We start from the raw sequence: 49,134 nt of genomic DNA, 5'->3' as shown, positions 1-49,134 counted from the left end.
GCCCGTCCTTGGTCACCACCCCCAGCCGGTCGCCGTCGCCGTCGAAGGCCAGGCCGAGCTCGGCGTCGGTGTCGCGCAGGCAGGCGATGAGGTCCTGCAGGTTTTCCGGGTGGGCCGGGTCGGGATGATGGTTGGGGAAGGTGCCGTCGACCTCGCAGAACAGTTCGGTGACCTCGCAGCCCATGGCGCGGTACAGCGCCGGGGCGAAGGCGCCGGCCACGCCGTTGCCGCAGTCGACGGCGATCTTCATCGGGCGGGCGAGCTTGACGTCGCCGGCGATGCGCTCGATGTAGGCGGCGGTGATGTCGTGGGTGCGGTAGTTGCCCTGGCCTTGGGGGAAGTGGTCCTTGACGATGGCGTGGTAGAGCGCCTGGATGGTGTCGCCGTGGATGGCTTCGCCGGCCAGCACCATCTTGAAGCCGTTGTAGTCGGGCGGGTTGTGGCTGCCGGTGACCATGATGCCGGAGGGCGCGCCGAGGGTGGCGGTGGCGAAGTAGAGCATGGGGGTGGCCACCAGGCCGAGGTCGATGACGTCCAGGCCGGTGCTCTGCAGGCCGGCGGCCAGGGCGGCGGCGAGCTCGGGTCCGGAGAGGCGGCCGTCGCGGCCGATGACGACGGTGCGCTCGCCCTTGGCCAGGGCGGCGGCGCCGAAGGCTTGGCCGATGCGCCGCGCCACCGAGGCGTCGAGCGTCTTGCCGATGATGCCGCGGATGTCGTAGGCCTTGAAGATGCTTTGGGAGAGTGTGGACATGTTGTTATTCTGACGAGGAAAAACCCGGAAGCTTAAGCCGTATTCCGCAAAAGCGCAAAGCGCGGTGGCCTGCCTATTTCTTCTTTCCGAAAATCATCCAGCGCGGCGCCCTGAAGCGCACGATGCGCAGGTACAACCACAGGTAACTGGCGACGAAAAGCACGCAGAATGCCATGAGGATGCCGCTGTGCTGCCAGAACAGCGTGGCCGGCACGACCGCCATCAGCGAAAACATCCAGAGGTAGGGAGAGGTCAGTGCATTGCGCATGAGCAAGGCCCGGGCGTCGCGCCGGCCGACCGCCCATACCACGATCCGTCGGAAGATCAGGCTGTGGAGATGGATGCCGTCGGGCATGCTGGGCGACTTGCCACGCACGAACAGGCGGCGGTAAGCGGAAAACAGGGTCTCGAACACCGGGTAGATCAGCAGCAGCGCGGCATACCAGGTCGACACTTCCGGATTGCGCATGACCAGCATGATGGACAGCTCGCCCAGCATGAAGCCAAGGAAATAGGCGCCGCCATCCCCGAGGAAGATCATGCCAGCCGGATAGTTCCAGATCAGGAAGCCGGCCGCCGCGCCGGCGACGATGACGGCGGCCACCAGCACGAAGGTATCGTCCACCTGCCATGCCACGTAGCCCAGCGACAGCAGCATGGAAATCGTGACCACGGTCGCCAGCCCGTTGAAGCCGTCGATGATGTTGATGGCATTGGCGATGCCGGCCACCGCCAGCACCGTGAGCGGCAAGGCAAGCCAGGCAGTGGACAGCAGCCAGCTCGAGGAGAGCCAGTCGATGCGTTCGATGCGGGCATCGAGCAGGAAATAGCCGAGCACGGCGGCGCACATGGTCAGCGCCAGGCGGCGCGCCGGACTGACCCGCTTGGTGAAGTCTTCCACGATGCCGCCGCCGAAGGCGACGAAGGAACAGAGCAGCAGGATGAGGATGGCGCGCCCGAGGATGGGCGTGCGCACCATCGCCACCATGCAGGTCAGGAACACCGCCAGGTAGATGCCGACGCCGCCGATCCGCGGCACCGCCTCATGGTGCACTTTCTGCACGCCGGTCAGGTCGGTGTCGAGCGCGGCCTCATGCCGGTGTGCCCGCTTGATGATGAACAGCGTGAGCAGGGCGGAGGCGATGAAGCTGATCAGGAAGGACGACATAGATGAGCGGTGGGGACCCGGTTTCGCGAAGAATGGATCAAGTCCGGAATGAAGTCGACAGTGTAAGGGATGCGCATCGGTTTATTGCCAGGCCCGTGAATTTTTACATAACTTTTAACCGCCCCGGACGTGCCGCCGGACGCGCGTTCAGGGCCGCGGGCGCAGCCGGACGGTGCTCACGAGGCGCTGGAATTTCTGCCGGTCGGCGCCGTTCAGCAGGCCTGCCCAGGCCCAGCCCAGCGCCAGGCCGGTCATGAGCAGCGCCGCGCCCAGGCGCCAGGCCGGCTGGTGTTGGGGTCCGCTCGCGAGGCCGGCCAGCGCCACCAGCGCGAGCCCGGCCAGCAGCGGCAGGAAGCTCGTTCGCACCGCGTCCGCGCCGGCCAGCAGCAGCAGGACGAGGCAATCGACGCCGACCCGCCAGGCCCAGACCGCCGCCACGCCCTCGATGCCCCAGTGGCGTACCGCGAACGCCAGCCCCAGCGCATAGGCCGGCAACTCGAGGAGCTGGGCCTTGGCGGCGCGGGAAGCATGCCCGGTCGCCTGCAGCCAGGCGAGCGGCAGATGGGAGAGCGCGTTGGCATAGATGCCGATGGCCACGATGTCGACCACCTGGTAGGCATGCAGGGCGAACTCGTCGCCCAGCCACCAGCGCAGGCCGTCGTAGGAGCCGATCGCGGCCAGGACGCAGAGCGGCAGCATCAGGGCCGCGGCAACCCGCAGGCCGCGCTGGTAGACCGCGCGCAAGGGCTGGCCGCCCGGTCTCTTCCTCTCGGCGTCGCCGGCGAACTGGGGAAAGAGCACGCCCGACAGCGCGCCGGGGATGACCAGGGTGCGCAGCATGATTTCCTGCCCGGTGACGTACCAGGCGACGGCGCGCGGAGGCAGCATCATGCCCAGCACGAATCGGTCGGAATACACCATCAGCGGGCCGACCACGTTGGAAACGGTGATCCAGCCGCCTTCCTGGAAGAAGGAACGCACGCCGATGGCGCCGGATGCCGGGGGACCGGCGAGGATCCCCGGCTCCGCGCGCCAGCAGACCCAGGCATGGGCCAGCAGGCCGGCGACCCGGCCGGCGACGATGCCGGCGATCATGGCGTCCAGGCGCGGCCATGCCAGCGACGCCAGTGCGGGCGCGGCATAGTTCAGCCCGCCGAAGGCCGCGCGCAGCACGTTTACGCGCGCGAAGCGGTGCAGGCCTTCGAGGATGCCGCGCAGCCAGTTGGTGGCCAGGGTGACGGGCACGCCCGCCGCGATCCAGGGCCAGCCGTCCTGCAGCTCGCGCCCCAAGGCGTCCATCGGAAACAGGCCGGAGACGGCGTGCCCGCCCGCCAGCAGGAGCAGGCCCAGCACCGCCAGGGCGGGGATGGCCTGGCGGCGGAAGAAGCCGCGCAACAGCGCAAGCTCGGCGTCGCGGCCGGCTCGGTCCGGAGTGCTGGCGACGCGCCGGGTCACGACCCGGCCCAGGCCGAAGTCGAGGAAACTCGCAAAGCCCACCAGCGCCCACACCACGCCCAGCGCGCCGAGGCGCTCGACGCCGGCATGGTGCGCGACCACCGGCACCGAGACCAGCGCCACCAGCAGCGGCAGGCCGTGTCCCAGCAGGTTGAACAGGAAGAAGCGCGCCGTATGCATGGCCGGATCAGCGCCGCGCGGCGATCACCTGGCGGTAAAAGCCCAGCGAACGGTGCGTCAGGTTTTCCCAGGTGAAGCGGCGGCTTTGCGCCAGCCCGCGGCTGGCCACGTCCTGGCGCTCGCCGTCGTCCGACAGCAGGCGCTCCATGGCGGCCGCGATCTGCGCCGGTTCGCGCGGATCGACGGTGGGCGCCGCGTCCCCGGCCACCTCCGGCATGGAGGACAGGTTGCTCGTGATGGTGGCGACGCCAGCGGCCATGCCTTCCAGCACCGGCAGGCCGAAGCCTTCGTAGAACGAGACGTACACGAACAGCCTGGCCGCCTTGATCAGCGCATGCTTCTCGGTTTCGCTCAGGTAGCCCGTCATGACGATGCGGTCGCGGACCGGCGAGCGCTTCGCCGCGTCGAGCACGTCGTCATAGTCCCAGCCGAGCTTGCCGGCGATGACCAGCTTGAGTCCGGGATGGCGTTCGGCGACCTGTTCGAAGGCCTGGATCAGGCCGATCAGGTTCTTACGCGGCTCGACGGTGCCGACGTAGAGCACGTAGTCGTCGAGATCGAACTTGCGGCGCAGGGCATCAAGCACCGCCGGATCGGGCGCCTGCGCGAGGCGGCGGAGATCGGCGCCGAGATGGATCACCGCCTTGCGGGGACCGGGCCGGGGAAAGCGGGCCTCGAAGTCGCGCTGGGTGGATTCGGAAATGAACAGCAGGCCGTCGGCCCTGGCGAGGCGCCGGATGAAGAACTGGAAGAACACCCGCTTCACCGGCACGTGCAGTTCCGGGAACAGGAAGAAGGACATGTCGCAGACCGTGACGATGCGCCGGAAGCGGCCGAAGGATAGCAGCGGAAAGCTGTAGTGCAGGGAATGCACCGCATCCATGCGCCGGGAGATGGCGATCATCGGAATGAGCACCTGTTCCAGCAGCACCCGGAAAGCGAAACGCCGGAACAGGCGGGCATTCAGGGCGATGACGCTGGCGCCCGGCACGGCGCGCGCGCTGGCGAGCAGTTCCTTGTCGTCGTCGAGCACCAGGAAATGCATCTCGCCGTGCTCGGCCAGCGACTGAAGGCAATGCACGTAGTTGACGGCATAGATGCCCACGCCGGTGCGCTCGAGCGGCAGCTGGGTGAGGTCGAGAAGGATGCGCCTCATTTTTCGGGACGATCCATGGCGGGCACGGCATCGCGCGGACGCTCCAGCGCGGCCAGCGCGAGGCGGTTGACGCGCCGACGACGGGCATCGGCCAGCCAGCCCCACTTGCCGAAATAGCGCAATGCCGACCGGATGTGATGCGACAGCAGCGTGGCGTTCTTGTATGACCCCTTCTGGTAGCCATGCGTGATGGAAACGAGCGGGTAATACACCGTGCGCGCGACCTCGCCGACCCGCCGCGACAGGTCGACGTCTTCCATGTAGAGGAAAAAGCGTTCGTCAAAGCCGCCGATCCGGCGCAGTACCGACGCCCGCAGCAGCATGAAGCAGCCGGAGAGCGCCGGCACGTCCATGACACGGTCGTAGCCGCTGTCGTGCAGCTCGTAGCGCGCCAGGCGGCCCGACAGCCGGTACAGCCCGGGCAGGAAGCGGCGCACGATCAGGTCGGCGGGATTGGGCAGCAGCTTGCAGAGGTGCTGCCGGCTGCCGTCGGGATAGCGGATGTCCGGCATCAGGAGGCCGATGTCGGGATGCGCGTCGAGGTAGGCGGTCATCGCCGGGATGACCTCCGGGCCGAACCAGACGTCCGGGTTCATCACGAGGTGGTAGTCGGAACCGCTCTCCAGCGCCTGCCGGATGGCAAGGTTGTGCGCGGCGCCGAAGCCGGGATTGGCGGGCAGGTGAAGATAGCGGGCACCGGCCTCGCGCGCCACGGACTCAAGCGCGGTATCGCGGGAATTGTCCACCAGCCAGAGATCGACGGCGGCATGGCTGGCCGCCACGCTGCGCAGGGCCAGCCCGAGCTGGTCGGGCGGATTGTGATAACTGACGACGGAGCAACTGATCCGCATGGGTGCTTGGCCTTCCTGTGGCGCGGCGAACTAGCCGAACAGCACGCGGCGGTACACCCCCAGGGTGTCGAGCGCGAATTGCCGCCAGGTGAACATGCGGGCGCGCTGCTGGCCGAGGGTGCGGCAGCGGTCGTGGGCGGCGTGGTCCTCGATGAGGCTTTGGAGGTGGCCGGCGATCGCCACGTCGTCCAGCGGCTCGACGAGGATGCCGGCATCGCCCACCACTTCCGGGAGCGAGGCGCGGTTGGACGCGATGACCGGCGTGCCGCAGGCCATGGCTTCCAGCGGCGGCAGGCCGAACCCTTCATAGAGCGAGGGATAGACGAAGGCGCGCGCGCCGCTGTAGAGCGCGGGCAGGTTGGCCTGCGGCACGTAGCCGGTCAGCCTGACCTCGCCGCGGTCCACCATCTGGCGCAGGCTGGCGGACAGCGATTCCATGCCCCAGCCGTTCATGCCGGTCACGACCAGCGGAAAGCGCGCGCGCAGCGCGCCGGGCAGGCGGGAATACGCCGCCAGCACGCTGGCGAGGTTCTTGCGCGGCTCGAGGGTGCCCACCGCCAGCAGGTATTCGCCGTGGCGAAGGTTAAAGCCCGACAGCACCGGGCGCGCGGCGTCCATGCCGATGGGGCGGAATTCCGGGGCGACGCCGAGCAGCACGGTGCTGATGCGGTCCTCGGGCACGCCGTAGTGCTCCATCACCTCGCGCCGGACGAACTCGGAATCGACCACGATGTGCGCCGCGTCGCGCACCACGCCGGGCATGATGCGGTTCATTTCGCGGACGCGGGCGGCGGGATGGGTCTGGGGATAGCGGACCCAGGAAATGTCATGCACCGTGACCACGGTGGGGCCGGCGAAGCGGAAGGCCATGAAGGCCGGCTCGTGATAGAAGTTGAGGCGGTGTTCCGCCGCACCCTTGGAAAACCGGTTCTGGCGCATGGCGCGGATGAGCGCGTCGGGACGCGGCAGGATGCGCTTGATCGCGCTGTTGATGCCGCGCACGCCGGCCGGCGCGGGCGCGCGCACCGCCTTGTCCCAGGCGGAGCCATAGAACAGCCAGGGTTGCTGGGGCAGGAGCTGCCGCAGCTGGTCGACCAGGTGCCAGGTGTATTGCCCTACGCCGGCCATGGGAGTGAGGATGGGCACGGCATTGATGCCCAGCCGCAAGCTGGCGAGCTTTTCCGCCAAGTCGTCTCCCACGGAAACGCTTGCCTGGTCGGCGCGCTCGGGGGCGGCGGTGCCGCCGAGCGATTCCAGGCTCGACCGGGCGTGCGGCAGCATCAGCGAACTCCCTCGCTGCGGTGCATCGCGTCTTCGTACATCCAGCGCAGGGTGTCGTCGAGCGGGAAGCGCTTGAGATTGCCAACCAGCGATTGCAGCTTGTCCGGCGAGCCCACCAGGGTCTTGACCTCGCTCTGGCGCACGAAGGCGGGATTGACGCGCACCTCGATTTCATAGCCGGCGATGGCCTGCATCATTTCAATGATGTTCTTGAGGGAATAGGGATGGCCGCTGCAGACGTTGACGATCTGGCCGGCGGCGGCATCCTGCTCCAGCAGGCCGTGGTAGGCGGCAGCGACCATGCGCACGTCCGAGAAATCGCGCTCGACGTCGAGGTTGCCCAGCTCGATGACCGGCGCGCGGCGAACGAAATGCGACACGATCTTCGGCACCAGGAAATGCGGTTCCTGCCCGACGCCGGTGTAGTTGAACGGCCGGGTGATGACGATGGGCATGCGGTCGCTCCAGATGCGGACCATGTGTTCCATCGCCAGCTTGCTGGTGGCGTAGTGGTTGACCGGCTGCGGCGGCTGCGACTCCCGGATCACGCCGGAGGTCGCATTGCCATAGACGTTGGCGCTGCTGGCGACCAGGATGCGCCGGGGCGACAGGCCGGCGTCGGCCATCGCTTCCAGCAGGTTGAGCGTGCCGATGACGTTGACGCGGTAGAGGGCTTCCGCGTCCGCATGGGCGACGAAGCTGATGGCGGCGAGGTGAACGAGGTAGTCGGGACGCACGGTTTCCATGACCCGCCGGCAATTGTCCGGTGAGGTGATGTCCAGCGTGACTTCGTGGTCGTTGCGCGGCGCGCCGACGATGGCGTCGACGACGTCGTATCCGGAATCGATCAGCTCGGCGCGGACGTACTTGCCGGTGAAGCCGTTGGCTCCCGTCAGCAGGACGCGTCCGCGTCCGGCGGCTGCATTGTCAGAAGGAGAAGCCACGCTCGTTTCTTCTCAGGTCAGCCTCAACCATCATCTGGCAGAGTTCTTCAAGGGTGGTCTGGGGTTTCCAGCCGAGCTTTTCGGTGGCCTTGTCGGGGCTGCCGATGAGCAGGTCGACTTCGGCAGGGCGGTAGAACTTCGGGTTGATGCGCACCACGGTCTTGCCGCTCTGGGCATCGACGCCCTCTTCCTGTTCGCCGCTGCCGCGCCATTCGAGGCGCATGCCGGCCGCCTTGAAGGCCATGGTGACGAAGTCGCGCACGGTCTCGGTGCGGTTGGTGGCGAGCACGAAGGTATCCGGCTCGTCGGCCTGCAGCATGCGCCACATGCCCTCGACGTATTCCTTGGCGAAACCCCAGTCGCGCTTGGCGTCGAGGTTGCCGAGTTCGAGCACGTCGAGCTTGCCGAGCTTGATCTTGGCGACGGAGTCGGTGATCTTGCGGGTGACGAACTCGCGGCCGCGCAGAGGCGACTCGTGGTTGAACAGGATGCCGCTGCTGGCGAAGATGCCATACGACTCGCGGTAGTTCACCGTGATCCAGTGGGCGTAGAGCTTGGCGACGCCATAGGGGCTGCGCGGATAGAACGGCGTGTCTTCGGTCTGGGGAATGGCCTGGACCTTGCCGAACATTTCCGAGGTGGACGCCTGGTAGAAGCGGATCTTCGGATTGACGATGCGGATGGCTTCCAGCAGGTTGAGCGGGCCGATGCCGGTGATTTCGGCGGTGGTCACCGGCTGCTCGAAGGAGACGCCGACGAAGCTCTGGGCCGCGAGGTTGTAGACTTCCTGCGCGCCGGTCGACTGCAGCAGGCGGATGCTGGCGGACAGGTCGGTGAGGTCGTACTCGACCAGCGACAGGTTGGGATGCTTGTCGATGCCGAGTTCCTCGATGCGCCAGAAGTTGACGGAACTGGTCCGGCGGTAGGTGCCATGGACCTGGTATCCCTTTTCCAGCAGAAGCTGGGCGAGATAGGCGCCGTCCTGGCCGGTGATGCCGGTGATCACTGCGATGGGTGCTTTGTTCATATAGACGTCGTTATTAAAAAAACCTGCGTTCATCATCACGTTGCCCGCACTCCGCGCCCGGAAAAGCAAGACGGAGAGTGCCGGCGCCTGCCTGTGCCAGGCATCCCGACAACTTAGCGAACTTGGCGGAGTGGGTGATAATTGAAATCAATCCTGATGCGGGACGCGGTGCGTTTGCATCATGGGCAGGACATGATTTCCCATGCTTCAGGGCAAGCGGCATGGTGACGCTGGACGGTCGTTCGTTGCTTCGTCTGCCAGCCGTATCCGTCGCCCGGCTGTCCGACTGTTCTTGCCTTGGGGTATCGCAGCGGATTCGACGCGCGATTATTCCCGAACTCCCCGGATTTTACAACTCGTCAACCATTTCCCCTACCCGTTTGCGGAACAGGCGCAGTCCCAGGAAACAGAGGGCCAGGGCCAGGCCGGCGGGCAGCAGCAGGCTGTTCCAGTCGGGCCAGCGGCCATGCACCAGCACCTCCTGGTAGGCGCCGATGAGCGGCGTCATGGGGTTCATGTCGATGTATTTCTGTACCCACTGGGGCAGGATCGTGCGCGGGTAGACCACGGGCGTGAACCAGAACCAGAATTGCAGCAGCACGGCAAACAGTTGCCCGACGTCGCGGAAGAACACGTTCAGCACGCCGACCGACATGCCCAGCCCGATGGCGAACAGGACCTGGATCGCCAGCACCGGGAAGATGCCGAGGAAGCCGATTCCCGGGAAGCTTCCGGAAAACAGCAGGAAGAGTACGAACAGGCCGAAGATGATGCCGAAGTTGATGCCGGCGTTGACCACCACGATGACCGGCAGGCAGATGCGCGGGAAGTTGATCTTCTTGATCAGGTTCGCCTGCTCGATGAACACGTTCTGCGCGCGGCCGACGATCTCGGCGAACAGGCCCCAGGTCAGCGTGCCGGCGCAGAGGAAGATGCTGTAGGCGAAGCGGCCGTCCACTCCCGGAAGCCTGGCTTTCATCACTTCCGCGAAGATGACCGTGTAGACCACGATCATGGCCAGGGGATTGAGGATGGTCCAGGCCGCGCCGAGGAGAGAATTCCGGTAGCGCGTCTGGAAATCGCGCTTCACGCTGCCGGAGATGAAACCGCGGTAAGTCCAGATCGAACGAACGATGCCAACCGCCATTTACCCGACCCTGCCGTAGATGTCGTCGAAGCGGACGATGTCGTCCTCGCCGAGATAGGCGCCGCACTGCACCTCGATCAGCGCCAGCTCGGTGGCGCCGGTGTTGGTCAGGCGGTGCTTGTGGCCGGCGGGGATGTAGGTCGACTGGTTGGCTTCCAGGGCGATGACCTGTTCGCCGTTGACGACCTCGGCATTGCCCGAGACGACCACCCAGTGCTCGCTGCGGTGGTGGTGCATCTGCAGCGACAGCGACGCGCCGGGCTTGACCGCGATGCGCTTGATCTTGAAGCCGGGGCCTTCCTCCAGCACGGTGTAGCTGCCCCAGGGGCGGATCACGGTGCGGTGGATCTTGTGGGCGTCGTGGCCGCTGGCCTTCAGGCGGCTGACGACCTGCTTCACGTCCTGGCTCCTGGACTTGTCGGCCACCAGCAGCGCGTCGGGCGTGTCGATGATCAGGAGGTTGTCGAGGCCGACCGCCGCCACCAGCCTGTCCTTGGCTTCGATGTGGGTATTGCGGCTGTCGATGATGATGTTCTGGCAGTTGTTGCTGGTGTTGCCCGACTCGTCGGCCTGGATGGCGTCGGCCACGGCGCTCCATGCGCCGATGTCGCTCCAGTCGAAGTCGCCGGGAATGACGGCGATGTTCTTCGCCTTTTCCATGACGGCGTAGTCGATGGAAATGTTCTCGAGCGAGGAGAAGCCGGCGTTGAGTTCGATCTTGTCGCCTTCCGCCTTGATGGTCTTCCAGACGCCTTGCGCGGCTTCCAGCAGGGCGGGATGGTAGGTGGCGAAGGCGTCCAGGATGGCGCTCGCCTTGAAGCAGAACATGCCGCTGTTCCAGACGTAGTTGCCGGTGGCGAGGTACTTGGCGGCGGTGGCGGCGTCCGGCTTCTCGACGAAGCGCTTCACCACCCGGGCGTGCTGGCTCACCGCGTCGCCCATCTCGATGTAGCCGAAGCCGGTCTCGGGCGCCTTGGGCTTGATGCCGAACAAGACCATGAAATTGTCGTTGGCGAGGGCTTCCGCGTGCCGAACGGCGGTGTAGAAGGACGGCGTGTCCTTGATGAGGTGGTCGGCCGGCAGCACCAGCATGGTGGCGTCATTCTTCTGCTCCATCGCCCACATGGCGGCCAGCGCGATTGCCGGCGCGGTGTTGCGCCCCATCGGCTCGAGCAGGTATTGCGGCTTGACCTGCTGGTTCGCCAGTTCGTCGCGCGACAGGAAGTAGTAGTCGCGGTTGGTGACGATCAGCGGCGTGGTGCCGTCGGAGACCGCCAGCGCCCGCTCGTGGGTTTGCTCGAGCAGGCTCTTGCCGCCGCCGATACGCATGAAGGGCTTGGGATGCGCTTCGCGGGACACCGGCCAGAGACGGGTACCGGCGCCGCCGGAAAGAATGATGGGAATCAGCATGGTTGTTCTCGCATGGTTCGATGGTGTGTTCGGGCCGGGCTCCTGGCGATGGCGCAGGTAACGCGAAAGACTGTGTTAAAACCGCGGCGGAAGCGGCGCATGGTGTGTTCGGTCATGTCAGTCCAGGCACAGATCCAGAGCGTCGCTCCATTGCGGTAAGGCGCAGAAGGTCGAGGTGAACTTCGCGCACGACAGTGACGAGTTCGCCGGCCTGCGCGCGGGCAACGGATAATCCGCGGTGCCAATCGGTGTAACGACCGGCTTCCGAAGAATTGTCTTGTGCGCAACAATAGTCTGCGCGAAACCATACCAAGTGGTTTGACCTTGCGCAGCAAGATGGTAGACACCGGAGCGGGCACGCAACAGATCCAGATCAAGGCCGCGCACCTGGCTCAGACGGGCCACCGTATGTGCCGTGGCGTCGGAAATCGTTCGGCACCAGGTCGGCGCGCCGACCTGGTCGCTCACGATGCGCAATTCGTCCTTTTCTTGCGCCAGCCGACGAATGGTGAGCAGAAAATTCCTGCCCCGCAGGCCGTAGACCCAGCTCGTGCGCAGGATCAGGTGCGGGATGCCTGAGGCCACCACCGCCTGCTCGCCCGCCAGCTTGCTGCGTCCGTACACGTTCGCCGGCGCCGGCAGGTCATCCTCCGCGTAGGCGCCCTGCTTCGTGCCGTCGAAGACGTAATCGGTCGAGTAATGGACCATGGCCGCGCCGATGCGGGCGGCCTCCTCCGCCATCACGCCGGGCGCCTCGCCATTGATCCGCATCGCCAGGTCCGGCTCGCGCTCGGCCTGGTCGACGGCGGTATAGGCGGCCGGGTTGACGATCAGGTCCGGCCTGATCTCGCGCACGGCGCGGCGGACGCTGTCGAGGTCCGCCAGGTCCATGCGCGCCCTGTCCATGGCGTGGATGTCGCCCAGGCCCTGCAGGCTGCGAAGGAGCTCATGGCCGATCTGTCCGTTGACGCCGGTAAGCAGGATTTTCATGCGAAGACCTCCGCTTCGGCGAGCGGCTTGCCGAGCTTGTCCTTGTCCGACAGCACCGGCTCGCCCTGGATGGGCCAGTCGATCGCCAGCGCCGGATCGTTCCAGGCGAGGCAGCGCTCGTGCTCGGGCGCCCAATAGTCGGTCGTCTTGTAGAGGAATTCGGCGGACTCGCTGGTCACCAGGAAGCCATGGGCGAATCCCGACGGGATCCACATCTGCCGCTTGTTCTCGGCCGACAGCGTGGCGCCGACCCAGCGCCCGTAGGTCGGCGACCCGCGCCGGATGTCGACGGCCACGTCGAACACCTCGCCGGCGATGACGCGCACCAGCTTCCCCTGCGGCTGCCGGATCTGGTAATGCAGGCCGCGCAGCACGTGGCGCGCCGAGCGCGAATGATTGTCCTGCACGAACCGCGCCGGGCCGTCGAGCCCGGGCAGATCCAGGAGCTGCGCCTCGTTATAGCTGACGTAGAAGAAGCCGCGGTCGTCGCCGAACACTCTCGGCTCGAGGATCAGCACGTCGGGAATGGCGGTGGGGATGCGGTTCATCAGTACACCGTGTCCTTCAGGATGCGCAGCAGGTACTGGCCGTAGGCGTTCTTCTTCAGCGGCTGGGCGAGGCGCTCCAGCTGCTCGGCGGTGATGTAGTTCTTGCGGTAGGCGATCTCTTCCGGGCAGGCGACCTTCAAACCCTGCCGCTTCTCGATGGTGGCGATGAACTGGCCGGCATCGAGAAGCGACTCGTGGGTGCCGGTATCAAGCCAGGCCATGCCTCGTCCCATGACCTCGACGTTGAGCTTGCCCATGTCGAGGTAGGCGCGGTTGACGTCGGTGATTTCCAGCTCGCCGCGCGCCGATGGCCGGATGCCGGCGGCGATGTCACACACTTGCTTGTCGTAGAAGTAGAGCCCGGTCACCGCGTAGTTCGACTTGGGCTGGGCCGGCTTCTCGACGATGCTGATGGCGCGCCGCTGCGCATCGAATTCCACCACGCCATAGCGTTCCGGATCGAGCACGTGGTAGGCGAACACCGTGGCGCCGTCGGGGCGGGAGGTCGCGAGCCGAAGCTGGGCGTCGAACTCGTGCCCGTAGTAGATGTTGTCGCCGAGGATCAGGGCGGACAGGTCGTTGCCGACGAATTCGCGGCCGATGATGAAGGCTTGCGCCAGGCCGTCGGGCGAGGGCTGCACCGCGTAGCTCAGGTTCAGGCCCCACTGGCTGCCGTCGCCGAGCAGGTCGCGGAAACGCGGCGTGTCCTCGGGCGTGGAAATCAGCAGGATGTCGCGCATGCCGGACAGCATCAGGACCGACAGCGGGTAGTAGATCATCGGCTTGTCGTAGACCGGCAGCAGCTGCTTGGACACGGATGTCGTCACCGGATACAGCCGCGTGCCGGAACCGCCGGCGAGGATGATGCCCTTGCGCTTTACCGCCGTTCCGCCCGTCATGCCGCTTCTCCCGCGCCGCCGCGCTTGCCGTAGTTCTGTTCCATCCAGCCCTGGTATGCGCCCGACTGCACGTCGCGCACCCAATCCTGGTGATCGAGATACCACTGCACCGTCTTGCGGATTCCGCTGTCGAAGGTTTCCGCCGGCTTCCAGCCCAGCTCCCGTTCCAGCTTGCGGGCGTCGATGGCATAGCGCCGGTCATGGCCGGGGCGGTCCTTCACGTAGGTGACGAGGTCGCGGTGGCTGCCCGCGCGCGGGGCGAGCGCATCGAGGATGTCGCACAGGGTATGCACCACCTCGAGGTTGGTTTTCTCGTTCCAGCCGCCGATGTTGTAGGTCTCGCCCACCCGCCCTGCTTCGAGAACGCGGCGGATCGCGGCGCAGTGATCGCCCACGTAGAGCCAGTCGCGCACGTTCTTGCCGTCGCCATAGACGGGCAGCGGCTTGCCGGTCAAGGCATTGGCAATCATCAGCGGGATCAGCTTCTCCGGGAAGTGGTACGGCCCGTAATTGTTGGAGCAATTGGTGGTCAGCGTCGGCAGGCCGTAGGTATGGTGGTAGGCGCGCACCAGGTGGTCGGATGCCGCCTTGGACGCGGAGTACGGGCTGTTGGGCGCATAGGCCGTGGTCTCGGCGAAGGGCGGATCGTTGGGGCCGAGGGAGCCATAGACCTCGTCGGTGGACACGTGCAGGAAGCGGAAGGCGGCGCGCCCGGCATCGTCCAGGCTGCCGTGGTAGGCGCGCGCGGCCTCGAGCAGGGTGAAAGTGCCGTTGACGTTGGTGGCGATGAACTCGGCCGGGCCGTGGATGGAACGGTCGACGTGGCTCTCGGCCGCGAAGTGCAGGATCGCGCGGGGACGGTGCTGCCGCAGCAGGTCGGCGATGAGCGCCGCGTCGCCGATGTCGCCCTGCACGAAGTGGTGCCGCTGGTCGTGCATGACGCCGGCGAGGTTGTTCAGGTTGCCGGCGTAGGTCAGCTTGTCCAGGTTCACCACCGGCTCGTCATGCAGGGACAGCCAGTTCAGCACGAAATTGGACCCGATGAAGCCCGCTCCGCCTGTCACTAAGATCATGCACGTTCCTATGGTGGGGTGAAAATTCGATAAACTGTCGATTTTAGCCGATTTGGGTTGGCAAATTCACAGCTGAGGCAGTATTACAGCAGCGTTGGGCGGATACAAGGGTAATTGATTGTTACACCGCCCGTTGCGGGCTTTACTTTACTTTGCCGAAATTGCTGCACAACAACAATTACCCTTTCTTAACGTTTTCCGGTTCCAGGGCTCGTGCGCGCGACGCGCCGCCTCCTGTACCATCCATTCAACTCCGGATTTCTCATTTCTCACCGATCACCTATGCCGACCTACGCCATTGGCGACCTGCAGGGCTGCCACGGCAAGCTTGCCGAACTGCTGGAAAGTATTTACAAAGTTAGTCCCAACCCGCGCCTGATCTTCGTCGGCGACATCGTCAACCGGGGTCCGGAATCGCTGGCCACCCTGCGCCAGGTGAAGGCGCTGCCGAATGCCGAGATCGTGCTCGGCAACCACGACCTGCACCTGCTGGCGGTCTCCTGCGGTCTGCACCGGGTATCCCGCTCCGACACGCTCGACGACATCCTGGCCGCGCCCGACCGCGACGAACTACTCGAATGGCTGCGCCAGCGGCCGCTGGCCCTGATGGAACAGGGCTGCCTCGTTGTCCATGCCGGGCTGGTGCCGCAATGGACCGCGGAACAGGCCTTGCGGCTGGCCGACGAGGTGCACGAGGTGCTGCGCGGGCCGCGCTGGGTGGAGTTCTTGGGCCAGATGTACGGCAACCTGCCCGACCAGTGGGACAATGGCCTGCAAGGCGTCGATCGCCTGCGCTGCATCGTCAACGCCTTGACGCGCATCCGCTTCTGCACCGCCGACGGCCGCATGGAGCTGGGCGGGACCAAGGGCGTCGAGCCCGACCTGCCCGGCCTGCTGCGCTGGTTCGACGTGCCCGGCCGGCGCACGGAAGGCGTGCCGGTGGTGTTCGGCCACTGGTCGACGCTCGGCCTCATCAACCGCTCTGATCTCGTCAGCCTCGACACCGGCTGCCTCTGGGGCGGCAAGCTGACCGCGGTCTGCCTGGACGACCGCAGCGTGATCCAGGTCGACTGCCCGCAGTACTGCGAGCCGGGCAGCATCTGACTTCGCCGAGGTCCCTGCCCTCCTGCGACGATACCCGATTAAACCGTCCGCGCCGCGCGCTGTCTCAACGGAGAACCAGCGTCGAGGACCGCGTGCATGGAAAATCAAACCAAGGAAAAGGCCAAGGTCGAGGTGGATGCCGACCTGGGCTCGATGAGCCTGGAAAAGATCGGTATTCAGCGCTTCGACCTCGGCGATCCTTACCATGCGGCGGTGTCGATGTCCTGGCCCGCCTTCATGGCCTGCCTGGCGCTCATCTACATCGCCATCAATTTCCTGTTCGCCCTGCTGTACGCGGCGGTGCCGGGCAGCTTGGAGCACGCGCGCCCGGGTTCGCTCGTTGATGCCTTCTTTTTCAGCGTGGAAACCTTCGCCACCGTGGGCTTCGGCGTCATGTCGCCGGCCTCGGTCTACGGCCATGTCGTGACGACCATCGAAACCTTCACCGGACTGCTGATGACCGCCATGATGACCGGCCTGGTCTTCGTGCGGTTTTCCAGGCCGCGGGCGAAGATCCTGTTCGCGGACACGCTGGTGGTATCGCGCAGCGGCGACGAGCCCGTCCTGCTGATCCGCATCGGCAACGGCAGGCCGAATGCCTTGATGGGTGCCAGCGCGCGCGCCGTCGCCCTGCTGCCGGACAAGGATGCCAACGGGCACGCCTTCCGGCGCGCGCACGACCTGGCGCTGCAGCGCTCGGACATGCCCTTCTTTCCGATGACCTGGACCATGATGCATCCCCTGCGGGAGGACAGTCCGCTCGCCGCCCTGGCGCATGTCAACGAGGTGCCGCGGGACCTGAGGCTGATCGTGAGCATCAGCGCCCACGATCCTTCGCTCGCCGCAACGGTGTCGGCCCTGCATGCCTACGGGGCGGAAAAGATCCAGCTCGACATGCGCTACGTGGATGCGGTGCGCTGGGACGGCAACGACCGCTCCGTCGCCGACATGCGCAAGCTCAGCGCCGTGGAACCCGAGAGCGCCGCCAGCGCGAACGAGACGGAAGACCTGGACTGAGGCCAGGACTCAGGGCGCGGATCGCGAGACAAGATCCGGCTTTCCTCCGCCGAGCGCGGCATCGATGGCGGCATGCGCGGCGTCGGCCAGGTCGCGCCGGTGCGATGCGGTGCCGGTTTCCAGCGTGGGAAGGATGACGATCTCGGCGCGCATGCCCCCGGCGCGCAGGACGGCCAGCATGCTCTGGGCAAAGGTCATCTCGCCGATGAAGTCGGCCGCCGGATGATGGTTGCCGCGATCATCGAGGTAGCGCAGCGCGTAAGGCTGCACCGGCACCTGCGCCTCGATGGCCGCTTCGAACAGGTTGGCATGGAAAGGCAGGAGGCTTCCCTGCGCCGCGGTCGTGCCTTCCGGAAAAAAGGCGACGCGCTCGCCGGCATGCAGGCTGGAGACCAGGCCCTGGTAGATCCGCCGCACGTCGCGCAGCTTGCCCCGCGAAATGAAGATGGTGCCGGTCTTCGCGCACAGCCAGCCGACCAGCGGCCAGTCTCGGATGTCGGACTTGGCGACGAAGCGGCAAGGCGCGAGTGAATTGATGACGAAGATGTCGAGCCAGGAGACATGGTTCGACACGATCAGGGCGCGCGGCGCCATGGCCGCGCCCTGCGCATGCGTCACCGTGACGTCGACCTTGCACAGGCCGACCAGCCGGCGCGACCAGCTCTTGATGCGAGCCTGCCGCGCATCATGCCCGAGGAAGGGAAAGACAAGCGCGCAGGTCGCCAGGCCTTCGAAGAGATGCAGCACCGCGCGCAGCAAGCGCAGCACGGGCAAGCCCGGCCGTTCTTGCTGCGGGCGATCATGCACGCTCATGCGCGCGCGTAGGCAAGGTATCCGGAAACGATGGTGGCGCGCACCTGCCCGCCCAGTTCATAACCGAGGAAAGGCGTGTGCTTGCCCTGGCTGGCCAGGGCGGCGGCCTCGATCTTCCAGCGCGCGTCCGGGTCGAACACGACCAGGTCGGCCGGCGCGCCTGCCTCGATTCGGCCGGTGCCCAGTCCGGCGACGCGCGCCGCATGGGTGCTGACCTTGGCCAGCGCGCTGGCGAGCGGCACGCCATTCTCGGCGGCCCACTTCAGGGTCAGCGGCAGCAGCAGTTCCAGGCCGGTCGCGCCCGGCGTGGCTTCGCCGAAGGGCAGCAGCTTTTCGTCGTCGTCGACCGGGGTATGGTCGGAACAGATGGCGTCGATGGTGCCGTCGAGCAGGGCGGCGCGGATGGCGTCGCGATCACGCTGGGAGCGCAGCGGCGGCGTCATGCGGGCGTTCGGATCGAAGAAGCCGATGTCCATGTCGGTCAGGTGCACGTGGTGCACGCCGACGTCGCAGCTCACCGGCAGGCCTTCCTTCTTCGCGGCGCGCACCAGGTCGAGGCCGGCGGCGCTCGACATGCGGCACAGGTGTACCCGCGCGCCCGTCGAGCGCACGAGTTCGAAGATGGTGTGCAGGGCGATGGTCTCGGCGATGACAGGCACGCCGGACAGGCCGAGGCGCGACGCCACCGGCCCGCTGTGGGCGATGCCGCCGCTGCCGAGGTGCGGGTCCTGCGGACGCAGCCAGACGGTGTAGCCGAAGGTCTGGGCGTACTGCATGGCGCGCATGAGCACGGTGGTATCGGCGATGGGATGCTCGGCCTGCGAGAAGCCGATGCAGCCGGCTTCGGTCAGCTCGGCCATTTCGGTCAGGGCCTCGCCCTTCAGGCCGGCGGTCAGCGCGCCGAGCGGATAGACGTTCGCCTGGTTCAGGCCGCGGGCGCGGTGCTTGAGCATTTCCACGAGGCCGGGCTCGTCCAGCGTCGGGTCGGTGTCGGGCGGGCAGACGAGGCTGGTCACCCCGCCCTGCATCGCCGCCTGCATTTCCGATTCCAGCGTCGCCTTGTATTCGTAGCCCGGCTCGCGCAGGCGCGCGCTGAGGTCCACCAGGCCGGGGGCCACGACGAGGCCGGCGGCATCGATGGTCTTGTCGGCCTTGAAGCCGGCCGGTGCGCTGCCGGCGCCGCCGACCGCGGCAATCTTGCCGCCGGCGATGTACACGGTGTGTTGCGCGTCGGCGCCGCTGGCCGGATCGATCACGCGGCCATTCCTGATTTCGATTTGCATGCTTAGTTCCCTGCCAGAATGCTCATGACCGCCATGCGGACCGCGATGCCGAAGGTCACCTGCGGCAGGATCACCGCCTGGGCGCCGTCGGCCACCGCTGAGTCGATCTCCACGCCGCGGTTCATCGGCCCCGGATGCATGACGATGGCGTCGGGCCTGGCGAGCGCGAGTCGCTCGGGCGTCAGGCCGTAGCTCTTGAAGAATTCCTGCGCCGACGGCAGCAGCGCCCCCGTCATGCGCTCGTTCTGCAGGCGAAGCATGATGATGACGTCGACGTCCTTCAAGCCTTCGTTGATGTCGGTGAAGACGCGCACGCCGAGCTGCTCCAGTCCGCCCGGCAGCAGCGTGCGCGGGCCGATGGCGCGGATCTCGGGCACGCCCAGCGTGGTCATGGCGTGGATGTCGGAGCGCGCCACGCGGCTGTGCAGGATGTCGCCCACGATCGCCACCCGCAGGTTGCTGAAGTCCTTCTTGTAGTGGCGGATGGTGTACATGTCGAGCAGGCCCTGCGTCGGATGCGCATGGCGGCCGTCGCCGGCGTTGACCACATGCACGTGCGGCTGCTTCGTGTCGATGAGGTGCTTGGCGATCAGGTAGGGCGCGCCCGACTGCGCATGGCGCACCACGAACATGTCGGCATGCATGGCCGCGAGGTTGTCGATGGTGTCGAGCAGCGACTCGCCCTTGGAGGTGCTGGACGCGGCGATGTTGAGGTTGATCACGTCGGCCGACAGGCGCTTGGAGGCGATCTCGAAGGTGGTGCGGGTGCGCGTGGAGTTCTCGAAGAAGAGGTTGAACACGCTCTTGCCGCGCATGAGCGGCACCTTCTTCACCTCGCGGTCGCTGATCGAAACGAAGGACGAGGCGGTGTCGAGGATGTGCGTGATGACCGCGCGGGGCAGTCCCTCGATGGTGAGCAGGTGCTGCAGCTCGCCATGGTTGTTCAGTTGCGGATTATGCATGGTCAACGGTAAGCGTGAAGCGGCCGTCATCGGCGCGTTGCAGGACGAGGTGCTGGCCGGGCGCCAGCGTGACGGCGTCGGCGACGAAATCGGCCGCGACCGGCAGTTCGCGCCCGCCGCGGTCCACCAGCGCGGCCAGCATGATGCGCGCCGGCCGGCCGTAGTCGAACAGTTCGTTGATGGCCGCGCGCGTGGTGCGGCCGGTGTAGAGCACGTCATCGACCAGGATGATGGTGGCGCCTTCCACCTCGAAGGGAATCTGCGAGGGCTTGACGCCGGCCGGCAAGCCCTTGGCGGCGTAGTCGTCGCGGTAGAACGAGACATCGATGAAACCCAGCCGGTCGGTGCCGAGTTCGGCGGCGAGCCGCTCGGCGATCCAGGCGCCGCCGGAATAGATGCCGACCACCGCCACCTGCGCAGCGCCGGCGACGCCGGCCTTCACGCGTTCGGCGAGGGTGCGGTAGAGCGCCTCGGCGTCAAAGTCAGGAAGAGACATGTTCATGAAAGTATTGTTGCAAAATGATGGCGGCGGCCTCGGCGTCGATCACGTCGCCGCGCTTGGCGGCAATGACCGCCGAGGAAAAGCGTTCGTCGACCAGCGCCGTCTTCACGCCGTAGCGGCCGTTGAGCTGGTTGGCGAAGCGGCGGCAGCGCGTGGTGAAATCGTGTTCGGTGCCATCGGCATGGGTCGGCAGTCCGACCACGCACAGCGAAGGCTTCCATTCGTCGACGAGCGCGCCGATGGCGGCGAACTTGGCATCGTTGGTCTCGGCGTGGATCACGGTCAGCGGCTGCGCCTGCTTCAGGAAGGTATTCCCCACCGCGACGCCGATGCGCTTGAGGCCGAAATCGAAGGCGAGCACCGTCTCCAAGGCAGGGTCCGCCAGGCGTTCAGGCGTGCCCGGCGTCGCCGGCGAGCATCATGGGATCGATGCCGAGCAGCTTCATCGCCGCCACGAAACGCTCTTCCACCGGCAGGTCGAACAGGATGGCGGGATCGGCCCGCACCGTCAGCCAGCCGTTGTTGACGATTTCCTGCTCGAGCTGTCCCGCGCTCCAGCCGGAGCAACCCAGGGTAACCAGCAGCCGACCCGGGCCGTCGCCCGCCGCCACGGCTTCGAGCACGTCCTTGGAGGTGGTCAGGGCGATGTCGTCGGTCACCGGCATCATGGAGGAATAGTTGCCATGCGGCGCATGCAGCACGAAGCCCCGCTCGACCTGGACCGGACCGCCGAACAGCACCGTCTTGCCTTGCAGGCCGGCGCGCCGCGACGCCATCGCGTCGCCGAGCTCGATGCGCTCGAGCAGGACGTCGAGCGTCATGTCGGTGGCCTTGTTGACGATGATGCCGAGCGCGCCATTGGCGTTGTGCTCGCAGATGTAGATCACGGTACCGCCGAACACCGGATCGAGCATGGACGGCATGGCGATCAGGAAATGGTCTGCGAGGTTAAGATTGGTATCGGGATCGGGCACGGGTCGGGAAGCGGCGGAAAAAGTCGGGTTGTCCCGGCCGGCGCCGGGCTTGGAGCTGAACGATCTGGACGAGCTAAACTTGCTTGCTTTCACCATAATGTGCATTTTATCAGTTTTGCCGGGCGCGACCCGGAAACGCGGCACCGCCCGGCCCTGTTCGGCACCCGCTCTGCCCTTGACCTTACGGACCTTCCATGCGATTTAAACGCTCCCTCGTCTGGTTCCGGCGCGACCTGCGCCATGTCGACCATGCCGCCCTGCACGAAGCGCTGACCTCCAGCCGGCAGGTGTATTGCGCCTTCATCTTCGACAAGGACATCCTCGAGCGGTTGCCTGCGGAGGACAGGCGCGTCGAGTTCATCCATGGCTGCGTGACGGAACTCGACGCCGCCCTGCGCGCGGCGGGCGGCGCGCTGATCGTGCGGCACGCGCGCGGCCCCGACGCCATTGCGCAGCTCGCCCGGGAATTGCAGGTGGACGCGGTGTTCGCCGGCCGCGACTACGAGCCCGCCGCCTGCCGCCGCGACCTGGAGGCCGAGCGCGCCCTGCGCGCGGACGGCAGGCAGCTGCGGCTGGTCAAGGACCAGGTCCTGTTCGAGATCGACGAGGTGCTGTCCCAGGCCGGCAAGCCCTTCTCCGTCTTCACGCCCTACAAGAACGCCTGGATGAAGCAGCTCGAGCTTGCCGGCCATGCCGCCCACGCGGCGCCCTACGACACGGTGAGCCACTTCCGCAAGCTTGCCCCGCCGCCCGCCGGCGAAGGCATTCCTTCCCTGGCCGCGCTCGGCTTCCGGCCGACCAACCTTGCATCGCTCCAGCTCAAGCCCGGCATGTCCGGCGCCGACGCCCTGGTCGACGACTTCCTGCCGCGCATCGGCCGCTACGACGTGGCGCGCGACTTTCCCGCCGTCAAGGGACCGTCCTACCTCTCGACCCACCTGCGCTTCGGCACGGTGTCGGTCCGCCGGCTGGCCGGCCTGGCGCTGGAAGCGATGCGTACCCCGGGCAACGCCAAGGGCGCTGCCACCTGGCTGTCCGAGCTGATCTGGCGGGAATTCTATTTCATGATCCTGCACCATTCCCCGCACGTCGCCGAGCGCGCCTTCAAGCCGGAATACGATGGCATCCGCTGGGAAAGCGGCGATGTCGCGGAAGAACTGTTCCAGGCCTGGTGCAACGGCCGAACCGGCTACCCCCTGGTGGACGCCGCGATGCTGCAGCTCAACCAGACCGGCTACATGCACAACCGCCTGCGCATGGTCACGGCGAGCTTTCTCACCAAGGATCTCGGCATCGACTGGCGCTGGGGCGAGCGTTACTTCGCCGAGAAGCTCAACGACTTCGACCTTGCAGCGAACAACGGCGGATGGCAATGGGCGTCTTCCTCGGGCTGCGATGCCCAGCCTTACTTCCGGATCTTCAATCCGGTGACGCAATCGGAAAAGTTCGATGCCGAGGGCAAGTTCATCCGGCGTTATCTTCCGATGCTGGGGAAGCTGCCGGTGAAGAAGGTGCATGCGCCTTGGCTGGCAAGCGGCGCGGAACTGGAGGCTGCGGGGGTCAGCTTGGGGGTGGATTATCCGCGGCCGGTCGTGGCGCATGACGAGGCGCGGGAGAGGACGTTGAAAAGGTATGCGGTGGTGAAGAAGGTTCGGGAGGAGTGAGGGATGGGGCAGCGCCGATTGCCGGCGTCATTTACGGCCATATCTGGTTCGATGACTCGGTCTCTTGCCGTATCAGCATGACTCGAGTTTGTCCCGACTTCAGGGAACATGATGCCGCAAGCGTGCCAATGCCTCCAACCATTCCAGCAACCTCCTCCCCCTTCCCTCCCTTTCAAGGGGAGGGCTAGGGTGGGGATGGGGTTCGGTGGCATGTAGAGAACAGTATTTGGCCCGCTCTCGATGTCAACACTGTCCTTTGCTTGCGGAAGAAACCCATCCCCGCCCCAACCCTCCCCTTGAAAGGGAGGGAGCCGGTAGTTAGGGCGCAGCCGTGGCGGATTTGGTGGCTGTAGCGGGTTGCCTCAGTCACCAGCATTCGCAGCCCGGACCATGCAAGGCTTCGAAAAATCAAACTTCCACCCGCCCCACATACCCCGCAATCAGCCCCAGCAACTCATCTTCCCGATACGGCTTGCCGAGATAGGCATTCACGCCCAGCTCCATCGCATAGTTGCGATGCTTGGCCGCCGTCCGCGAGGTAATCATGACGATCGGAATCCCGCGCGTCCGCTCGTCCCCGCGCACGTTGCGGGTGAAGTCGAAGCCATCCATGCGCGGCATCTCGATGTCGACCAGCAGCACGTCCGGCGTCACCGATTGCAGGTGCTCCAGCGCGTCCACGCCGTCCTTGGCGAGCACTACCTGGTAGCCCTCGCGGGAGAGCAGGCGCTGGGTGACGCGGCGCACGGTGAGCGAGTCGTCGACGACCATGACGATGTGCTGGGTGCGCAGGCCTTGCACCGGTGCCGGCGCGCCGGCCTGGGGTGTCGCCGGATGGACGAGGTCGGCCACCGCGCCCATGTTGTCGGGCGCGTCGGACGGGGTCTGGCGCGGCGCGCGAAGCAGTTCCTGGGCCTGGCGCATCGACAGCGGCACCGGGTTGAGGATCAGCACGATGTCGCCGGAGCCGAGCACCGTGGCGCCGGCGATGCCGGTCATGCGCGCGAGCTGCGGGCCGATGTTCTTGACCACAACTTCGCGGTTGCCGATCACTTCGTCGACGTGGATCGCTACCCGGTCGTTGCCGCTCTTGATGATCATGAGCGGGGTGTATTGCTGTCCCACCGGCGAGGACTGGCGGTCGCCGAGCAGCGCGGGCAGGTAATGCAGGGGCACGCGCTGGCCTTGCCAGACCACCGCGCCATCGTTGTAGGCGCCGGCCAGGGCGTGGCTCTTGAGCTGCTGGACCTGCTCGACGAGCACCGACGGCACGGCGTAGGTACGTCCGCCGCTGCCGACCAGGACCACCTGCGTCACGGCAAGGGTGAGCGGCAGGTGGATGGTGAAATGCGTGCCCTTGCCCGGTTCGGACCAGGTAGAAACGCGGCCGCCCAGGGCGGCGGCTTCGGAACGCACCACGTCCATGCCGATGCCGCGTCCCGCGAGTTCGGTGACTTCCTCTGCGGTGGAAAAACCGGGGTGGAAGATCAGGTCGCGCACGTCCTCGTCGCTGGCATCGCCGTCGTGGCCGAGCAGGCCGAGCCGAACCGCCTTGTCGCGGATGCGGGCCACGTCCAGGCCATGGCCGTCGTCGCAGAAGCGGATCACGACCTCGTTGCCCTCCTGGCGCACTTCCACCAGCAGTTCGCCGGTTTCGCTCTTGCCGGCGGCGCGGCGCGCCTCGCGCGACTCGACGCCGTGGGCGACCGCGTTGCGCAGCAGGTGTTCGAAGGGACCGGTCATGCGTTCCAGCACGCCGCGGTCGATTTCCACCCCGCTGCCGCGGATGTCGAGGTTGACGCGCTTGTCGACTTCCTTGGCGGCCTGCCGCGTGACGCGGTACAGGCGCTCGGAAATGCTGGCGAACTGCACCATGCGCACGCGCATCAGGTCTTGCTGCAGTTCGCGGGTGAGGCGCGCCTGCGAGCTCAGGCCTGTGCTGGCGCTGTCGAGCGTGCGGGCCAGGTTGTGGTGCACGGAGCCGACGTCGCTGACGCTCTCGGCCATCATGCGGGTGAGTTCCTGCAGGCGGGTGAAGCGGTCGAATTCGAGCGGATCGAATTCGCGCTCGCCGGCCGCGGCCATGCGCGAGGCGATCTGGGACTCGGCCTGCATCTCGATCTCGCGCAGCTGGTCGCGCAGGCGGGTGACGTTGTCGGTCAGTTCGGACAGGGACTGGCGCAGCGAACCCACCTCGTTTTCCAGCTTGGAACGGGCGATCGACACTTCGCCGGCCTGGTTGACGAGACGGTCGAGGATGTCGGCGCGCACGCGCACGAGCTGGGCCGGGGCGGCGGGCATGGCAGGCGCCGCAGCCGGCCGGACGGCCGGCAGGCGGGGCGCGGCAAGGTCTTCGCGCAAGGGCATGAGCGGCGCGAGCACCACGGGCTGCGCGGCTTGCTCCATGTTTTGCTGCGCGGCCTCGCCGGACGGCGCCTGCGCCTGTTCTGCCGGTGCGGCATCGCCGGCCTGCATCGGGGCCGCGGGATGCTGCAACTGCTCGAACAGCAGCGAGGCATGGTCGTAGCGGACCAGCAGGTCTTCGATGGTCAGCGCCGACGGCGAACCCAGGTGCATGACGTTCTCGGCCCGGGTCTCCATGTCATGCAGATGCTGGCCGAGCGTCATGGCGCCGGCCATGCGGGCGCTTCCCTTGAGCGTGTGCAGCAGGCGCAGCAGCGCCTGCGGATGGGAGACATTGGCCGGCTGGTCCACCCAGGCGCGCAGCACCGCGCTCATCTGCGGGAACCCGTCGCGTCCTTCTTCCAGGAAAACCGGCAGCAGGTCGGCGTCGATTTCGTCCTTGGGAACGATGACGCCCTCGCCTTCCTGCCCTGACTCCGCGCGGCTGCCTTCGGGGATGACCGGCACTTCCGGCAGGGATGGGGCCTCGGGAACCTCAGGCGTCTCGGGAAGCGTCGGCGCCTCGGGCGCGGCCGGGGTCGCCGGCACTTCGGGCGGCACGGGCTCGGCGGGTTCGGGCGTTTCCGGCGCCGGTGTCGGCATGATCTCCGGCGCAGGCGCCTGGTCAGGCTGCGTGCCGGGGAGCGGCTGCACTTCCGGCGGTGCGGACGGCTGGATGTCCGGCGATGTCGACGGCTCGAATTCTGGAGACGTCAGCGGCTCGAATTCCGGCGATGTCGACGGCTCGAATTCCGGCGATGCCGGGGGCGTGGAATGCGCCGTGGCCATGCCGGATGGCGCCAACCTCGGCGAGGCGTCATGCACCAGCATGTCGCGGGTTTCCAGGTCGCGCTGCAGGCTTTCCAGCAGGCGGGCGTATTCCGGCTGCGGCGCGGGAAGCTCGTCCAGCGCGAATTTCATCAGCATCAGGCGCATGCGCTCGACGCTGTGCTGCAGCAGGTCGAATTCGTGCTCGCGCAGCAGCACCGGACGGCGCGACAGCAATTGCAGCACCATTTCGAGCGCATGGGCGGTTTCCTGCAGCGCACGGAAACCGACCGTGGCGGAGCTGCCGGCCAGCGAGTGCACGGCGTGGATGGTGGTCACGTTGACCTGGCGCTCGGGCTCATGCCGCCATTCGCCAAGGTCGCGCGCCAGCAGGTGGATCAGGTCGTCGGTCTCGGCAAGGTAGATGTTGTAGAGCGGAACGCTGATTTCCAGTCCGCCGACGCGCTTGACGTGTTCGTCGCGGCGCGTCTCGGGCGGCTGCAGCGTCGGGAACGCGATCACGTCCGCCACCGCGATGGCGGGGCCGCGCGCCGGTTCCGGATTGGCGGGCGTCAGCAAGGTGATGATGTCCGCCTGCGCTGGCGGTTCCGGCTCTGCCTCTGCCCCTAACGCGACCGGGCTGGAAGATTCCTGCCCGGGCTCTGTCGACGTTTCCGTTTCCATCAACGGGAGACCGGACACGCCGGCAGCGCCGGAGGTGTCTCCCTCGTCGCCAAGCTCGGGAATCCCGGTGACTTCGGCTGCATCGAACGTCACGCCAGCCTCGGCGGGGGCATCGAAGTCGATGACCGGTTCAGCCGCCAATTCCTCCGCCAGTTCCGCGGAAAGCTCGGCGGCGAGTTCCTGCTCCAGGGAGGCAGGCTCGTCGCCCATCTCCGGCAAGGCGCTCATGTCGATGGTTTCGGTGACGTCCGGCAAGGCGGCGAGCTCATCCATGGGCGCCGGTTCCAGCGCTTCCATGGACTCTTCCAATGCGGCAGCGTCGACGGCGTCCGCGGCGCCGATGGCCTCAGGCGCCTCCGGGGGTTCGATCGCTGCTTCCGGTTCCTCGATGGCTGCCTCGGGCGCGGCCAGGGGCGCCTCCTCGTAGGAGAAACTGCCGCCCTCCTTGAGCCGTTCCGCGGCTGCGATCAGGGCGTGCGGCGTGCGGCGCGACCGGCCGTGCTCGGTGAGGTCGTTGACCCATGCGCCGAGCACCTCGGCAGCCTTGTCGAGCAGGCCATAGAGGTCATCGTCGCCGCCGCGCGTTTCCGCCAGGCAGAGATTCATGACCTGTTCGATGCTCCAGGCAGCTTCGCCGAATTCGTTCAGCCCGACCATGCGGCTGCTGCCCTTGAGCGTATGGAAGGAGCGGCGCAGCGTGGTCAGGTGTTCCTGGTTGTGCGGCTCGCAGCGCGAATGCGGCAGCGTATCGCGTACCGTCTGCAACACCTCCACCGCCTCGGACAGGAAGATCTCCAGCAGTTCGGCATCGATCGCCTCGTCGGTGTCGGGCGCGTCCACCGGCGGCAGGAGCGCGGCTTCGGGTTGCACCGGCACGGTGGCGGTAATGATCTGCGCCAGGGCATCGGTGGAGGCCGAGAAATCGGGCCGCGCGAGCAGGTCGATGCCGGCCTGGGCACGGCCGGTCACGTCGGGATTGTCGATCAGGGCCGCATCCTGGCGGATCTTTTCCAGCGACTCCTTCAGCTGTTCCTGCAATTGCTGGTTGTCGGGCTCGATGCTGAGCGACATGGCCAGCTCTGCCGATTGCTGCTGGCGCCGCGCGAGTTCGTCCTCGACGGTCTGCAAGGAAGCGGTATCGCTGGAATCGTCGGCACCGCTGGCATCGCCGGGCGCGGCGGGATCGGCGGAGGCGGACGGACCGGACGCCGCGGGCTCCTCGATCACCGGCGCGAGGGCGGCATCGCCGGGGCCGGGTTCGGACTTGTCGAGCAGGCGCGCCTCGAGCACGCCGCGTTCCGCATCGAAGGCGAAGCGCTTCCTGGCCGCTTCCGGCTGGGACTGCAGCGATTCGATGAAGAAGCTGAGCGCGCCGACATTGCGCGCGACCTGCTGGAACTCCGACTGGTCGGGCTGCCGGTCGTCTTCGGCGGCAAGGAATCCCTTGACGGCATCGCGGGTGTGGCGGACGGTCTGGACCGCATCGTCGTGGTCGAGCACGGCCAGGGCGCCTTCGATCTGGTGCAGCATCTGGTCTAGCTGGCCGAGCGGCGACTTCTGGCCGGGATGGCGGAAATATTCGTCAAGCAGCTTTTCGACCTGGCGCAGGCTGTTCTGCATTTCCACGGACAGCGCGGCCATGGTCTGGCGCTGCTGGGCCTGGCGCGACATGTCGTCGAGCCAGGCGCCGGATGCCGACGGCGTGTCGCCGGCGACCACCGCCAGCAGGCGTGAGGTCATCGCATCGGCGCGCTCGCCGAAGTTGTCGGGCAGGCGGCCGATGTTGCCGAGGGTGGTTTCGACGAACAGCAGGCTGGTCGCCATCTCGAGGCCGAGCACGTCGCCGGGGCGGGCGTGGGCGGCATGGCGGGCGATGCCCTTGAGCTCGCGCAGCAGCTTGGTGAGCGGCGCGGAATTCAGGCGCGAGCCGGCGTCGGACAGCAGGCGCATCTCGTGCTCGAAGGAATCGGCGGCATTGATGTCGCCGCCGGCGATGCGGTTCCACAGGTTCTTGGCCTGGTTCAGCTTGTCCTTGGCGGCGGCGAGCGCGTCGACGTCCACCTGGCCGTAGCGCTTCCTGTCGTAGTCTTCCGGCACCAGGCCGTCGAGGCGGTAGGCGGCGCGGATCTGCTGCACGCGCTGCGGCGGATTCTGCGCCTTGGCGATGAAGAAGAGCGCGTCGCGCAGCAGGCGTTCGGCAATACTGGCCGAGCCCTGGGAGAGGCGCCGCAGCTGCAGGTTGATGCGCGCGAACAGCTGCTTGACGTAGATTTCATTGCCGACGTGGCCGCCGGCGACGGCTTCCGCCAGGCCATGCATGACCCACCAGAAGGCACGGCTCTGGGAGGCGGTCTGCGAGCGTTCCACCTGGCCGATCAGCTCGCGCATGGCGGCGGCGTTGGCCAGTTCGGACGCCGGATCGGCATTCTTCAGGAAAGGCAGGAGCGCGCGCTCGAAGCGCTTGCGCAGGACCACGTAATCCGGCGCGCCGGCGCCATCCGCCACGGGCAGTTGCGGACGGATAGCGAGGTTCGGGAAGAACAGGTCGGCGGGGTGGATGCGTTCCGCGCCGCGTGCTTCCAGCAGGGTGCGGTAATACGGAAACAGCCGGACCGGCTGGTGCGGCACGCCGGACAGCAGTTCTTCGAGATACTCGACCAGCGCCTGGTAGCCGCCGCCGATGGCGTCGGCGAGGGGCTGCGACAAGGCAAGCTGGCCGGCGTCGAGGCGATCGAACAAGTCTTCGACGGTTTCGGTGATGATGGAGACGCCGTCGATGTCGACGATCTGCAGCGCGCCGTGCGCCTGGTGCAGCCAGGTCTTGGCATGCCGCAGGCTGGTGTTGCGGGCGTCGGCGTCCTGCGCGAGCGCGTCGCCGAGCGCGGCGCGGGAGCGGTTGAGCGCTTCGCGGATCTCGCCAAGCACCCAGGAAAGCGGTCCGGTGTCGAGGGTATCGCCGGCGATCTGACCCGGCGTGGAGGATGGGCTATTCATGACGGCCTCTGGGGGACAGGCGCGGCATGGCCGGAGGGCGCATGCCGCGGCAAGGGTTCTTCGGTTGCCGGTGAGTCGGGAATCGTCCTTGGCTCAGGTGGCCACTCAGGCAGTCACGCGGAAACGGGACACGGAATTCTTCAGTTCCTCCGCCAGCTTGGACAGTTCGCGAATCGACTGCGCCGTCTGCTGGGTGCCGTGCTGGGTCTGTTCGGTCACGTTCAGGATGTTCTGGATGTTCTGCGCCACGCCGTTGGCGGAGGTGGCCTGCTGTTCCGTCGCCAGGGAAATGTTCTGGATCAGTTCCGCGAGGCGGTTCGAAACGTTGCGGATCTCGGCCAGCGCGGCACCGGCGGCGTCGGACAGTTTCGCGCCCTCGACCACGCCCTCGGTGGACTTTTCCATTGCGGCGACCGCGTCGTGGGTATCGGTCTGAATGGTGCGCACCAGCGCGCCGATCTGCTTGGTTGCCTCGCCGGAACGTTCCGCCAGGCGCTGCACTTCTTCCGCCACCACCGAGAAGCCGCGGCCCGCCTCGCCGGCGGAAGCCGCCTGGATGGCGGCGTTCAGCGCCAGCACGTTGGTCTGTTCGGTAATGTCGGAAATCAGTTCGGTGATTTCGCCGATCTCCTGCGAGGATTCGCCGAGGCGCTTGATTCGCTTGGAGGTTTCCTGGATCTGCTCGCGGATTTCATTCATGCCCTTGATGGCGTCTTCCACCGCGCGGGCGCCCTGGTCTGCCGCCGTCACCGACTGGCGCGCCACCTCGGCCGATTCGTTCGCGGCCTTGGACACGTCGGTAATCTGGGTCGCCATGTCGAGTACCGCCTGGCCGGTTTCCTGGATCTCGCGCGACTGCTTCTGCGACGCGACGAGCAGTTCGCTGGAAATGTTCTGGGCTTCGTTCGATGCCGAGGTCACCTGCTCCGCGGTGCGGGTCACGCGGCCGACCAGGCCGCGCAGTTCTTCCACGGTGTAGTTCACCGAGTCGGCGATCGCACCGGTGATGTCTTCGGACACCGTCGCCTGGATCGTCAGGTCGCCGTCCGCCACTTCCTGCAGTTCGTTCATCAGGCGCAGAATCGCGGCCTGGTTCTGGTCGTTGGCGGCCTTGGCCTCTTCTTCCTTCTGCAATGCGGCGAGGCGCTGCTCTTCCGCTTCCTGGCGGCGGTGGTCCGCTTCCTTGGTACGGTTGCGGCTGTCCTGCAGCAGCACGAGGGCAATGCCGACCGCGGATACCAGCGCGGCGCCGGCCAGGCCCATCATCAGCCAGAAGGTCCAGTGCAGCGTGTCTTCCTCGCCGCGGTAGGACTTTTGCAGGTTGGTGATGCGCTGCTTGAGGGTTTCGTTCTCCGCGAAGATCAGCTGTTCGGATTGCTTGGCGGCGATGAAGTTTTGCAGGTTGCCGAGGATGGTTGCCACCGATTGCTGGTATTCGTTGAACGCGCCCTGCAGTTCGGTCAGCTTGTCGCGGGTGTCGGCATCCTTGGTGGCGGACAGGCGCAGCACCTCGCTGCCGTTCAGGAAGCCTTCGGTGATGTCGCGGAAGGTGTTGGTGTCCTTGCCGAGCAGGAACGCGGTCTCGGGGTTCACGCCTTCGGAGGTGAGGAATTCGTTGGCGCTGCGTCCGAGGCGCTGGGTCAGCATCACGAGCTGGCCGGCGGCGGAGATCTCGCGCGGCGATGCGCCGCCCTGGGCCTTGAGCGTGGCGATCTGCTCGGTCAGCTCGAGCAGCACCGGCGACAGCGAGTTCAGCTTTTGCAGCGTGGCGCCGAAGCCGGTCAGTTCCTTCTTCAGCTTGAGGATGGTTTCCGCCGCCTTGTCGGAATTGCCCCAGATCTTCTGGGTTTCCTTGAGCAGCGCTTCCATCTGCCCATTCGGGGAGGCGATGTCGCGGCCCTGGTAGTCGCCGCCCTTGAGCAGCACGGTGAGGTCGCGGTTGAGTTCGGCGCGGCTGTCCTCGAGCTGCTTGAACGCCTCGGGGTTGCCCTGAATGGCGTTGGGCGCCGCCTTGCCGATACGCTGGGAGTGCATCAGGGCGTCACCGGCGATCTGCGTCTGGGTGGACGACAGGACGGAATGGCTGGAGTTCAGCCACACCATGCCCGCCGACAGCAGCAGGGAGCCGCCGAGCGCGGAGAGCAGGACGCGGACCTGCTGCTGCAGCGGCAGGTTGCCGATGATCGGCAGGCGGATGTCGCGTGCATTCTGCAAGGCATCGCCGATGTAGGTCGCGTTCGGGTCCCGCGGCGACTGGGTGTTGGCGTCCAGATTGGGCAAGGCGGCTGCCTGCGCATCATGCACTTCCACCGTCTCGGCATTCGCCGTCGAAGTGGGGAGGCTGCGCGCCTCGCCGGCCAGTTCTTCCACCAGCGCGTCCTGCTTGGTCTTGTTCAGGAAGGGTACGTTGAACGCCATTTCTTGGTCTCCTAATCGTTCGCTCTGTCTCTGTTCTTGGAATCGTTCTTGATTTGTTCTGGTGCCGCCGTAACTACAATCCGACCTGCAGGAAACGCGGGTCCTGCGCGATGAGCGACAGGTTGAGCTCGGTCCAGGTCTGGCCGTCGCGGTCGACGTGGCGGCGCGCCGCCCAGGCCGGTCCCTGGCCGCCGGCGTCGCCTTCCAGCGGCTGCATGTCGCCGGCGTGCCGCAGGCCGGCGACGCGCGATACCAGCAAGCCGCAATTGAAGCCGAGCGCCGCGCCGAAGGCGACGACGCGGCATTCCTTGTCGATGGAAGTGGCGGGCATGCCGCAGAAGCGCGCGAAATCCACCACGCTCACGAGGTTGCCGCGGATGTTGGTGAGGCCGAGATACCAGTCCTGCGTCAGTGGCACCGGCGTGATGCCGGCCACCGACACGATTTCCCCCGCCTCCTGCAGGTTGAGCAGCCAGCGCGTCTCGCCGATCACCACGCCGAGCTGGCGCGCCTGGATCTGCGCGCCGCTGCTGACCGCCTGCATGCGCTCGACGAGCTGCGTCTGGAACTCCCGCAGCCGGGTGCGGCGCGCCCCGAGGTCGCGCCCGGCGACCGCATTTTCCTTCGCGCCCTCCAGGGTCGGCGTGCTCATGGCGTCAGCCCAGCGCGGCGATCTTGGACAGCAGTTCCTGGGGATCGACCGGCTTGACGATGTATTCGCTGGCGCCCTGGCGCATGCCCCAGATGCGGTCGGTTTCCTGGCCCTTGCTGGTGCAGATGATCACCGGCACGGATTCGGTCTCGGGATCGCGCGAGATGGCGCGCGTGACCTGGAAGCCGTTCTGGCCGGGCATGACCACGTCCATCAGGATCAGGTGCGGCTTGTCGGCCTTGATCTTGGACATGGCTTCCTCGCCGTTCTCGGCGGTCGAGACGGAAAAGCCGTTCTTGACCAGAATGTCCGTCAGGAAATAACGCTCGGTCGGAGAATCGTCGACCACCAGGATTTTTTGAATGGGCATCGTGGACCTTGAGATGATGATTAGGCGGTAAGCGCCTGGGCAGCGTGCTCGCGCACTGTCTTGAGAAGACTGTCCTTGGTGAAGGGCTTGGTCAGGTAAGCGTCCGACCCCACCATGGCGCCCCGCGCCCGGTCGAACAGGCCGTCCTTGGAGGAAAGCATGATCACCGGCGTTGAATGGAACTTGGCGCTCTTCTTGATGAGAGCGCAGGTTTGGTAACCGTCGAGACGCGGCATCAGGATGTCGCAGAAGATGAGCGCCGGCTTGTGATCGTTCATCTTTGCCAGCGCGTCGAATCCGTCATCCGCCAGCACCACCTGGTAGCCAGCCTGGCCCAGGAAGATTTCCGCTGACCGACGGATCGTGCTGCTGTCGTCGATGACCATGATTTTTAAACTGTTGGTATCGAATGCTGTTGTCATGACGGTAATCTCGTTCAAGGATCCTCAATATACGATCCTAATATGCCTTAAGGCAAGATGATTGATTTTGAACAAGTACTACGTCAAGGCCTGCGTCGTTTTTATGCGATACCTGTTAAGCGTCTGATACGGATCATCCGATGAACGTGATAAAAATGGTAACCGGCGGCCTCAGATGGCGACCATCTCGAAATCTTCCTTGCGCGCGCCGCACTCGGGGCAGGTCCAGTTCATGGGGACGTCCTCCCAGCGTGTTCCGGGGGCAATGCCTTCGTCCGGCAATCCAGCGGCCTCGTCATACACCCATCCGCAAATCAGGCACATCCAGGTCTTGAATTCCACGTTGTCGCTCACGGTTGCCACCCTTCTATCGAGTAAAATGCAAAGCCGGTTATCTTACTTTACGAATCGTGCAAACCCAAAGTGCAATTCCCACTTCGCCGCTGATCCTGACCTTCGGCGCAACAGATCCGGTCGGCGCGATCGGCATCCAGGCGGACCTGGCCTCGTTCGCCGCCATGGGATGCCACGGCTTGTCGGTGGTCACGTCCATCCTGATCGGCGATACCGCGCGCGTGGAAGAGTCCCAGCCGGTGGAGGCCGACTGGGTGTCCGACCAGGCGCGCGTGCTGCTGGAAGACATGCCGGTGGCCGCCTTCAAGGTCGGCGCCGTCGGCGACATCGAGAACGTCACGGTGATCGCGGAGATCATGTCCGACTATCCGGACGTGCCGCTGATCCTCGATCCCTTCATCACCGCCATCCCCGAGCAGGGCCATGAAAGCGAAGACCTGCTGGTGGCGATCCGCGAACTGCTGCTGCCCCAGTCCACCCTGTTCCTGACGTCGGCGGTGGAGTTGTCGCGTTTCGCCGAGACCTGGCGCGAGCCCTCCTCGGAAGACATGCTGGCGGTGGACGTGCTGCACCTCATCGAGATGGGCTGCGAATACGTGTTCGTCACCAATACGCCCGGCGGCGCCGTCCACGAGGTGACCAATACCCTGTTCGACGCGTCCGGCGTGCTGCGCCAGGACACCTGGACCCGCATGCCGGGTTCCTTCAGCGGCGCCGGCAGCACCATGTCGGCGACCATGGCGGCCATGATGGCCAACGGCGTCGACGTGCCCGAAGCGGTATTCGAGGCGCAGGAATTCACCCATGCCGCCCTGACCAACGCCCATCGCCTCGGCATGGGCAAGCTGACGCCCGACCGCTACTTCTGGGCGCGCGAACCCGACGGCGACGCGCCTTCCGATTCCCCTTCCGCATCTTGAACCATTCCATGACTTCAAAGAACGACATTCTCTTCGAGCGTGCCCAGGCCAGCACGCCCGGCGGCGTCAATTCGCCGGTACGCGCCTTCCGCTCGGTGGGCGGCACGCCCCGCTTCATCACCCGCGCCGAAGGCCCGCACTTCTGGGACGCCGACGGCAAGCGCTATATCGACTACATCGGCTCCTGGGGCCCGGCCATCGTCGGCCACGCCCATCCCGAGGTCATCCACGCGGTGCAGGACGCCGCAGCCCGCGGCCTGAGCTTCGGCGCGCCGACCGAAGGCGAGATCGAGATGGCCGAGGAAATCTGCCGCATCCTGCCCTCGGTGGAACAGGTGCGCCTGGTGTCGAGCGGCACCGAAGCGGCGATGAGCGCCCTGCGCCTCGCCCGCGGCGCCACCGGCCGCACCAAGATCGTGAAGTTCGAAGGCTGCTACCACGGCCACGCCGATTCCCTGCTGGTCAAGGCCGGCAGCGGCCTGCTCACCTTCGGCAATCCCACCTCGGCCGGCGTGCCCGAAGACTTCGCCAAGCACACCCTGGTGCTCGACTACAACGACCCGCAGCAACTCGAAGATCTCTTCGCCCGCATGGGCGGCGACATCGCCTGCGTGGTGGTCGAACCCGTGGCGGGCAACATGAACCTCGTGCGCGCCACGCCGGAATTCCTGCAAGCCATGCGCCGCCTCTGCACCCAGCACGGCGCGCTGCTGATCTTCGATGAAGTGATGTGCGGCTTCCGCGTCGGACTCGGCGGCGCGCAAACCATGTACGGCGTCACGCCCGACCTGACGGTTCTCGGCAAGGTGATCGGCGGCGGGCTGCCGGTTGCGGCATTCGGCGGCCGCAAGGACGTGATGAAATTCCTCGCCCCGCTGGGTCCGGTTTACCAGGCCGGCACCCTGTCGGGCAACCCGGTCGCGGTCGCCGCCGGCCTGACGACGATGAAGATCATCCAGCGGCCCGGATTCTACGAGACGCTGACCGCGCAGACGGCCAAGCTCGCGCAGGGTCTCGCGAACGCGGCAAAGGACGCGGGCGTACGCTTCTGCGCCGATGCGGTCGGAGGGATGTTCGGCGTGTATTTCGCCGACCGGGTTCCCGGCAGCTTTGCCGAGGTCATGGCGTGCGACAAGGAGAAGTTCAATGCCTTCTTCCACGGCATGCTGGAGGCGGGCGTGTACCTTGCGCCGTCGGCATTCGAGGCGGGGTTCGTGTCGGCCGCGCACGACGATGCGGTGATTGAGGAGACGGTTGCGGCGGCGCGGAGCGTGTTTGGGAAGTTAAGGTAGGAGAAGGGGCCTCCTGGGATCCTTGGCACCATTGTCATTTCCGCGGAGGCGGGGGTGTGGCAGGGGTTTCGCGAGGCACCGGCTTGCGCCTGTGGAACCGACCTGCCTTGCAAGGCAGGTCGTGGGCTCCCATTTCGGTTTTGTTTCGTTGCGGGTTTCTCTCCGGTGACCCGATTGCGGTTCCCACTCCGTGGGGGCTTGCCGGGACTGGCCCCGGCGGGCCCCACGAAACAAACCAAAGAAAAGCGAACGCTACGACCTCCACGCCCGCGCCCTGACTACCAAGCTCCCTCCCCTTCAAGGGGAGGGTTGGGGTGGGGATGGGTTTCCGGTGCGAGCAAAGAACAACGTTGACATGACCAGCGAAATAAACCCTGTCCGCTTAGCGCAACCGAAACCCATCCCCACCCTAGCCCTCCCCTTGAATGGGAGGGGACAGGGCGGAGGGTGCTTGAAAGGCAGTAGGTATTGGCATGATCGCGGATTCCTGCTCCCCGCCGTCGGAACAGGCTAGAGCCATGCCGATGCGGCAGGAGGCCGAACCACCATCTGCCTTCTAGGTGCTTACTACCGCAGAGAACGGCATCCCCTCAACCCATCGAACAAGGCCGCCCGAAGTAACTCCCACATGGGTGTTGAAGCAGCTTTCTTTGGGTACTTTCGTAGGGCCCGCCTAGGGTCTGCTGATAAAGAAAGTCCCTAGGCCGCCGGGACCAGCCCCGGCAAGCCCCCACGGAGTGGGAGAGGCAACCGGTCTACCGGAGAGAAATCCGCAACGAGACAAAACCGAAATGAGATTCCCGCCTTCGCGGGAATGACAGCAGTAGTCAGGCATGACAGCGCCTGCACGCGAATGACAGCGGCAATCAGGGAGTGCCCGAAGTCCCCTCCCCTAATTCAACCATCCCCTCTTCCTGAAATACCAGAACGGCGTGATCGCCGACACCACCATCAACCCCAGCGAAAACGGATACCCGTAGCTCCACTCCAGCTCCGGCAGGAGCTTGAAGTTCATCCCGTAGATGCTGGCTATCAGCGTTGGCGGCAGGAAGGCGACCGAGGCCACGGAGAATATCTTGATGATCTTGTTCTGGTTGATGTTGATGAAGCCGACGGTGGCATCCATCAGGAAGTTGATCTTGTCGAAGAGGAAGGCGGTGTGGCCGTCGAGCGATTCGATGTCGCGCAGGATCTGGCGGGCTTCCTCGAACTGCTCGGCGTTGAGCAGGCGTCCCCGCATCAGGAAGCTGACCGCGCGGCGGGTATCCATCATGTTGCGGCGGATGCGGCCGTTCAAGTCTTCTTCCTGGGCGATGGCGTTGAGCGCGGCGGCGGCGTCCTGGTCGGTCAATTCCTTCTGCAACACGCGGCGGCTGACGTCTTCCAGGTTCTGGTAGATGCCTTCGAGCGCATCCGCGGAATACTCTGCATCGGTCGCGTACAGGTCGAGCAGCACGTCCTTGTAGTCGCCGATCGAACCGGGACGCGAACGCGCGCGCAGACGCACGAGGCGGAACACCGGCAGGTCGTCGTTATGGACCGAGAACAGCATGTTGCGCGCGAGGATGAAGGCCACGGTGACCACGCGCGAGGGGCCGTCGTCTTCTTCGAGCAGGAAGTCGGTGCGCAGGTGGAGGTCGCCGTTTTCGGCTTCGTAATACCGGGCGGAGGCTTCGATGTCCTTGACTTCGTCTTCGCCTGGCAGGGTAACGCCGTAGATGCTCTTGACCCAGGCACGTTCCTCGTCGCTCGGGTCGGTCAGGTCGACCCAGACCGGCGCGGCCTGTTCCAGGTCGTGCCGGGTTTCGATGTTGACCTGGTTGAGACGGCCGTTTTGCAAGACAAATACATTAATCATGTGCTCTCCCGGCCGCGCCCGGACGATGGACACGACCCTCCCGCGGCTTGTGCCCGCGGGCTGTTGAATCTGCTGGGAACGCTGCCATGAATGGGGGTTCAGACGGGATCTGAATCATGGCGTGTCGCGCCCGCTCACCGTAGGGCGAGAGGCGCCTGGAGGAGCTTGCCGCTCAAGCACTTTCTCGCCGGTTATCCGTGTATCGACGGTTGACAAGTTGTACTGTGACTGCCCAAGTCGGGGCTCCTGAAAACGAAAACAGCGCAAGTGTACTGACATCGACTGCGACAGGCAAGCGCGCCGGCAACCGCGTCATGCGCTGCATCATTTCGCGGCCTTCTCGATCATCCTGTCCTGCAGGCCGGGAGCGCCCTCGCCCTGCGGCGCCGGCGCGGGAGGCAGCTTCGGCGCCTCGAATCCGGCGGTGTCGCGGATCTTGACCACTTCGCCCCGGGCTTCGCATTCCACGTTGGAATACGTGACCTTGCCGTCGACGAGGCACTTGCGCATGGCGCCGTCCTTCGCGCCGGCCTGCTGCTGGATCGCGCCGCCCGCCGCCGCCCCGGTCTTCTGGATGGCCTGCGCGGCTTCCGACTTGCCGACGCCTTTCCAGGCTTCCATGAAATAGTTGCGTTCGTGGCGCATGGACATGAGCGCGGCCATGCAGGCCAGCGTGAACACGCCCACCGCGACGGCGGACCAGAACAGGCTGATTCCCCGCTGTTTTTTCAATGTCATGGCATCTCCCCTCGTTATCGTCAATGCGGTCAAGGCAGTTCGGCGGCGCGCATGCGCCGCAGGATCAGGTCGGTGCGCCGCGCGAGATACGGCGATCCGCGGTTCTTGTCATAGAAGCGCGGCCGGGGCAGCATCACCGCGAGCCGCGCGGCCTGCGCCGGTCCGAGCTGGGCGGCGGTCACGCCGTAATAATGCTGCGACGCGGCCTCTGCGCCGAACACGCCGACGCCCCATTCCACCACGTTGAGGTAGATCTCGAAGATCCTTTCCTTGTCCATGAGGAATTCGAGCATGTAGGTGATGATGATTTCCTGTCCCTTGCGCAGGTAGCTGCGCTCGCCGGAGAGGAAGAGGTTTTTGGCGAGCTGCTGGGTGATGGTCGAGCCGCCGGCCACTACCTTGCCCTTCTTGCTGTTCTTTTCGTAGGCCTTCTGCAGCGCTTCCCAGTCCACGCCCTCGTGCTCCGCGAAGTTGGAATCCTCGGCGGCGATGATGGCGCGCTTGAGATGATCGGAGATGCGATCGTACGGCACCCAGCGGTGCTTGAGTTCGAACCGGGGATCTTTCTCGCGCAGCAAGGAAAGCTGGTGGCGCATGAAGCTGGTGGAATCGGGATTGTGGTCGACCCACCACCAGATCTGGAGGAAGAAGAAGAGCTGCATCGCCAGCACGAAGAGTACCGGCGCGAGAACCGCCCATACGAGGATGCGGCGCAGCAGCCGCATCTAAAGCGCGGCCCGCAAGGCGTTATGCACCGGCCCGGTGTCCGGCCGGACGCCGCGCCAGACGAAGAAGGCTTCGGCGGCCTGTTCGATCAGCATGCCCAGGCCGTCGCGCGCGGTCGCGCCATGGCTGGCGGCGTGGCGCATGAAGACCGTCGGTTCCTTCCCGTACATCATGTCGTAGGCAAACACGCCCTCTCGGAAGACGGCGGCCGGCACGGGTGGCAGCTCTGCGCTCAGGCTGGCCGAGGTGGCATTGATGATGATGTCGAAGTCGGGCGCGACCTGCTCGAACCCGCAAGCCTCGAGGCGGCTCTTGCCGGCGTTCCATTGCTGGAAGCGTTCGGCCAGCTCCTCCGCCTTCGCCACCGTGCGGTTGGCGATGCACAGCGCCGCCGGTTCCTGCGCCAGCAGCGGCAGGATGACTCCGCGCGCCGCGCCGCCCGCGCCCAGCAGCAGCACGCGCGCGCCCTTGATCCTGACCGGCGTGTTGCAAAGGATGTCATTGACGAGGCCGACGCCGTCGGTGTTGTCGCCATGGATGTCCGTGCCGTCGAAGCGCAGCGTATTCACCGCGCCGGCCGCCTCGGCCCGCTCGGAACGCTGGCTCGACAGCTCGAAGGCTTCCAGCTTGAAGGGGACGGTGACGTTGGCGCCGCGGCAGCCGGACTTCATCAGGTTGCCCAGCGCATCGGCGAAGCCGTCGAGCGGCACCAGCAGCCGTTCGTACTGCAAATGCTCGCCGGTCTGGGCGGCGAATCGGGCATGGATGTCGGGTGACTTGCTGTGGGCGATCGGATTGCCGATCACCACATAGCGGTCAGGCTGGCTCAATTCGCTCTCCCCTGCATTTCGGCTTCGAGCGCGTCTTCGCGCGTGAACTTGAAGCGGGTCGTCATGATCCACACGTCGTCGCGGTCGCTGGACCGCATGTTCTTGGCGAAGGCGCCAAAGGGAGCGGCGCGTCGCACGATGCGGCGCGCCGCTTCGTCCAGCGCGGGATTGCCGGAAGACCGTTCGACCGCGATGCCGTCGTCGCGCTCGTGCGCGTAGATCTGGCCGTCCTGGAAGATGGCGATCGACAGGGTCAGCTCGCCATAGAGCTTGCGGCCATCCTTCTGCGGAAAATTGAGCGTGCCGATGTTTTCGATGCGTTCGCGCACCCGGTTGAAATACATGGCGTAACCGACTTCACGCGTACTCGGCGAAATGAAGGTTTTCTTGGGCCGCTTGTTTTCATCATCCATGCGCTTGGAGATTTCCGCCTCGCGACGCAGGATGGCGCGCGCGCTTTCCATCGCATCGGTGCCGTCCGCCGGCTGGGCCTGGGGCTTGACGGCATCCTTCACCGGCGCGGCATGCAGCGGCGACTTCTTGTTGGCCTGCGCCAGCATGCGCTGCTGCTGCTCGAGCTCCTCGATGCGGCGCTGAATGGCTTTCAGGCCGTCGCCGTTTTCGGTCTTGCCCATGTCGGGCAGCGGCGACCTGGAACGCCCCGCATCGGCCTGGCCGCCGCCATCGAGATTGGCCTGGGCCAGCGCCTCCGCCTTGACCGGCGCGCGGTCATGCTTGGCATTGACGAGAATGACTTCCAGGCCGGGGTCGGCGGGCTTGAACTGGAAAGTGTCCGGCGCGACGAAGCGCACCGCGAGCAAGGCGATGTGCACCAGCGCCGATGCCGCAAATGCAATCGACAGGGACCGGTTTTGTGCGATGACCATGACGCGTCGGGAAGTGCCCGTGGAGCATTGAATTGAGCTTCGAATTTTACGACAAAGACCGAGGCTGGAACGCGACTTTTCGTTGCCGGTTGCAAATCCTTACGGCTTGTGTGGCCGGGTTGGGCAGGGGCGTGGCGAGGTTGACAAGACCCGTCCGTCTGGGGGTGTTGCCGGAGCTTCTTTGTCATCCCCGCGCAGGCGGGGATCCCGTTGTGCGTTTATCCGGACGAGCGAAACGGGATTCCCGCCTGCGCGGGAATGACAAGTATGGCGCCATCGAAGTCCGCCGCTTCAGGACGACTCCCCCACCGGCGCCGCATCGGCTTCCGAATCCGCTTCCGCATCGGTCGTCGGCGCGACTTCATCGTTCTCCACGACGGCGGGCCCGGCATCTGCCGTGCCCTGCATGACCTCGAGTATCCTCGCCTCGACCGCGAGTTCCACCTCGTCCCAGCGGATGATCTCCAGCCTCAGCGGCGTGCCGCGCGCCACCTGCGGCATGCCCGGCAGGCGCAGCACCAGCGGGATGTCGGTCAGCCGCACCACGTCTTCCTTGAGCACGACCGCATCGACTTGGCGGGCGTTCTCCTGGGCCAGCCAGCGCAGGCACCAGTAACGCTCCATGTTGGACTGGAAATCGGCATAGGCACCGTAGGCCGCGTCGAAGGCGGAGACGACGGCGAACAGGTCGGCATCCTTGGGCTTGAAGGGCGCCACCAGCGGCGCGGTCACGCCGTGCTGGGCGCAGGCAAGGATCTGCCACTGGTTCACGAGGTCGGTGTAGCGGCGCAGCGGCGAGGTGCTCCAGGCATACTGGTCCACGCCGAGGCCCTGGTGCGGCGCGGCATGGGTGAGCATGCGCACCTGCATCTTGGCGGCCCAGCCGCCGCCGCTCGCGCCTTGGCTGCGATAAATGCCCGGCACGCCATGGTCGTGCATCAGCTTGCCCCAGGTGCTGTTGGCGAAGATCATCAGCTCGGCGACGATCTTGTCGAGCGGCGCGCCGCGCTTGCGGCGGACGATGCTGACGACGTCGTTCTCGACGTAGAAATTGAAGTCGACCCGGTTGTTCTGCTCGGGCTTGAGGCCGAAGGCTTCGCGCTTGGCCATGCGCCCCTTCTCGAGCACCTGCGCCCATTGCCACAGCTGGGAAATCTCTTCCTTGTGGGGATAGTCGCCGGCATGCGCCGCGAGGTTGTCCTCGGTCACGACCTCGTCGAGATCGTTGTGCCGCAGGTTGGCGGCGATCGGCACCATTTCCGCGCGGGTCTGGGTGGCAAGCACGCTCCAGTCGGCGGTGTCGACGTCGGCGTAGAGCGACAGCGCCGGGCAATTGCGTCCCTCCCCCAGGGTGAAGGCTTCCACCAGGGAGTCGGGCAGCATGGTGATCTTGTCGCCGGGCATGTAGACGGTGGACAGGCGGTGGCGCGCGATGCCGTCTATGGCATCGTCGCGCTGCACGCCCAGGCCGGGCGCGGCGATGTGGATGCCGACCCGGATCTTGCCCTCGCCCAGCGGCACGACGGAAAAGGCATCGTCGATCTCGGTGGTGGTCACGTCATCGATGGAGAAGGCCTTCACCTCGGCGACCGGCAGCGCCGGCACGGCGGGGATGCTCACCGCCGGGAAGCCGGTGCCCTTGGGGAAATGCTCGATCAGGAAGCGGGCGTAATGCAGTTCCCTGGGCGAGGCGATGCCGCCGCAGGACAGCATGAGACGCTGCGGCGTGGTCTGCAGCTCGGCGCAGGCCGCTTCGAGCGCCTTGTATTCGAGGCTGTTCTTGTCGGGCTTGAACAGCAGCTGCAGGGCGACCGGGCGGAAACTGTCGGGCAGGCGCCCGGCCTTCAGTTCCTCGACATACCCGGCCTGGATGACGGCCTGCTGTTTCTTCTTTTCGATGCCGGCGAGCGCGGCCTTGAGGGATTCCTCTGGTGCCGCCTTGTAGCGGCCCTTGCCCTTCTTGTAGAAATAGATCGGGGCGTTGTGCAGGCGTAGCAGCAGCCCGGCCGCTTCGTGGGGACGCGGATCGTGGCCGAAATATTCGACGCCCAGGTCGGAAAAGGCGAACTCGTCCTGGCCCGCCACTTCCCACAGGAAGTCGAGGTCGATGTCCTCGGCGACCGATTTCGCCTCGGTCATCAGCTCGGCCGGGTCGGGCGAGGAAAACTGCAGCAGCACGTCGCGCGCCTTCACCTTGGTCCGCTTCCCGGTCTGCAGCTCCACCTGGTAAGCCTCGCCTTGCTGCTGCAGGACGGTGCCCGCCTTGAAATCGCCGGATTCTTCAAAGAACAGATTCATCGATTGCCTTGATTCGCTTGATGTTGTTTGCCCGCGCGCAGTTCGCGGATGGCCGGCAGGAAAACCTCGGTCACCAGCAGCACGCCCTGCCCGCGCCGGTACAGGCAGCGGCGCGCGAACAGCGGACCGTCGACCATGTCGCCGAGGGCCGCGCCGGTGCGGCGCGCCAGCGGATGGGCGTCATGCAGGCGCGCATACCGCAGTTCGCCCCGCGTCACGCGCGGATCGCCGAACAGCGTCGTGCCCAGCGAACGCTCCCCGAGCGTGGCGAAGAACGGCCAGTCGGATGCGGTCGCGCCGAGCGGCACGACGGTATGCGCATAGACCACCGGCAAGCCGTCGCAATGCAGGACCACTTCCCTTTCCTGGACCTTGCCCGGCTTCGGCAAGCCGATGGCGTGATGCTCGTCGCCGAGACAGGGCCTGACCGCCTGGCGCAGCCGGCGGACGCGGAACTGGTTGCCGCTCGCGCTCAGCTTGAGGGTGAGCGAAACGGTATCGGTGAGCCAGCCGCGCAGGTCGCGCGGCGGACTCACGCCATTGACATGCGCGACCCAGCGCGCACGCGTGATGCCGCGCCGGCTCACCGCCCGGACTCCGCGGCGCCGGGCCGCCCGATGCCGCAGAAGGCCAGCACCTCGTCGGCGTAATCGGCGAACTCCGAGATGCCGTGGTCGCTGCCCTGGATGATGTGCTGGCGCGCGCCGGGGTAATGCGCCTGCATTTCGCGCCAGTCGAGTACTTCGTCGCCGGTGGCGGCCAGCAGGAAATACCGTTCCGGGCGGCTGATGCGCTCCACCGCCAGGGCCTCGAGTTCGCCGATGTATTCGCGCTTGAATTCGAAGCGCTCGCTGGAATGATAGGCGGTGGTCACGCCGACGTAGCGTTCCAGGTCGCGCGGCGGCTTGATCGCCGGATTCAGCAGCGCCGCCTTGCAGCCATGCCGTTCGGCCAGCCAGGTGGCGTAGTAGCCGCCGAGCGAGGACCCGATTAGGCAGGCGTCCTGGCCATGGGGGGCCATCAGCGACTCGGCCATTGCGATGGCGTCGCGCGGCGATGCCGGCAGCTGCGGACAGGCATAGCGGTCCGCCAGGCCGAGCGCACGCATGCGTTCGCCCAGCAGGCGCGCCTTGAAGGACAGCGGCGAGGAACGGAAGCCGTGCAGGTACAGGATCATGAAGCCAGGGCGTCCAGGATTTTCTGGTGCACGCCGCCGAAGCCGCCGTTGCTCATCACCAGCACATGGTCGCCGGGACGCGCGGCGGCCACGATGGACTTGACCAGGGCGTCGAGGTCGTCATGCGCCGTGGCGCGGTCGCCGAGCGGCGCGAGTGCCTCGCCGAGGTTCCAGCCGAGGGCGTCCTTGCCGGTCCGGGCGCCATAGCCGAACACCAGGTCGGCATCTGTCAGGCTGGCGGGCAAGGCGCTTTTCATGGTGCCGAGCTTCATGGTGTTGGAACGCGGTTCGAGCACCGCGAGGATGCGCTCGCCGCCGATCTTCCGGCGCAGGCCGGCGACCGTGGTGGAAATGGCGGTCGGATGGTGGGCGAAGTCGTCGTAGACGGTGATGCCCTTGACCGTGCCGCGCACTTCCATGCGCCGCTTGACGTTCTCGAACCGGGCCAGCGAGGCGATCGCCTGGGCCGGCGGCACGCCGACGTGGCGGGCGGCGGCGATGGCGGCGACCGCGTTCATGCGGTTGTGCTCGCCGGTCAGCGCCCAGGACACCGTGCCTTGGGCCTCGCCGTTGAACGCGACGTCGAAGCTACCGTCGTCATGCGTTTGCAGCGACCAGCCCTTGCCGTCGTCCGTGCCGAACCATTCCTGCTCGCTCCAGCAGCCGCGGGCGATCACGCGCCCGAGCGATTCCTCGCGGCCGTTGGCGATCACCCGGCCGACGCCGGGCACGGTGCGCACGAGATGGTGGAACTGGGTTTCGATGGCGCCGAGGTCGGGGAAGATGTCGGCGTGGTCGTATTCGAGGTTGTTGAGGATGGCCGTCTTCGCGTGGTAGTGCACGAACTTGCTGCGCTTGTCGAAGAAGGCGGTGTCGTATTCGTCGGCTTCGATGACGAAGAAACCGGAACCGGCTTCCTTGCCGGACAGGCGCGCGGAAATGCCGAAGTTCATCGGCACGCCGCCGATGAGGAAGCCGGGATGGTAGCCGGCGTCTTCGAGGATCCAGGCCAGCATGGAGGTCGTGGTGGTCTTGCCATGCGTGCCGGCGACCGCCAGCACCCAGCGGCTGCGCAGGATATGCTCCCCTATCCATTGCGGCCCGGAGGTATAAGGCAGGCCGCGGTTGAGGATTTCTTCCATCAGGGGATTGCCGCGCGACACGACGTTGCCGATGACGTAAAGATCTGGCTGGAGGCTGATCTGCTCGGGGCCGAAGCCTTCGATCAGCTCGATGCCCTGAGCCTGCAACTGGGTGCTCATCGGCGGATAGACGTTGGCGTCGCAGCCGGTCACCTTGTGCCCGGCTTCCTTGGCCAGCACGGCGAGGCCGCCCATGAAGGTGCCGCAGATGCCGAGGATATGGATATGCATGTCGGAGTGTAAAAAAATAATCTGACCGAACCGCCGGCGGAAAGGTCCAAGAACCGTTCCGAAGCGTTTTGGGGAATCCGCCATTCTACCCGACGCTCGCGGGTAAACCGTACGGAGTATCATTCCGGTCATGAGCAATTCGAACCTAGAAATGCTGCGCGCGGAAATCGCGGCGGCGGCGGCCCGGCTGATCGCCGAGGACGGCGCGGACTACGGCACGGCCAAGCGCAAGGCAGCGAAACAGATCCTCGGCAATACCAGGGTGCGCGGCGAATACATGCCGGACAATGAACAGATCGAAGAGGAGGTGAGGCAGTACAACGAACTGTTTTTCGGTGATACCCAGCCGGCCAGGCTTTTGCATTTGAGAAAGGTCGCGCTGCGGATGATGGAGGAACTCGACCGGTTTTCCCCGTGGATCACCGGCGCCGTGCTCAACGGGACGGCGGGCGAGCATTCCGACGTCCACCTGCAGTTGTTCGTGGACAGCGCGAAGGACGTGGAAATCTTCCTGCTGAACAAGAACGTGGATTTCGACGTGTCGGAAACCGCCCACTTCAGCAACAGGGGAGAGCCGGTCGAAACCCTGAGCTTCATGTGGCAGAACGAGGGCATCCACCTCGCGCTGTACGAAGCCGGCGACGTGCGTGGCGGCCGGCAGCAGGATGGCAGGCTGATGCGGGCGGATGCCGATGCCTTGCGCAAGCTGATCATGGAAAGCGAAACCAATGAATAAAAAGACAATCGGCCTCTTCATTGCCGTCGCCGCCCTGTTCGCGGTCATCGGCGTCGCGGTGGGCAACCAGCGCAACCAGGCGCAATCCGCCAAGCCGAACGCGGTCGAGCGGCTTTATGCGCAAAGCCTGACCGACGCCGGCGGCACGCCCCAGAAATTGTCGCAATGGAAAGGCAAGCCGCTGGTGGTCAATTTCTGGGCGACCTGGTGCGCGCCCTGCGTGGAAGAAATGCCTGAGTTGTCAGCCCTGCAAAAGGAACTTGCCGGCACGCAGGCACAGATCATTGGAATCGGCATCGATTCTCCAAGCAACATCCGCGATTTTGCCGCCAAGTATCAAATTTCCTATCCGCTCTACATCGGTGGCATGGAAGCCAGCGAATTGTCGAGGCAGCTCGGCAACCAGGCCGGCGGCCTGCCGTTTACCGTCCTGATACGGGAAGATGGCAGCATCCGAAAGACTTTTCTCGGGCGGCTAAAGATGACAGAATTGCGTGCCGAACTGGCAAGACGCTGATGCCGCGCTGAACGACTGACATCATTTCCCTTGCCAGTCAGCATCATTTGACGGCAAAATGCCGCCAACCTCGTCAAACGGAGTCATAACTCCATGGCAAAAAAACTTCTCCTGATCAATGGCCCGAACCTGAACCTGCTGGGAACCCGCGAGCCGCAGGTCTATGGCGCGACCACCCTCGGTGAAGTGGAGCAGGCCGCCATCGCCCAGGTGGCGGAAGCGGGCGGCAGCCTTGCCTGCTTCCAGAGCAACCACGAGGGAGCGATCATCGACCGCATCCATCAGGCACGCCAGGAGGGAGTGGAGGCCATCGTGGTCAATCCGGGCGGCCTGACGCATACCAGCGTGGCGCTGCGCGACGCGCTGGCTGGCGTGGCCATTCCGTTCGTCGAGGTGCACATCTCCAACGTGCATCAGCGCGAAGCCTTCCGACACCATTCCTTCCTTTCCGGCATCGCCGTGGGCGTGATCTGCGGCCTGGGGACCGAGGGGTATGGCGCCGCGCTCGCCTTTGCGCTCAAAAAGCTTTAAATTCCTTCAATTTATTGCGAAACGCATATAATTCTAGCGATTTCAATACTGGATCGAATAATAATCTAAGGATTTCCATGGACCTCAGAAAACTGAAAACGCTGATCGACCTCGTGGCTGAATCAGACATCGCCGAACTGGAAGTGACCGAAGGCGAAAGCAAGGTCCGTATCGTCAAGTCCTCCGGCGCGCCGCAGAACCACGTGGTCATGATGCCGCAATCGATGCCGCAGCAGATGGCCGCGCCGGCCCAGGCGCAGCAGGCGGCTTCCCCCGCCGCACCCGCCGTGCCCGCCGAGCCGGAAGGCAATGTCGTCAAGTCGCCCATGGTCGGCACCTTCTACCGCGCGTCCTCGCCGGGCAATCCTCCCTTCGTCGAAGTCGGCTCCACCGTCAAGGAAGGCGACACGCTGTGCATCATCGAGGCGATGAAGCTGCTCAATGAAATCGATGCCGACGTTTCCGGCGTGATCAAGCAGATCCTCGTCGAGAACGGCCAGCCGGTCGAGTTCGGCCAGCCGCTGTTCGTGATCGGTTAAGGGCGCACCCGCAGCCAGGCTCCGCCGGCTGCCACGATGTCTACCATCCGCCCAGTCACGCCTAACCGCATCACACAACCGACAACTATGTTCGAGAAAATCCTCATCGCCAATCGCGGCGAAATCGCGCTGCGCATCCAGCGCGCCTGCCGCGAAATGGGCATCAAGACCGTGGTCGTGCACTCCGAGGCCGACCGCGAGGCCAAGTACGTGAAGCTGGCCGACGAATCCGTCTGCATCGGACCGGCCCCCTCCTCGCAGAGCTACCTGAACATGCCGGCGATCATCAGCGCCGCCGAAGTGACGGACGCCGAAGCGATCCACCCGGGCTATGGCTTCCTGTCCGAGAACGCCGACTTCGCCGAGCGCGTCGAGAAGTCTGGCTTCGTCTTCATCGGCCCGCGCCCCGAATCGATCCGCCTGATGGGCGACAAGGTCTCGGCCAAGC

General features: G+C 65.8%; 45 protein-coding genes (1 of these 45 running past the window's edge). 10 read left to right on the top strand and 35 right to left on the bottom strand.

The window, feature by feature from the left end; translation table 11 throughout:
- From G3574_RS25715 to rfbB, 14 genes are all read right to left on the bottom strand, one after another.
- A partial coding sequence (locus tag G3574_RS25715) for a phosphomannomutase/phosphoglucomutase (RefSeq protein ID WP_163968408.1) occupies positions 1–751 on the bottom strand: 751 nt, incomplete at its 3' end.
- 73 nt (positions 752–824) lie between these two features.
- Entirely contained in the window at positions 825–1,919 is a 1,095-nt protein-coding gene (locus G3574_RS25710; RefSeq protein ID WP_163968407.1) for an MraY family glycosyltransferase, read from the bottom strand.
- 147 nt (positions 1,920–2,066) lie between these two features.
- Positions 2,067–3,554, bottom strand: a complete 1,488-nt coding sequence (locus G3574_RS25705) for an oligosaccharide flippase family protein (RefSeq protein ID WP_163968406.1) — start codon at positions 3,552–3,554, stop codon at positions 2,067–2,069.
- 7 nt (positions 3,555–3,561) lie between these two features.
- Positions 3,562–4,710 carry a glycosyltransferase family 4 protein gene (locus G3574_RS25700; protein WP_163968405.1) on the bottom strand — a complete coding sequence of 383 codons (1,149 nt, stop codon included), beginning with the start codon at positions 4,708–4,710 and terminating at the stop codon, positions 3,562–3,564.
- On the bottom strand, positions 4,707–5,561 hold the full coding sequence (locus G3574_RS25695) for a glycosyltransferase family 2 protein (RefSeq protein WP_163968404.1): 855 nt from the start codon (positions 5,559–5,561) through the stop codon (positions 4,707–4,709). Before G3574_RS25695 ends, G3574_RS25700 begins: the two co-directional genes overlap by 4 nt.
- A 30-nt stretch (positions 5,562–5,591) precedes the next feature.
- Complete coding sequence (locus G3574_RS25690) at positions 5,592–6,842, bottom strand: glycosyltransferase family 4 protein (RefSeq protein WP_163968403.1); 1,251 nt, start codon at positions 6,840–6,842, stop codon at positions 5,592–5,594.
- Positions 6,842–7,786 carry a GDP-mannose 4,6-dehydratase gene (locus G3574_RS25685; protein WP_163968402.1) on the bottom strand — a complete coding sequence of 315 codons (945 nt, stop codon included), beginning with the start codon at positions 7,784–7,786 and terminating at the stop codon, positions 6,842–6,844. Before G3574_RS25685 ends, G3574_RS25690 begins: the two co-directional genes overlap by 1 nt.
- Entirely contained in the window at positions 7,770–8,813 is a 1,044-nt protein-coding gene (gene gmd / locus G3574_RS25680) for a GDP-mannose 4,6-dehydratase (RefSeq protein WP_163968401.1), read from the bottom strand. The genes G3574_RS25685 and gmd overlap by 17 nt, the downstream gene beginning before the upstream one ends.
- 349 nt (positions 8,814–9,162) lie before the next feature.
- Positions 9,163–9,960: an ABC transporter permease gene (locus G3574_RS25675; protein WP_163968400.1), complete on the bottom strand. Its 798-nt coding sequence runs from the start codon at positions 9,958–9,960 to the stop codon at positions 9,163–9,165.
- On the bottom strand, positions 9,961–11,370 hold the full coding sequence (locus G3574_RS25670) for a mannose-1-phosphate guanylyltransferase/mannose-6-phosphate isomerase (RefSeq protein ID WP_163968399.1): 1,410 nt from the start codon (positions 11,368–11,370) through the stop codon (positions 9,961–9,963). It abuts the gene before it with no gap.
- 117 nt (positions 11,371–11,487) lie between these two features.
- Positions 11,488–12,360, bottom strand: coding sequence for a dTDP-4-dehydrorhamnose reductase (gene rfbD / locus G3574_RS25665; RefSeq protein ID WP_163968398.1), 873 nt, complete (start codon positions 12,358–12,360; stop codon positions 11,488–11,490).
- On the bottom strand, positions 12,357–12,908 hold the full coding sequence (rfbC, locus tag G3574_RS25660) for a dTDP-4-dehydrorhamnose 3,5-epimerase (RefSeq protein WP_163968397.1): 552 nt from the start codon (positions 12,906–12,908) through the stop codon (positions 12,357–12,359). The genes rfbD and rfbC overlap by 4 nt, the downstream gene beginning before the upstream one ends.
- Positions 12,908–13,807 carry a glucose-1-phosphate thymidylyltransferase RfbA gene (rfbA, locus tag G3574_RS25655; RefSeq protein WP_163968396.1) on the bottom strand — a complete coding sequence of 300 codons (900 nt, stop codon included), beginning with the start codon at positions 13,805–13,807 and terminating at the stop codon, positions 12,908–12,910. Before rfbA ends, rfbC begins: the two co-directional genes overlap by 1 nt.
- Positions 13,804–14,880, bottom strand: a complete 1,077-nt coding sequence (rfbB, locus tag G3574_RS25650) for a dTDP-glucose 4,6-dehydratase (RefSeq protein WP_163968395.1) — start codon at positions 14,878–14,880, stop codon at positions 13,804–13,806. The genes rfbA and rfbB overlap by 4 nt, the downstream gene beginning before the upstream one ends.
- Before the next feature lie 282 nt (positions 14,881–15,162).
- On the opposite strand from rfbB, the gene G3574_RS25645 reads away from it, so the two are divergent.
- Both G3574_RS25645 and G3574_RS25640 read left to right on the top strand, forming a co-directional pair.
- Positions 15,163–15,984 (top strand): symmetrical bis(5'-nucleosyl)-tetraphosphatase, encoded by an 822-nt coding sequence (locus G3574_RS25645; RefSeq protein ID WP_163968394.1) that lies wholly within the window; start codon positions 15,163–15,165, stop codon positions 15,982–15,984.
- A 96-nt stretch (positions 15,985–16,080) separates the two neighbouring features.
- Complete coding sequence (locus G3574_RS25640) at positions 16,081–17,001, top strand: ion channel (RefSeq protein ID WP_163968393.1); 921 nt, start codon at positions 16,081–16,083, stop codon at positions 16,999–17,001.
- Positions 17,002–17,010: 9 nt separating this feature from the next.
- Here the strand turns inward: G3574_RS25640 and G3574_RS25635 are convergent, their stop codons facing one another.
- Genes G3574_RS25635 through G3574_RS25610 form a run of 6 tightly spaced genes read right to left on the bottom strand, consistent with a single transcriptional unit; the run spans position 17,011 to position 21,631 of the window.
- The gene (locus tag G3574_RS25635; protein WP_163968425.1) at positions 17,011–17,775 is read right to left on the bottom strand and encodes a lysophospholipid acyltransferase family protein; all 765 of its coding nucleotides are present in this window, start codon (positions 17,773–17,775) and stop codon (positions 17,011–17,013) included.
- A 35-nt stretch (positions 17,776–17,810) separates the two neighbouring features.
- On the bottom strand, positions 17,811–19,097 hold the full coding sequence (locus tag G3574_RS25630; protein ID WP_163968392.1) for a dihydroorotase: 1,287 nt from the start codon (positions 19,095–19,097) through the stop codon (positions 17,811–17,813).
- A gap of 2 nt (positions 19,098–19,099) precedes the next feature.
- Positions 19,100–20,059 (bottom strand): aspartate carbamoyltransferase catalytic subunit, encoded by a 960-nt coding sequence (locus G3574_RS25625; protein ID WP_163968391.1) that lies wholly within the window; start codon positions 20,057–20,059, stop codon positions 19,100–19,102.
- On the bottom strand, positions 20,052–20,555 hold the full coding sequence (gene pyrR, locus G3574_RS25620; protein ID WP_163968424.1) for a bifunctional pyr operon transcriptional regulator/uracil phosphoribosyltransferase PyrR: 504 nt from the start codon (positions 20,553–20,555) through the stop codon (positions 20,052–20,054). The genes G3574_RS25625 and pyrR overlap by 8 nt, the downstream gene beginning before the upstream one ends.
- Entirely contained in the window at positions 20,542–20,931 is a 390-nt protein-coding gene (gene ruvX / locus G3574_RS25615; RefSeq protein WP_163968390.1) for a Holliday junction resolvase RuvX, read from the bottom strand. Before ruvX ends, pyrR begins: the two co-directional genes overlap by 14 nt.
- 19 nt (positions 20,932–20,950) lie before the next feature.
- On the bottom strand, positions 20,951–21,631 hold the full coding sequence (locus tag G3574_RS25610) for a YqgE/AlgH family protein (protein ID WP_163968389.1): 681 nt from the start codon (positions 21,629–21,631) through the stop codon (positions 20,951–20,953).
- Between the two features lie 98 nt (positions 21,632–21,729).
- On the opposite strand from G3574_RS25610, the gene G3574_RS25605 reads away from it, so the two are divergent.
- On the top strand, positions 21,730–23,199 hold the full coding sequence (locus G3574_RS25605) for a cryptochrome/photolyase family protein (protein ID WP_163968388.1): 1,470 nt from the start codon (positions 21,730–21,732) through the stop codon (positions 23,197–23,199).
- A gap of 408 nt (positions 23,200–23,607) precedes the next feature.
- Here G3574_RS25605 and G3574_RS28175 read toward each other — a convergent pair whose 3' ends face one another.
- The 6 genes from G3574_RS28175 to G3574_RS25565 all read right to left on the bottom strand — a co-directional run bounded on the left by G3574_RS28175 (position 23,608) and on the right by G3574_RS25565 (position 34,252).
- Positions 23,608–30,048: an Hpt domain-containing protein gene (locus G3574_RS28175; RefSeq protein WP_205609917.1), complete on the bottom strand. Its 6,441-nt coding sequence runs from the start codon at positions 30,046–30,048 to the stop codon at positions 23,608–23,610.
- A gap of 105 nt (positions 30,049–30,153) precedes the next feature.
- The gene (locus tag G3574_RS25585) at positions 30,154–32,466 is read right to left on the bottom strand and encodes a methyl-accepting chemotaxis protein (protein WP_163968387.1); all 2,313 of its coding nucleotides are present in this window, start codon (positions 32,464–32,466) and stop codon (positions 30,154–30,156) included.
- A gap of 73 nt (positions 32,467–32,539) precedes the next feature.
- A complete protein-coding gene (locus G3574_RS25580) occupies positions 32,540–33,118 on the bottom strand; it encodes a chemotaxis protein CheW (RefSeq protein ID WP_163968386.1) in 579 nt (192 codons plus the stop codon).
- Between the two features lie 4 nt (positions 33,119–33,122).
- Positions 33,123–33,488: a response regulator transcription factor gene (locus G3574_RS25575; RefSeq protein ID WP_163968385.1), complete on the bottom strand. Its 366-nt coding sequence runs from the start codon at positions 33,486–33,488 to the stop codon at positions 33,123–33,125.
- A gap of 20 nt (positions 33,489–33,508) precedes the next feature.
- A complete protein-coding gene (locus G3574_RS25570; protein WP_163968384.1) occupies positions 33,509–33,910 on the bottom strand; it encodes a response regulator in 402 nt (133 codons plus the stop codon).
- A 171-nt stretch (positions 33,911–34,081) separates the two neighbouring features.
- Positions 34,082–34,252 (bottom strand): rubredoxin, encoded by a 171-nt coding sequence (locus G3574_RS25565; RefSeq protein ID WP_163968422.1) that lies wholly within the window; start codon positions 34,250–34,252, stop codon positions 34,082–34,084.
- 68 nt (positions 34,253–34,320) lie between these two features.
- On the opposite strand from G3574_RS25565, the gene thiD reads away from it, so the two are divergent.
- Positions 34,321–35,184: a bifunctional hydroxymethylpyrimidine kinase/phosphomethylpyrimidine kinase gene (gene thiD / locus G3574_RS25560; protein ID WP_328804856.1), complete on the top strand. Its 864-nt coding sequence runs from the start codon at positions 34,321–34,323 to the stop codon at positions 35,182–35,184.
- Between the two features lie 8 nt (positions 35,185–35,192).
- Positions 35,193–36,476, top strand: a complete 1,284-nt coding sequence (gene hemL / locus G3574_RS25555) for a glutamate-1-semialdehyde 2,1-aminomutase (protein WP_163968383.1) — start codon at positions 35,193–35,195, stop codon at positions 36,474–36,476.
- A gap of 892 nt (positions 36,477–37,368) precedes the next feature.
- Here the strand turns inward: hemL and corA are convergent.
- From corA to mpl, 9 genes are all read right to left on the bottom strand, one after another.
- Entirely contained in the window at positions 37,369–38,334 is a 966-nt protein-coding gene (gene corA / locus G3574_RS25550) for a magnesium/cobalt transporter CorA (protein WP_163968382.1), read from the bottom strand.
- 324 nt (positions 38,335–38,658) lie between these two features.
- Entirely contained in the window at positions 38,659–39,072 is a 414-nt protein-coding gene (locus G3574_RS25545; RefSeq protein WP_163968381.1) for a DUF4124 domain-containing protein, read from the bottom strand.
- 29 nt (positions 39,073–39,101) lie between these two features.
- Positions 39,102–39,797 (bottom strand): monofunctional biosynthetic peptidoglycan transglycosylase, encoded by a 696-nt coding sequence (mtgA, locus tag G3574_RS25540; protein ID WP_163968380.1) that lies wholly within the window; start codon positions 39,795–39,797, stop codon positions 39,102–39,104.
- Positions 39,798–40,628: a shikimate dehydrogenase gene (gene aroE / locus G3574_RS25535; RefSeq protein WP_163968379.1), complete on the bottom strand. Its 831-nt coding sequence runs from the start codon at positions 40,626–40,628 to the stop codon at positions 39,798–39,800. It lies immediately after the preceding gene.
- Positions 40,625–41,515, bottom strand: coding sequence for a TonB C-terminal domain-containing protein (locus tag G3574_RS25530; protein ID WP_163968378.1), 891 nt, complete (start codon positions 41,513–41,515; stop codon positions 40,625–40,627). The genes aroE and G3574_RS25530 overlap by 4 nt, the downstream gene beginning before the upstream one ends.
- Before the next feature lie 291 nt (positions 41,516–41,806).
- The gene (locus tag G3574_RS25525; protein ID WP_163968377.1) at positions 41,807–43,813 is read right to left on the bottom strand and encodes a ribonuclease catalytic domain-containing protein; all 2,007 of its coding nucleotides are present in this window, start codon (positions 43,811–43,813) and stop codon (positions 41,807–41,809) included.
- Positions 43,810–44,400: a chorismate--pyruvate lyase family protein gene (locus G3574_RS25520; RefSeq protein WP_163968376.1), complete on the bottom strand. Its 591-nt coding sequence runs from the start codon at positions 44,398–44,400 to the stop codon at positions 43,810–43,812. Before G3574_RS25520 ends, G3574_RS25525 begins: the two co-directional genes overlap by 4 nt.
- On the bottom strand, positions 44,397–44,990 hold the full coding sequence (locus tag G3574_RS25515) for a YqiA/YcfP family alpha/beta fold hydrolase (RefSeq protein WP_163968375.1): 594 nt from the start codon (positions 44,988–44,990) through the stop codon (positions 44,397–44,399). The genes G3574_RS25520 and G3574_RS25515 overlap by 4 nt, the downstream gene beginning before the upstream one ends.
- Positions 44,987–46,363, bottom strand: coding sequence for a UDP-N-acetylmuramate:L-alanyl-gamma-D-glutamyl-meso-diaminopimelate ligase (gene mpl, locus G3574_RS25510; RefSeq protein WP_163968374.1), 1,377 nt, complete (start codon positions 46,361–46,363; stop codon positions 44,987–44,989). The genes G3574_RS25515 and mpl overlap by 4 nt, the downstream gene beginning before the upstream one ends.
- 130 nt (positions 46,364–46,493) lie before the next feature.
- Here mpl and G3574_RS25505 point away from each other — a divergent pair, with 130 nt between their 5' ends.
- The 5 genes from G3574_RS25505 to accC form a co-directional block, all read left to right on the top strand.
- Complete coding sequence (locus G3574_RS25505) at positions 46,494–47,099, top strand: hypothetical protein (protein WP_163968373.1); 606 nt, start codon at positions 46,494–46,496, stop codon at positions 47,097–47,099.
- Positions 47,092–47,616: a TlpA disulfide reductase family protein gene (locus tag G3574_RS25500; protein WP_163968372.1), complete on the top strand. Its 525-nt coding sequence runs from the start codon at positions 47,092–47,094 to the stop codon at positions 47,614–47,616. The genes G3574_RS25505 and G3574_RS25500 overlap by 8 nt, the downstream gene beginning before the upstream one ends.
- Before the next feature lie 93 nt (positions 47,617–47,709).
- Positions 47,710–48,147, top strand: coding sequence for a type II 3-dehydroquinate dehydratase (gene aroQ / locus G3574_RS25495; protein ID WP_163968371.1), 438 nt, complete (start codon positions 47,710–47,712; stop codon positions 48,145–48,147).
- A 77-nt stretch (positions 48,148–48,224) separates the two neighbouring features.
- The gene (accB, locus tag G3574_RS25490; RefSeq protein ID WP_163968370.1) at positions 48,225–48,686 is read left to right on the top strand and encodes an acetyl-CoA carboxylase biotin carboxyl carrier protein; all 462 of its coding nucleotides are present in this window, start codon (positions 48,225–48,227) and stop codon (positions 48,684–48,686) included.
- 87 nt (positions 48,687–48,773) lie between these two features.
- On the top strand, positions 48,774–49,134 hold the start of the coding sequence (gene accC, locus G3574_RS25485) for an acetyl-CoA carboxylase biotin carboxylase subunit (RefSeq protein WP_163968369.1). The gene runs 1,010 nt beyond the window's last position; only the first 361 of its 1,371 coding nucleotides appear in the window; it begins with the start codon at positions 48,774–48,776; its stop codon lies off the right edge, out of view.

The organism is Noviherbaspirillum galbum (assembly GCF_010974945.1).
Taxonomy (GTDB): domain Bacteria; phylum Pseudomonadota; class Gammaproteobacteria; order Burkholderiales; family Burkholderiaceae_D; genus Noviherbaspirillum; species Noviherbaspirillum galbum.
Note: the sequence above shows the minus strand (reverse complement) of the source record. Positions and strands in the feature narration are given on the sequence as shown.

Bases quoted from the DNA above. Each gene is read 5' to 3' on its own strand.
- G3574_RS25710 (WP_163968407.1), bottom strand. From the start codon at position 1,919: ATGTCGTCCTTCCTGATCAGCTTCATCGCCTCCGCCCTGCTCACGCTG.
- G3574_RS25705 (WP_163968406.1), bottom strand. From the start codon at position 3,554: ATGCATACGGCGCGCTTCTTCCTGTTCAACCTGCTGGGACACGGCCTG.
- G3574_RS25700 (WP_163968405.1), bottom strand. From the start codon at position 4,710: ATGAGGCGCATCCTTCTCGACCTCACCCAGCTGCCGCTCGAGCGCACC.
- G3574_RS25695 (WP_163968404.1), bottom strand. From the start codon at position 5,561: ATGCGGATCAGTTGCTCCGTCGTCAGTTATCACAATCCGCCCGACCAG.
- G3574_RS25690 (WP_163968403.1), bottom strand. From the start codon at position 6,842: ATGCTGCCGCACGCCCGGTCGAGCCTGGAATCGCTCGGCGGCACCGCC.
- gmd (WP_163968401.1), bottom strand. From the start codon at position 8,813: ATGAACAAAGCACCCATCGCAGTGATCACCGGCATCACCGGCCAGGAC.
- G3574_RS25675 (WP_163968400.1), bottom strand. From the start codon at position 9,960: ATGGCGGTTGGCATCGTTCGTTCGATCTGGACTTACCGCGGTTTCATC.
- G3574_RS25670 (WP_163968399.1), bottom strand. From the start codon at position 11,370: ATGCTGATTCCCATCATTCTTTCCGGCGGCGCCGGTACCCGTCTCTGG.
- rfbD (WP_163968398.1), bottom strand. From the start codon at position 12,360: ATGAAAATCCTGCTTACCGGCGTCAACGGACAGATCGGCCATGAGCTC.
- rfbC (WP_163968397.1), bottom strand. From the start codon at position 12,908: ATGAACCGCATCCCCACCGCCATTCCCGACGTGCTGATCCTCGAGCCG.
- rfbA (WP_163968396.1), bottom strand. From the start codon at position 13,807: ATGACGGGCGGAACGGCGGTAAAGCGCAAGGGCATCATCCTCGCCGGC.
- rfbB (WP_163968395.1), bottom strand. From the start codon at position 14,880: ATGATCTTAGTGACAGGCGGAGCGGGCTTCATCGGGTCCAATTTCGTG.
- G3574_RS25645 (WP_163968394.1), top strand. From the start codon at position 15,163: ATGCCGACCTACGCCATTGGCGACCTGCAGGGCTGCCACGGCAAGCTT.
- G3574_RS25640 (WP_163968393.1), top strand. From the start codon at position 16,081: ATGGAAAATCAAACCAAGGAAAAGGCCAAGGTCGAGGTGGATGCCGAC.
- G3574_RS25630 (WP_163968392.1), bottom strand. From the start codon at position 19,097: ATGCAAATCGAAATCAGGAATGGCCGCGTGATCGATCCGGCCAGCGGC.
- G3574_RS25625 (WP_163968391.1), bottom strand. From the start codon at position 20,059: ATGCATAATCCGCAACTGAACAACCATGGCGAGCTGCAGCACCTGCTC.
- pyrR (WP_163968424.1), bottom strand. From the start codon at position 20,555: ATGTCTCTTCCTGACTTTGACGCCGAGGCGCTCTACCGCACCCTCGCC.
- G3574_RS25610 (WP_163968389.1), bottom strand. From the start codon at position 21,631: ATGGTGAAAGCAAGCAAGTTTAGCTCGTCCAGATCGTTCAGCTCCAAG.
- G3574_RS25605 (WP_163968388.1), top strand. From the start codon at position 21,730: ATGCGATTTAAACGCTCCCTCGTCTGGTTCCGGCGCGACCTGCGCCAT.
- G3574_RS28175 (WP_205609917.1), bottom strand. From the start codon at position 30,048: ATGAATAGCCCATCCTCCACGCCGGGTCAGATCGCCGGCGATACCCTC.
- G3574_RS25585 (WP_163968387.1), bottom strand. From the start codon at position 32,466: ATGGCGTTCAACGTACCCTTCCTGAACAAGACCAAGCAGGACGCGCTG.
- G3574_RS25580 (WP_163968386.1), bottom strand. From the start codon at position 33,118: ATGAGCACGCCGACCCTGGAGGGCGCGAAGGAAAATGCGGTCGCCGGG.
- G3574_RS25575 (WP_163968385.1), bottom strand. From the start codon at position 33,488: ATGCCCATTCAAAAAATCCTGGTGGTCGACGATTCTCCGACCGAGCGT.
- G3574_RS25570 (WP_163968384.1), bottom strand. From the start codon at position 33,910: ATGACAACAGCATTCGATACCAACAGTTTAAAAATCATGGTCATCGAC.
- hemL (WP_163968383.1), top strand. From the start codon at position 35,193: ATGACTTCAAAGAACGACATTCTCTTCGAGCGTGCCCAGGCCAGCACG.
- corA (WP_163968382.1), bottom strand. From the start codon at position 38,334: ATGATTAATGTATTTGTCTTGCAAAACGGCCGTCTCAACCAGGTCAAC.
- G3574_RS25545 (WP_163968381.1), bottom strand. From the start codon at position 39,072: ATGACATTGAAAAAACAGCGGGGAATCAGCCTGTTCTGGTCCGCCGTC.
- mtgA (WP_163968380.1), bottom strand. From the start codon at position 39,797: ATGCGGCTGCTGCGCCGCATCCTCGTATGGGCGGTTCTCGCGCCGGTA.
- G3574_RS25530 (WP_163968378.1), bottom strand. From the start codon at position 41,515: ATGGTCATCGCACAAAACCGGTCCCTGTCGATTGCATTTGCGGCATCG.
- G3574_RS25525 (WP_163968377.1), bottom strand. From the start codon at position 43,813: ATGAATCTGTTCTTTGAAGAATCCGGCGATTTCAAGGCGGGCACCGTC.
- G3574_RS25515 (WP_163968375.1), bottom strand. From the start codon at position 44,990: ATGATCCTGTACCTGCACGGCTTCCGTTCCTCGCCGCTGTCCTTCAAG.
- mpl (WP_163968374.1), bottom strand. From the start codon at position 46,363: ATGCATATCCATATCCTCGGCATCTGCGGCACCTTCATGGGCGGCCTC.
- G3574_RS25505 (WP_163968373.1), top strand. From the start codon at position 46,494: ATGAGCAATTCGAACCTAGAAATGCTGCGCGCGGAAATCGCGGCGGCG.
- G3574_RS25500 (WP_163968372.1), top strand. From the start codon at position 47,092: ATGAATAAAAAGACAATCGGCCTCTTCATTGCCGTCGCCGCCCTGTTC.
- aroQ (WP_163968371.1), top strand. From the start codon at position 47,710: ATGGCAAAAAAACTTCTCCTGATCAATGGCCCGAACCTGAACCTGCTG.
- accB (WP_163968370.1), top strand. From the start codon at position 48,225: ATGGACCTCAGAAAACTGAAAACGCTGATCGACCTCGTGGCTGAATCA.